The sequence below is a fragment of the Pantoea sp. EKM20T genome, assembly GCF_011800485.1.
In the GTDB taxonomy this organism is placed as follows: domain Bacteria; phylum Pseudomonadota; class Gammaproteobacteria; order Enterobacterales; family Enterobacteriaceae; genus Pantoea; species Pantoea agglomerans.
In genome coordinates, this window is record NZ_JAALFW010000013.1 from 1 (window position 1) to 56,939 (window position 56,939).

Here is a 56,939-nt window from a genome sequence, read left to right on the forward strand (position 1 = left end):
ATTAAATAAGTGAAGAAGCCCCGCACGAAAGTGCGGGGCTTTTTTACGTCTGCACTTTGCCACGTTAAGCTGAAAACTTGACCTGTAAGCCTGCTCCGGTAGCCTCCAGGTTCCTCCATTTCCTTTTTGAATTACCAGTAGCCTGATAAACACCGGAAACTATAATAATCATTAGATCAAAATATAAAATAAAGACTAGCAGATACAAAGTTTTTGAAATTTATAGCTTAATAAGTTACCAACTTATTAAGCTAATATGATAATAAACCTGCTAACAGGACTAACGCATAGCATTTAGAATGAATGGATTTTATTCTATTTACATTTTTTAGTGCTTGATTGAAACTAATTTCGACATTTAATTAAATGTCTCCGATGGATTTCTATTGAGCATTAACTAATTTAAGGAAGATTAAAATGAAAGAACTAACTGTTGCTGAAACAGAATTAGTATCAGGTGCCGCCTCTACTGGGATCTTAGACAGCATCGGTGGTGCAGTTATCGGAATGTTTGCTGGCGGAATGGGCGTTGCATGGGCGGGCTGGAACATCTCTGCTAATACTAATGGCGTAACCAGTGGAATCCTGGCTCCAGCACAGGGTGTTTTAGGCGGCCTGTTTGGTGGCATTTGGGGCGTTGTTTTTGGTCTGGTAGTCGGTGCTGCGGAAGGTACTGCTGATTCAATGGCACGCGCAGATTCAGTCTGGACAAATATTTTGAACGCTGGCTGATAATGCTCTGATCGTCCGGGGCATCACCTGCCATTTTAAATATCAGGCGTGCTGCCCCTTTTTTCTCTATCCCTGTCTGAAGCTATTTTACTGGTAATCAGTCATCCGATGTTGCAATGGCTGAGAATGCTCAGCGACTCTTATTCCACGAATAACTGTAGCCATCGTCATCCAGAGATAAAAAAGCTCTTTTTTTTGCAAAAATAAGGACGTCCCGTTAATTGTTACTATCGGGCAGGATCTTTTGCTACTGGACTTTACATTATGCTGGCTGACGACCATTTCCGTCCGGCATATTGCCGGCAGGATAGTCCCTAAGGTCATCAGGCGTATTCACATTCAGGAATAGCGATTCATCATCATCCAGCAGCACCGCATGTCCACCCTGATCGAGCAGGAACTGCATCAGGCGACGCTCACCAGCCTGCAGGTATTCACCGAGTGGCGTACGGAGATCGCGATGAATAAGCGCCAGAGTAGGATGATCCCGGGTTTGTGAGCGCACCCACACTGCGGGGGCATCGCCTCGTTGTTGCATCAGCCGCTCCACGAAGTTGAGCGGGATAGCGGGGGTGTCGCAGGCGCTGAATACCGCCCATTCCCCTTCAATCTCACGCAACCCACTGTAGATTCCGGCCAGCGGACCGGGATAATCATCAAAAACATCCTGAATAACCCGACATCCGCTTAACTGATAGCGATCAATATTACGATTCGCATTAATCATGACAATGTCGACTTGTGGCCTGAGCCGTTCAAGGACATGCTGATAAAGCGGCCTGCCATCCAGCTGTACTAAACCTTTGTCCTGACCACCCATACGGCGGCCCTGACCACCGGCCAGAATGATGCCGGTTAATATTGTCATGACTGTGCCCTCGCTGATGACGCACTGTGAAAGGAGAAATCTGAATGAAATGCCATCGTTTAAACGAGTTAATCGCGTTGCTGCAACCCGCCTGGCAAAAAGAGCCTGATCTTAATCTGGTCACATTTTTGCAGAAACTGGCTCAGGAATCTGGTTTCCGTGGCCCGTTAAGTGAATTAACCGATGATGTATTAATTTACCATCTCAAGATGCGTGACTCAGCCAGCGATGATGAGATCCCAGGCCTGAAAAAAGATTATGAAGTTGATTTCAAAACAGCACTGCTCCGCGCACGGGGTGTCATTAAACAGGACGAGTAGTGTTATCCTTGGCTGCTATTTGCAAGGGCAACTACAGGTAACATGATGAGCGACGCTGCTTTTAACTTCCAGACATTGAATCCCGACGTGTTGCTTGATGCGCTCTGGGAAACAGGAATTCGCGTCGAATCGGGTCTGACAGCCCTGAACAGCTACGAGAACAGGGTTTATCAATTCAGCGACGACGAAAAACGCCGCTATGTTGCGAAGTTTTATCGCCCACAGCGCTGGCGTGCCGAACAGATTGCTGAAGAACATCAGTACGCACTTGATCTGCTGGCTGACGAAGTGCCCATCGCGGCGCCACTGCGGTTAAAGGGTGAGACACTGCACAGTCACGCTGGCTTCTTCTTTGCCGTATTCCCCAGCCTGGGCGGACGGCAATATGAGACAGACAACGAAGATCAGATGGAGTGGGTAGGCCGCTTCCTGGGCCGCATTCATCAGACCGGGCGTAAAGCGCTGTTCAGGCATCGGCCTGCCATCGGTCTGGATGAATATCTGCATGAACCCCGGCAGGTGCTGGAGCACTCTCTGTTAGTGCCTGCATCGCTTAAAGTCGCACTGCTACAGGCTATCGATAAGCTGGGAAACACGCTGCAACAACAGTGGCACACCACGTGGCAGCCGCTACGATTACATGGCGACTGCCATCCGGGTAATATCCTGTGGCGTGACGGACCGCTGTTTGTCGATCTGGATGATGCCCGTAATGGCCCGGCCGTGCAGGATCTCTGGATGCTGATCAGCGGCGATCGTCAGGAACAGCGTATTCAATGGGATATACTGCTGGAGGCGTACAGTGAGTTCAGTGATTTTGATATTAATGAATTGTCACTGATTGAACCTTTACGCGCCATGCGCATGGTTTATTATCTGGCCTGGGTTGTCCGACGCTGGCAGGATCCCGCTTTTCCGCGCGCTTTCCCCTGGATGACAGATGAAGATTTCTGGCGCAGGCAAATTTCACTCTTTACCGAGCAGGAGAAGCTGTTGCAGGAACCTCCTCTGCAGCTGACACCGCAATATTAATGACGTAGTCAGGAGAATTTTTCACGATGAAAAAAATTTGGTTTGCACTGATGGGTTTAGTGCTGGCATTCAGCGCATCTGCTGCCCAGTTCACTGAAGGTAAACAATATGTGAGTCTGCCTAAACCTGTGGCCGGCGAACCTCAGGTGATGGAGTTCTTCTCCTTCTTCTGCCCGCACTGCTATCAGTTTGAACGTATTTATCACGTCAATGACGCGGTGAAAAAGAATCTGCCTGCTGACATTAAGATGGTGAAATACCACGTCGATTTTCTCGGTGGAGAGCTGGGGCCGGTCGTGACCCAGGCCTGGGCTGTCGCGATGGCGCTGGGCGTTGAAGATAAAGTGACAGCACCGATCTTCGATGGCATTCAGAAAACGCAGACCATCACCGATCCTGCCAGTCTGAAAGAGACCTTTGTCAAAGCGGCCGGTATCTCTGCGGCGGACTATGATGCAGCCTTGAACAGCTTCGCCGTAAAAGCGCTGGTTGCGCAGCAGCAAAAAGCCGCTGCTGATGTTGATCTGCGTGGTGTGCCTGCTATTTTCGTGAATGGCAAATACATGGTTAACAACGGCGGTCTTGATACCAGCTCTATGGATAATTTCGTCGCAGACTATGCGAACGTGGTTAAATTCCTGGTAAGCCAGAAGTAATCAGCCTCACACCCCCGTTAAACGCCAGCTCTGCTGGCGTTTTTTTTATGCCTTTGAACAACGGGCCAATTTTTGTCCATCTCCAGGGCATAAATTTAATATCCACACAAGGGATCGCGCTATTAAAAATAGCGATCGGGTCACGGAAATTAAATAAGCCAATGAAATTTATGGTTTTTATTCAAGTGCCGATTATTTATTTTCCTGAAAAACAGCGCGTTATAATTTTTACGCACAAAGTTATCCACAGAACGATCGTTGCGATCCTGTCCCCAAAAGCGTGAAAAACTCCAGACGTGGCACGCCTTAGTTCACCATTTCTGCCTGGTTGTGGCATCCTTATAGCCCAACTCATAGCAACGAAGACTACACAGACTTATGGCGCAAATAGCAGAAAATCCCCTGATTCTGGTCGATGGCTCATCCTATCTTTATCGCGCGTATCACGCGTTTCCGCCGCTGACCAACAGTGCAGGTGAACCCACTGGCGCCATGTACGGCGTGCTCAACATGCTGAAAAGCCTGCTGGCGCAATACAATCCGAGTCACGTTGCTGTGGTATTCGATGCCAAAGGCAAAACCTTCAGGGACGAGCTGTTTGAGCATTACAAATCTCACCGTCCCCCGATGCCTGACGAGCTCCGTGCACAAATTGAGCCGCTGCATGAGATGGTGCGGGCGATGGGGCTGCCGTTGCTGGCTGTGAGCGGCGTCGAGGCTGATGATGTCATCGGTACGCTGGCGCTGGAAGCGGAGAAAAAGGGTCTCTCAGTGCTGATCAGCACTGGCGACAAAGATATGGCGCAGCTGGTCACGCCCGCCATCACGCTGATTAACACTATGAGCAACACCATTCTGGGACCAGAAGAGGTTGAGCAGAAATATGGTGTTCCACCCGCATTGATCATCGATTTCCTTGCCATGATGGGTGATAGCTCCGATAACATTCCTGGCGTGCCAGGCGTCGGTGAGAAAACGGCACAGGCGTTGCTGCAGGGGCTGGGCAGCATGCAGACGATCTATGACAATCTGGACAAAGTGGCCGATCTCGGCTTTCGTGGTGCCAAAACCATGGCGACCAAACTTGAGCAGAATCGTGATGTGGCTTTTCTCTCTTATCAGCTGGCGACCATTAAGACAGACGTTGAGCTGGCGCTGCCCTGTGAAGAGCTCACAGTCACTGAACCCGATACAGAGGCATTGCAGGCCCTGTTCAGTCGTTACGAGTTCAAACGCTGGCTGAGTGACCTGCAGGACGGTAAATGGCTGCAGGGTAAAAAGAGCACTACGCAGGCGCAAAAAGCGCAGGCCGATGAACCGGCCCCGGTGGCTGAAACCAGCAGCGTGTTACCGACCGAGGGTTATGTCACCATTCTGGATCAGGATCTCTTTGATAGCTGGCTGGAGAAGCTGAAAAACAGCGAAGTCTTTGCGTTTGATCTGGAGACCGACGCGCTGGATACCCTGAGCGCTAACATCGTCGGCATCAGCTTCGCGGTGGCGCCCGGTGAAGCCGCCTATCTGCCGGTTGCCCATGACTATCTTGATGCGCCTGATCAACTGGATCGCGCTACCGTTCTGGCACAGCTCAAGCCCTTGCTGGAAGATGAGAGCGCATGGAAAGTTGGCCAGAACCTGAAATACGATCGCGGCGTGCTGAAAAACTACGACATTGAACTGGCCGGTATCAAATTCGACACCATGCTTGAGTCCTATATCCTCAACAGCGTGGTGGGCAAACATGACATGGATAGCCTGGCCGCTCGCTGGCTTAACCATAAAACCGTGACCTTCCAGGAGATCGCCGGTAAAGGCAAAAATCAGCTGACGTTCAATCAAATCGCGTTAGAGCAGGCATCTCATTACGCTGCAGAAGATGCAGATGTGACCCTGCAGCTGCATCTGAAGATGTGGCCAGAGCTGGAGAAAGAAGCGGGCCCGAAAAAAGTCTTTGAACAGATTGAGATGCCGTTACTGACGGTGATTTCGCGTATAGAGCGCAACGGTGTGCTGATCGATCAGTCTATTCTGGCGCAGCACTCGAAAGAGCTGACGGCCCGCCTGGCTGAGCTTGAGTTAAAAGCGCATGAGCTGGCAGGGGAACCTTTCAACCTCTCATCCACCAAGCAGCTTCAGGTGATCCTGTTTGAAAAACAGGGCATCAAGCCCACGAAGAAAACACCAGGCGGCGCGCCTTCAACCAGCGAAGAGGTGTTAGCCGAGCTGGCACTTGATTATCCGTTACCCAAAGTGATTCTGGAGCATCGCGGCTTATCCAAACTTAAGTCTACTTATACGGATAAATTACCGCTGATGATCAATCCGATCAGTGGCAGGGTACATACCTCTTATCATCAGGCCGTCACCGCAACCGGACGCTTATCCTCTGCCGATCCGAATCTGCAAAACATTCCGGTGCGTAATGATGAAGGACGCCGAATCCGTCAGGCATTTGTAGCGGCCAAAGGCCATCGCATTGTGGCGGCAGACTATTCACAAATCGAACTGCGTATCATGGCGCATCTCTCTCAGGACAAAGGATTACTGGACGCTTTTGCCCAGGGCGAAGATATCCACCGCGCGACGGCATCCGAAGTGTTTGGCGTGGCGCTGGATAAGGTCAGCGGCGAACAGCGTCGCAGCGCCAAAGCGATCAACTTTGGTCTGATTTATGGCATGAGCGCCTTTGGCCTGTCGCGTCAGCTGAATATCGGTGCGGGTGAAGCGAAAAAGTATATGGATCTCTACTTTGAACGCTATCCGGGCGTCCTGCGCTATATGGAGAACACACGCCAGCTGGCGGCGAGTAAAGGCTATGTCGAAACGCTGGAAGGCCGTCGGCTGTGGCTGCCCGATATTAAATCCGGTAACGCCATTCGCCGGAAAGCCGCTGAACGTGCCGCGATCAATGCGCCGATGCAGGGAACGGCAGCGGATATCATCAAGCGGGCAATGATTGCCGTGGATAACTGGCTGGAACAGCAAAACGACAATGCCGTCAGAATGATCATGCAGGTTCACGATGAACTGGTGTTCGAAGTCAAAGCTGAGGCGGTTGAAGAGGCGAGCCAGAAAATCCGTGCGTTGATGGAAGGTAGCGTACAGCTCGACGTACCTTTACTGGTTGAAGTCGGTGTGGGTGACAACTGGGATGAAGCCCACTGATTCGATGCGTGTGGTCGGTTCTGAAGAACAGAATCGGCCCTGAATCAGGTATAAGAAAATCGTTTAGTTGACCGGTTTAGCGCGCTCAACGCTGGCACTGAGAGAAAGCGCTTTTCTAACTGCTTATCGCCTAAACACTTTTTTCGTCATTAAACTACATCGCAACGCTATTTTTGTGACGTGCATGGTAAAAAAAGTCCTGTTTCATGTAAGTAAGCAACAAAAAAGCCTTTGTCACGCACAGAAAATCAGGTAAAGTTCGTCGCGTAGGGTACAGAGGTAAGATGTTCTATCTTTCAGACCTTTTACTTCACGTAATCGGATTTGGCTGAATTTAGCCGCCCCAGTCATTCTGTGACTGGGGCGTTTTTTATTGGGCTTTTTGTACCGTCAGCATCACCGGCACAAGGTTGCCACTCACTCTTCCGCGTCCTGATCTTCAACCGCAGGTTCAAGCGTATTAAACCAGCTGTCCAGCTTCTGACGAACCTTATCCACGCCGATTTTCTTCAGCGATGAGAAGAGCTCTACCTGCACATCACCAACAAATTCGAGTGCGGCTTCACGCACGACATTGAGCTGCGCTTTACGGGCACCTGAGGCCAGTTTGTCTGCTTTAGTGAGAAGCAACAGCACCGGAATGCCACTTTCCACTGACCACTGAATCATCTGCCGGTCGAGATCTTTCAGCGGATGACGGATATCCATCAGGATAACCAGTCCTTTCAGCGCCTGACGTTTTTGCAGGTATTCACCTAACGCGCGCTGCCACTTCAGCTTCATCTCTTCCGGAACTTCGGCATAACCGTAACCGGGCAGGTCGACCAGACGCTTACCTTCTTTCACTTCAAACAGGTTAATCAGCTGCGTACGTCCCGGCGTTTTACTGGTACGCGCCAGACCCTTCTGATTGGTTAACGTATTCAGCGCACTCGATTTTCCCGCGTTCGAGCGGCCAGCGAAAGCCACCTCAATTCCGGTATCGGCAGGCAGATGGCGGATATCCGGCGCGCTCATGACAAAGTGGGTAACGTGGTAATTCAATTCAGACAAGGTGACACTCCAGAAAACGCATTAAGGCAATGCGGGCGATTATACGCGTTATGACGCGAAAGTGCTCAATCGCATCTCGGTAACAAACTTTGTAAGAGATTTGCCATTCACGGTGCGGGTTATTTCGCTTTTTACTTTAATTACTAAAAATAAAAAAATATGTAATTCAAACCCTTATCTTAAAACGTTCTTTTTTTGAACTAACTATTTTTGACACTGACTTGAGGCTTTTACCAGTTGGTCTACATTAGTGTGCAGTGCACGGAAGCACACATCAGGATGATGCGCTCAGGGATACCAGGAGGGTTATGAGCGATGGAATGGAACAGGGTCAGGGATGCGGCCAGACAGGGATAAGGAATAGCTCAGGAGTTGAGCAGGCGCGGGATTAACCGGGATGTTACGAGCCGAAAAGGATTTAAAACATGATTCCTTCTTATGAAGGTATGAAATAAGGCGACAGCTTGAGCTGTCGCCTTTTTTCTTTGTCTACTTTCTGCTAGATTTCGCCGCAATTCTATACTGAATAAAAAAAGCCGGGACCGAATACTATGAAGCAACCTGCACGAGCTGCTAACGGCAAACCTGCCGTCAAAGCCAAACGCAAATCGCGTGACGATATCAACCATGAAGCACGCGATCGCAAACGTGATAAAAAGCATCGCGGACATGCATCTGGCAGCCGTGCTAATCCGGCTGCGTCCGAAAACAATGGCGGACGTCAGGCGGACAGCGTGAAAGATCCGCGCATCGGGAGTAAAAAACCGGTGGCCCTGATCGCTGAAGGAAAAACCGCCGCCGTTAAACCAAAGAAAAGCGCAGAAAAACCGGCAGCAGAGAAGAAAGTGCGTCTGACACCAGAAGAAGAGCTGGCGAAGCTGGAAAATGACGAACGTCTGGATGCGCTGCTGGATCGGCTGGAAAATGGCGAAACGCTGTCGGCTGAAGATCAGGGCTGGCTGGATGCCTCGCTGGATCGTATCGACGAACTGATGGAGCAGTTAGGCATTGTGATGGATGATGCCGAAGATGAGCAGGCTGAAGAAGATATGTACCGTCTGCTGAAAGGCAACTAAGCAAATTTGATCGGCATGCGTTACCCGCATGCCGTGCTTAACAGGTAAACGACAATGTTTTGGCCTGGATCAATTTTCGCGCTGCTGGCGACATGTTATCTGCTGTGGTTATTGTTTAAACTACGACGCCTGTCGCGTCTGAAGCAACGTTTACGTCGGGTCTCATCCCGCTCACCTTTTATCTCCTCTTCTTCGCGACCTTCTCTCAGACGACGTCACCGGAAGGAGTGAGCATGCCATCGCAGCAGATTGAGTGGGATCAGGCGTTAATTGAAAAATACAATTATGCCGGCCCGCGTTACACCTCCTATCCCACTGCGCTGGAGTTCAGCGAGCAGTACGCGGAAAACGACTTCCAGCGTGCCGTGGCGCGTTACCCTGATCGTCCGCTGTCGCTCTATGTCCATATTCCCTTCTGCCATCGTCTCTGCTACTTCTGCGGCTGCAATAAGATAGTGACGCGTCAGCGCCACAAAGCGGATCGCTATCTGGATGTGCTTGAGCAGGAGATTATTCAGCGTGCGCCGCTGTTTCGTCAGCGTCAGGTCACGCAGCTTCACTGGGGCGGCGGCACGCCAACCTTCCTCGACAATGCGCAGATTTCCCGGCTGGTGGGTTTACTGAAGCAGCATTTCAGCGTGGCCGATGATGCCGAAATGTCGATCGAAGTGGATCCCCGGGAAATTGCGCTGGATGTGATTGATCACCTGCGATCGCTGGGATTCAACCGGCTGAGCATGGGGGTGCAGGACTTCAACAAATCGGTGCAGGAGCGGGTTAACCGGGTACAGGATGAAGAGGTGATTTTCGGGCTGATGGCGCGTGCCCGTGAACAGGGGTTCAGCTCGACCAGCATTGACCTCATCTATGGTTTACCCCTGCAGACGCCCGCCAGCTTCGCCTGGACGCTGGAGCGGGTACTGGCGCTGAGCCCGGATCGTCTTAGCGTCTTTAACTATGCGCATCTGCCGGCGATGTTCGCGGCACAGCGTAAAATCAAAGAGGGTGAACTGCCATCGGCTCAGCAAAAGCTGGATATTTTACAGCAGACCATCGCAACCCTGACTCAGCAGGGCTACCAGTTCATTGGAATGGATCACTTTGCGAAGCCGCAGGATGAACTGGCTATCGCGCAGCGCAAAGGCCAGCTGCATCGCAATTTCCAGGGATACACGACGCAGGGCGACAGCGATTTGCTGGGGCTTGGCGTCTCTGCCATCAGCATGATTGGCGACAGTTATGCGCAGAACCAGAAAGACCTTAATACCTGGTACAATTGTGTGGAACAGCAGGGAAATGGCCTGTGGCGTGGCATCGCCTTAACCGACGATGATTGCCTGCGTCGGGACGTGATAAAAACGCTGATTTGTAACTTCTCGCTGAATTTTGCCGCGACAGAAGCGCAATGGGGCATTCGCTTCAGCGACTATTTTGCTGAGGACCTGGCGCTGCTGAAGCCGTTGATAGCTGATGGGCTGGTGGAACAAACCGCTACGGGGCTGGAGGTGACGGGAATTGGCCGGTTACTGATCCGCAATATCTGCATGTGCTTTGATCGCTATCTGCGTCAGAAAGCGCGTCAGCAGCAGTTCTCCCGCGTTATCTGAAGAAACGGGCTGGCAGACTTCACCAGCCCGTACTGAACCGCTTATTCCATGCCCAGCTCTTTGAGCTTGCGCGTCAGCGTGTTTCGTCCCCAGCCCAGCAAACGTGCCGCTTCCTGTTTGTGGCCCTGCGTATGACGCAGCGCAGTAGTGAGCAGCGTGCGCTCCATCTCTGGCTGTGCTTCTGACAGCAGATTCTGATGACCGGAACGCAGAGCGCGATCGGCCCACTGTGCCAGCAGCGTTGCCCAGCTGTCAGGCAGCGACTGCACCGGATTCTCCGGCGTACTGGATTCAAACAGTTCTCCGGGCAGGTCCTGAATCAGGACTTCCTGACCCGCAGCCATCACGGTCAGCCAGCGACAGGTGTTCTCCAGCTGACGCACGTTACCTGACCAGTGCAGTCGGGTTAACGCTGTCTCGGTTTCCGGATGCAGAATCTTCGCTTCCACACCCAGCTCACGCGCCGCCACCTGCAGGAAATAACGCGCCAGACGCGGGATATCCTCACGACGCTCACGCAGCGGTGGCAGATGCACACGAATCACGTTCAGGCGGTGAAACAGATCCTCACGGAACTTGCCTTCCTGTACGCGTAATTCCAGATTCTGGTGGGTCGCCGCGATAATACGCACATCCACTTTGACCGGCGCATAGCCACCAACGCGATAGAACTGGCCATCGGCCAGCACGCGCAGCAGACGGGTCTGCACATCCAGCGGCATATCACCGATCTCATCCAGAAACAGCGTGCCGCCATCCGCCTGCTCAAAACGGCCCTGACGGATCTGGTTCGCCCCGGTAAAGGCGCCTTTTTCGTGACCAAACAGTTCTGATTCAATTAAATCTTTGGGGATCGCCGCCATGTTGAGCGCGATAAAGGGCGCTTTGGTGCGCGGGCTATGGCGATGCAGCGCATGGGCCACCAGCTCTTTACCGGTACCGGACTCGCCGTTGATCAGCACACTGATCGACGAGCGCGATAATCGTCCGATGATGCGGAACACATCCTGCATCGCGGGCGCTTCACCGATGATATCGGTGGTGGGTCCGCTGACCGGCTGATTACGTGGCTGCTGCTGCTCCTGATAGTGGCTGATAGCACGCTCGACCAGCGCAACCGCTTCATCGATATCGAACGGCTTAGGCAGGTAATCAAAGGCACCCTGCTGATAGGCACTGACGGCAGCGTCCAGATCTGAATGCGCCGTCATTATGATGACCGGAAGCATCGGATGACGCTGCTTAATCTGTTTCAGCAGCGCCAGGCCATCCATACCGGGCATGCGAATGTCTGACAGTAAAACGTCCGGGGTCTTGGTTGAGAGGGCATCCAGCACCTCGCTTGCGCTGTCAAAAGTCGCACAGCTCAAACCGGCTCCAGTGAGCGCGCGTTCAAGCACCCAGCGGATGGAGCTATCGTCATCGACGATCCAGACTATCCCTCGTTGCATAGAAACCTCACTGGCGAATAGGCAGGTAAACCGAGAATTCGGTGTGTCCCGGCCAACTGTTAAATTCTATTTTTCCTGAATGTTGATCAATCAGGCTACGGGCGATGGAGAGGCCTAAACCGGTACCGCCTTCGCGTCCGCTGACCATCGGATAAAACAGCGTATCCTGCAGCTGGGCCGGAATGCCGGGGCCATCATCTTCAATATCAATACGTGCCACCAGCCGATAACGCGTGCCGTGCAGCGTCAGCTGGAAAGCCGTGCGGGTGCGGATAATAATGGTGCCGCCATCGTCGCCCAGCGCCTGAAGCGCATTGCGCACCACGTTAAGCAGCACCTGTTCAATCTGATCGGGATCGTGCGGCAGTTCCGGCAGGCTGGGATCATAATCCCGTACCAGCGAGACATTCTCCGGCAGCTCCATCGACACCAGATTAACCACCCGTTCGGCCACCTGATGAATGCTCTGCGTGATGTGCATGCCCGGCTGCTGCGGCCCCAGCAGACGATCAACCAGATTCCGCAACCGGTCGGCCTGTTCAATAATCACTTTGGTATATTCATTCAGCGAGGGATCGGGCAGGGCGCGGGATAAAAGCTGTGCCGCGCCGCGCAATCCTCCCAGCGGATTTTTAATCTCATGGGCCAGGCCGCGAACCAGATCGCGAGCGGCCACCTGCTGGGCGTGCTGTAACTGCTCCTGACTGAGACGACGCTGATTATCCATCGGCGCCATTTCCATCAGGATTAAGCCATCGGGTAACCGCTGGGCGGTCAGCGACATAATGTGTGCGCGACCATCTACCACCAGCGTGACCTCACTGTCAGTAAATCCCTGGCCAGCCTCAAGACTCTCGCGCATCACCTCGATATTCAGCGAAAAGTAGCCGGTTAACTCCGGTAACGGCGTGCCGAACAATTTGCGTGAGCTTTGCGCCAGTAATTGCTGCGCCGCCGGGTTGGCGTAATGAATAACCAGATCGTTATCCACCAACAAAATACTGTTGATTAACGCGTTGAGAATCTGCCCTGCATCGGGCAGAGAGCCAGTTGCCATACAACGTTCCTCTGCACTAAAGAGGTGCATTTTAGTCTTTAAGCCGAAAAGAGGGCGAATGAACGGTGAATTCGCGGAGAAAAAAGCCCATCCGAAGATGGGCTAAAAGTTTCCACGGCAACAAAAAACGTCTGACCAGTTAAACGCTGTAGTAGAGCTCGAACTCAACCGGGTGTGGCGTCATGCGAACGCGATCCATCTCTGCTTTACGCAGTTCGATGTAAGCATCGATCGATTCGTCAGTGAATACTCCGCCGCGGGTCAGGAACTCGCGATCTTCGTTCAGTGCATTCAGCGCTTCTTCCAGAGAGCCTGCAACTTTTGGAATCTCAGCTTCTTCTTCCGGTGGCAGGTCATACAGGTTCTTGTCCATCGCATCGCCAGGATGGATTTTGTTGATGATGCCATCCAGGCCAGCCATCAGCAGTGCGGTGAACGCCAGGTATGGGTTAGCCGCTGGATCCGGGAAGCGCGCTTCGATACGACGCGCTTTCGGGCTGGCAACAACCGGGATACGGATTGAGGCTGAACGGTTACGGGCAGAGTAAGCCAGCATAACCGGTGCTTCGTAACCCGGGACCAGACGCTTGTAAGAGTTGGTGGTCGGGTTCGCCAGGGCGTTGATCGCTTTAGCGTGCTTGATGATACCGCCGATGTAGAACAGTGCCATTTCAGACAGGCCGCCGTACTTATCGCCGGCAAACAGGTTCTGGCCACCTTTGGAGAGTGACATATGGCAGTGCATGCCTGAACCGTTGTCGCCAAACATAGGCTTCGGCATAAAGGTCGCGGTTTTGCCGTAAGCGTGCGCAACGTTGTGAACCACATATTTGTAGATCTGAATTTCGTCCGCTTTTTTGGTCATGGTATTGAAGCGGGTTGCCACTTCGTTCTGACCCGCGGTCGCCACTTCGTGGTGATGCGCTTCAACAACCAGGCCCATCTGCTCCATGGTCAGACACATGGCAGAACGAATGTCCTGTGATGAGTCAACCGGTGGAACCGGGAAGTAGCCGCCTTTCAGACCTGGACGGTGACCTTTGTTACCGCCTTCGTACTCTTTACCGGTGTTCCATGCCGCTTCTATATCGTCGATAGCAACGTGTGAACCGGACGTCGATGAGCCGAAACGGATGTCATCGAACAGGAAGAATTCTGGTTCTGGTCCAAACAGTACGGTATCAGCGATGCCGGAAGAGCGCAGGAAATCTTCAGCGCGCTTAGCGATAGAGCGTGGATCGCGGTCGTAGCCCTGCATGGTGCCTGGCTCGAGGATGTCACAACGGATGATCAGCGTAGAATCTTCGAAGAAAGGATCCATGACCGCCGTGGTGGCGTCAGGCATCAGCACCATGTCTGATTCGTTAATGCCTTTCCAGCCGCCGATAGACGAACCATCGAACATTTTGCCTTCTTCGAAGAAGTCAGCGTTAACCTGGTGAGCAGGGATCGTAACGTGCTGTTCTTTACCTTTGGTATCGGTAAAACGCAGGTCAACAAACTTAACTTCATGCTCGTTCATCATCGAGAGAACGTGTTCAGCGGACATACTCAACTCTCCTGGAAATGGTCTTTCATTATCTACATGGCGAGGAAACGTCGTTTCCGGAATACGTTGCGGGAAAACAACTCCCTGACCAACCTCTTCCGGCACGCTCTTCAACCGACATCTGTCTGGCGTTTACGCTTGATTTAGATAAAGCGAATTCTGTGCCAACTTTTTTGATGATGCTTAAATCGCCTTGTGGTGCACCTTTTTGTCATAAAGCGGCTGCACCATGATCGTTTTATTGCACCACTGTGGTGCTTAACGGTCATCTGGTGGCACTATTTTGGTGCATAAGACCAACTTAGTGCATTTTCTGCACCGGTAACAGGGCAAATTGGCCTCCATGCAATAAACTTTCAGTGAAAAGTGTGATCGTGTTCAGTCTTCCGCTTAATCAGTGTACAATAACGCGCTATTTCTAATGCCTGAGGCAAAGCTGTGATCGAAAATTTGCGTAACATCGCCATCATCGCGCACGTTGACCATGGAAAGACCACCCTGGTTGACAAACTGCTGCAACAATCCGGTACTTTTGATGCCCGTACCGAAGCAACAGAGCGCGTGATGGACTCCAATGATTTGGAGAAAGAGCGTGGGATTACCATCCTCGCAAAAAACACCGCCATTAAGTGGAATGACTACCGTATCAACATCGTTGATACCCCAGGACACGCCGACTTCGGTGGTGAAGTTGAGCGCGTCATGTCCATGGTGGACTCGGTGCTGCTGGTTGTAGATGCGATGGATGGCCCTATGCCGCAAACCCGCTTCGTGACCAAAAAAGCGTTCGCGCATGGTCTGAAGCCGATTGTGGTTATCAACAAAGTAGACCGCCCTGGTGCGCGTCCGGATTGGGTTGTTGATCAGGTCTTTGACCTGTTCGTTAACCTGGATGCTACTGATGAGCAGCTCGACTTCCCTATCATTTTCGCCTCTGCGCTGAATGGTATTGCTGGTCTTGAGCACACCGACATGGCTGACGATATGACCCCGCTGTATCAGGCGATCGTCGACCACGTTGCACCTCCGCAGGTTGAGGCTGACGCCCCACTGCAGATGCAAATCTCTCAGCTGGACTACAACAACTACCTGGGCGTGATCGGCATCGGCCGTATCAAGCGCGGTAAAGTTAAGCCTAACCAGCAAGTCACTATCATCGATAGCGAAGGCAAAACCCGTAACGGTAAAGTCGGTAAAGTCCTGACTCACCTGGGTCTTGAGCGTATCGACAGCGACCTGGCAGAAGCGGGCGATATCATTGCTATCACCGGTCTGGGCGAGCTGAACATCTCTGACACCATCTGTGATCCACAGAACGTGCAGGCGCTGCCAGCACTGAGTGTCGATGAGCCAACAGTTACCATGTTCTTTAACGTCAACACTTCACCGTTCTGCGGTAAAGAAGGTAAGTACGTGACGTCACGTCAGATCCTTGAGCGTCTGAACAAAGAACTGGTTCACAACGTGGCACTGCGCGTTGAAGAAACCGAAGATGCTGACGCGTTCCGCGTATCAGGTCGTGGTGAGCTTCACCTGTCAGTTCTGATCGAAAACATGCGTCGTGAAGGTTTCGAACTGGCGGTATCCCGTCCGAAAGTTATCTTCCGCGAAATCGATGGCCGTAAACAGGAGCCATTCGAGAACGTTACGCTGGATATCGAAGAGAACAACCAGGGTTCAGTCATGCAAGCCATGGGTGAGCGTAAGGGCGATCTGAAAAACATGGATCCGGATGGCAAAGGCCGCGTACGTCTCGACTACGTGATCCCAAGCCGTGGCCTGATCGGCTTCCGTAACGAATTCATGACCATGACTTCCGGTACCGGTCTGCTCTACTCTACCTTCAGCCACTACGATGACATTCGTGCGGGCGAAGTGGGCCAGCGTCAGAACGGCGTACTGATCTCCAACGGTCAGGGTAAAGCAGTTGCTTTTGCACTGTTCAGCCTGCAGGACCGCGGTAAGCTGTTCCTGGGTCACGGTGCAGAAGTCTATGAAGGCCAGATCATCGGTATTCACAGCCGTTCTAACGACCTGACAGTTAACTGCCTGACCGGTAAGAAACTGACCAACATGCGTGCTTCAGGTACTGATGAAGCCACGACTCTGGTTCCGCCAATCAAGATGACCCTTGAGCAGGCGATCGAGTTCATCGATGATGACGAACTGGTAGAAGTTACACCACAGTCAGTGCGTATCCGTAAACGTCACCTGACTGAAAACGACCGTAAACGTGCATCACGTGGTCCTAAAGACGCATAATTGCGCTTTTAGCTGATAAAGAGCCCCGCCTGCGGGGCTTTTTTTTTGCCTGAAATTCCTGCCTCTTCAGCCGGGCCAGCGATTATTTGTGGGATAGGTCGCGCTTTTTAGCTGCCCGCTGCCGTTTACGCTTTTCTCTCCGCGAGTGCCTGTTCAGCCTGCCCTTTTGCCGCTAGAGTGAATACTCCAGGGAACAGAAGGAGACACACCATGCTGTATATCTTTGATTTGGGCAATGTGATTATCGATATCGACTTTAACCGCGTGCTGGGTGTCTGGAGTGACCTTAGTCGTGTGCCGCTGGCCTCGCTGCAAAGCCATTTCCAGATGGATGAGGCGTTTGAACAACACGAACGTGGCGAGATCAGCGATGAAGATTTCGCGCTGGCGCTGTGTGAAAAGCTGGAAATCGCGCTGAGCTATGAACAGTTTGCCGCTGGCTGGCAGGCGGTATTCGTTGACGTGCGTCCGGAAATCCTGGCGCTGATGAACCGGCTGCGGCTGGAAGGTCATCGGGTGGTGATCCTCTCTAACACCAACAAACTGCATTGCGAATTCTGGCCAACGCAGTATCCGGACGTGCAGCAGGCAGCCGACAAGCTCTACCTCTCCCAGGAGCTGGGCATGCGTAAACCGGAAGCCCGGATATACCAGCATGTGCTGGACGCAGAAGGTGTGGCTGCCGATCAGGCGGTATTTTTTGACGATAATCCACAAAACATTGAGGCGGCCCGCGCCCTGGGTATTGAAAGTGTACTGGTTACTGACAGTAAAACGGTACCCAACTGGTTTGCAGGTCAACAGTAATTCATGATGTCACGTAAATTTCGTCCCGGGCTGCATGCGTTCTGGTTGTGGCTCAAACTGTTGTGGAAACGCATTGATGAGGATGGCATGACGACCCAGGCCGGTAATCTGGCTTATGTCTCATTGCTGGCGCTGGTGCCGCTGATTGCGGTGGTGTTTGCCCTGTTTGCGGCGTTTCCGGTCTTTTCAGATATCAGCGTGCAGTTGAAGCACTTTGTCTTTACCAATCTGATGCCGGCTGCAGGTAACACGCTGCAACGCTATCTTGAGCAGTTTGTGGCTAACGTAAACCGGATGACGGCGGTCGGAGCGGTCGGCCTGATTGTTACTGCCTTACTGCTGATGCATTCCGTCGATACCGCGTTAAACACCATCTGGCGCAGCAACAAGAAGCGGCCGATGGTCTATTCCTTTGCGGTCTACTGGATGATCCTGACACTTGGCCCGTTACTGGCCGGTGCCAGTCTGGCGATCAGCTCCTATCTGTTGTCGCTGCGCTGGATTAACGCGACAGGCGTCACCAGCCTGGTCGATCAGATGCTGCGTATTTTCCCGCTCCTGCTGTCGTGGCTCGCCTTCTGGTTGCTCTACAGCATCGTTCCTACCCAGCGAGTGCCGCCGCGCGATGCGCTGATTGGCGCGCTGGTTGCCGGTGCGCTGTTTGAGCTGGGCAAAAAGGGTTTTGCGCTCTATGTTACTATGTTCCCCTCTTATCAGCTGATCTACGGCGTACTGGCCGTGATCCCCATTCTGTTTCTCTGGGTCTACTGGACCTGGTGTATTGTGTTGTTAGGCGCTGAAATTACCGTTGCGTTAGCCGACTATCGGCAGTTAAAGCAGCAACACAAAGAGGAGCAACGCGAGGAAACATGATTGCATTGATTCAACGCGTACAGCGCTCCAGCGTCAGCGTCAATCAGGAAGTAGTCGGTGAAATCGATGCCGGTTTACTGGTTTTGCTGGGCGTGGAAAAGGGCGATGACAACGCGCGTGCGGAACGTCTCGCAGAACGCGTATTGGGCTATCGCATCTTTAGTGATGAGCAGGGAAAAATGAACCTGAGTGTTCGCCAGGCGGGCGGAAGCGTGCTGGTGGTGTCACAGTTTACGCTGGCCGCAGATACCCAAAAAGGGATGCGTCCCTCCTTTTCAGGTGGCGCCGAGCCCGCTGAAGCCGAGCGGCTGTATGAATATTTCAGCGACTGCTGTCGCAAGCAGGGCATCACCACGGCTAATGGCCGTTTTGCTGCGGATATGCAGGTCTCGCTGGTGAATGATGGTCCTGTGACGTTCTGGTTACAGGTGTGAGAACGTCAGCTGAGCGGCAGGGAACTGGCCACACATCCGAGCGGGAGAAACATTACATGTATCACCTTCGCGTGCCACAGACGGCGGAAGAGCTGGATATCTATTATCAGTTCCGCTGGGAGATGTTGCGTAAACCTCTGCGTCAGCCGCAGGGGTCGGAACGTGACGCCTGGGATGCGCTGGCGCATCATCAGATGGTGGTTGATGAGCAGGGAAATCCGGTCGCCATCGGGCGTCTCTATATTAATGCCGACAATGAGGCTGCTATCCGCTTCATGGCCGTTCATCCTTCGGTTCAGGGCAAGGGACTGGGTACTCTGGTGGCGATGACACTGGAATCCGTGGCGCGTCAGGAAGGGGCTAAGCGGGTAACCTGCAGCGCCCGCGAAGATGCTGTCGCTTTCTTCGCTAAACTCGGCTACATCAATCAGGGCGAGATTACCGCGCCGCAGACGACGCCGGTTCGTCACTTTCTGATGATCAAACCGGTCGTCACGCTTGACGATATCCTGCATCGCGCCGACTGGTGCGGTCAGCTGCAACAGGCCTGGTATGATCATATCCCGCTCAGCGAAAAGATGGGTGTCCGTATTCTGCAGTTTACCGGGCAAAAATTTATCACCACCATGCCTGAAGCGGGCAACCAGAATCCACACCAGACGCTGTTCGCTGGCAGCCTGTTTTCGCTGGCAACGCTGACCGGCTGGGGGTTGATTTGGTTGCTGCTGCGCGAGCGTCATCTGGGTGGCACCATTATTCTGGCGGATGCGCACATTCGCTACAGTCACCCCATCAGCGGACGGCCTGGCGCGATTGCCGATCTGGGCTCATTAAGCGGCGATCTCGACCGCCTGGCGCGCGGACGAAAAGCGCGTGTGCAGCTCGAAGTTGAGCTTTTTGGCAATGATGAGTGTGGCGCGGTGTTTGAAGGGGTCTATATCGTCCTGCCCGCCGATCCCGACGGGCCGCTGGAAGAGGGGGGTTCCGGCGCGCGTATCAACTAATCATCAGGGCCGCTTCAGCGGCCCTGATCTGTTGTTAACGTACCTCGCCAGCCTGCATGGTCTGCTGCAGTTGCTGACTGTCGGTTGTCACCGACAAACTGCCATTAACCGTCGGGCGCAGCGGCTGAGTTGCGGTTAATGCACCGTTCAGCTGCAGCTGCATATTACTGTCACCGGTTAACGGCAACGCGGGCCATCCCCAGTTCTGCAACACATTCACCGGTACAGCACGACCTGTCAGTTGCAGCGTCAGCGGACGGGCTGGCTGCTGGCCTACGGTGGCCGTCCCTTCGAGCAGACCCTTATTACTGAACGCACTCAGCTCCGTAACCTGAATCTGCTGCTGGTCAGCGCTCAGCGCAATCGACGGATGACGCAGGTCGGTGCGATTAAAGGTTGATTCTGCCGCGTTCAGGCTGAGCTTACCCGACCAGATCCCCCACTGGTGCTGCTGCGCCAGCAGCAGGTTTTCACCGGATCCATCCAGTGAGGTCAGCTGGAAGGGAAAAGCCGGATTGATGTCGATAATCAGGTTTCGATTAGAGGTGAAGCGCGTCACCTCTACGCTATCCAGCCACGCGGGCAGTGTCGCCTGCCAGCGATCGCGCCAGTCCTGCGGCAGAGTGTATTCCAGTCCCGCCACCGCCAGGTTTTTCAGTGTCAGGCGTTTATCGCTACGCGACCAGTCACCGTCAGCCCGAATCACCCCATTTGCCCAGCGTGAACTGAACTGCGTCAGCGCCACGCCCTGCGGTGAGAAGTCCAGGTTAACGATGGGGTCATTTAGTTCGAATCCACCGTTGATAAAATTGCTGGCATTCAGCGCCAGCGAACCATCGTTACTCTGCCAGTCATCACCCTGCCAGTTAACGTTTCTCAGCGTCAGATCCAGATCCGTTACCGCCCAGTCAGGCCCCTGCAGGCGGGCATCGGTCATGTCGAGCCGCGTAATAGCGATCGAGGGGACAACCTGCAGGCTATGCAGGAAATCTTTCAGGCTGCTGGTGGTCTGCAGACGGATGTCGTTCAGTCGCAGCTGATTAATTTTCCAGTTGCCCTGGGCATCGCGCTCACCGTTGCCGGTCATAGAGCCACGCGCCAGGTCGGCACCAATATTGTCAAAGCGCATCCGACCCTGGGAGACACTGCCCTGGATCAGTACGTTTTCACCCGGCACATTATTCAGTGTCATGCTGCCTGCGCTCATCTGGAAGCGGGCATCGCGGCCCAGCATATCAAGGGCAGTGGGTTTCCACGGCAGAATGCCGCCATTAACCTGCTGAGCAAACAGCGGTAACGCGCTGTTGGGGCTGTCGATACGCATATTGTTGAGTTGCAGTCGATCGGCCTGAATCGGTAGCGCGCTGCCTGGCGCCAGATTGGCCAGATTCACTTCTCCGTCGCGCAGCTCAAGGCTGCTGAAATGCAGCGGATCGCTGAACTGAATCAGTGCCAGACCGAGATCGACCCGTTTCGCCACCAGAACTGCAGGCTGTCCATCGTGACCAAAGCTGAAGTCATCCAGAATGATGTGAGAGGGAGAGGAGAAATTGTGTTCAATTTTACTCAGGGAGAGATGCCATTCGGTTTTGTCACTCACCCAACGGCTAAACCAGCCTGCACCCCACTGTGTCTGCAACAGAACATAGATCACGACCAGGGTGAAAAGCAGCAGCAAAAGTAAGGTGAGGAAAAACTTTCCAATAAATTTCATAGCATCCTTCCCGAGTTAAATCCGGTGAGAGGTTGTTATGCCTGAATTACCGTTACAGCTCAACAGCCTGGATGTAAATCCGAATAATTAGCAGGCAGGCCGAAGCCTGCCTCTGGCCTTACTTCTCTGGCGGAAAAATCAGGTTGAGTACGATAGCGGTAATACCGCCCGCAGCAATACCGGAAGAGAGCAGGGTTTTCAGCCAGTCAGGCGCAAACTGCAGGATCAGCGGCTGCTGAGAAACGCCCAGGCCCACCGCCAGCGACAGCGCAATAATCATGATGGCGCGGCGGTTAAGCGGCTCGCGTGACACAATGCGAACACCCGAGGCGGCGATGGTGCCGAACATCACAATGGTGGCGCCGCCGAGTACCGGTTCAGGGATCATCTGCACCAGCCCGCTGACCGCCGGGAACAGCCCCAGCACAATCAGCATCAGCGCGACAACAAAGCCGACGTAGCGGCTGGCAACACCGGTTAACTGGATCACGCCATTGTTCTGACCGAAGCAGGAGTTCGGGAAAGTATTAAACAGCGCGGAGACAAAGGAGTTGAGGCCATTCGCCAGCACGCCGCCTTTCAGGCGTTTCATATAGAGGGGGCCGCTGACCGGCTGCTCTGACACATCCGAGGTGGCGGTGATATCGCCGATGGTCTCCAGAGAGGTCACCATAAACACCAGCATCAGCGGGATGAGCAGATTCCAGTCGAAGCCCAGCCCGTAATAGAGCGGGGTCGGCACCACGATTAGCGGCTGATCGATGGGGATGCCGGCAGCAGGCAGCATGCCCATCGCCCAGGCCAGCAGATAGCCCACCGCCATGGCAATAACCAGGGAGGCAACGCGCAGGTAGGGGTTCTTCTGCCGGTTAAGTAGCACGATCACCAGCAGCACAGCCCCTGCCAGCATCAGATTTTTCGGCGCACCAAAAGTATGATCGTTAATCGCGCTGAAACCGCCGCCAATGGAGGTCAGCCCTACCTGAATCAGCGACAGGCCGATAATCATCACCACGATACCGGAAACCAGCGGCGTAATAATCCGGCGCGCCAGGTGCAATACGCGTGACAGCACCATTTCGGTACAGGAGGCGAGCATCAGCGTACCAAACAGCGCCGCCATCATGGTGGGCACGTCAGCGCCGCCATTTTTTAGCGCCATGCCGCCCATAATCAAGGGCGTAACGAAGTTGAAGCTGGTGCCCTGAATTGACAGCAGGCCCGAACCCACTGGCCCCCATGTTTTGATTTGCAGCAGTGATGCCACACCCGATGCAAACAGCGACATGCTGATCACGTGCCGGGTATCCTCTGCGGGCAGCCCTAACGCCTGACAAATCAGAATCGCGGGGGTAATGACCGCGACAAACATCGCCAGCAGATGCTGACCGGCGGCAAACAGCGTTTGCGGCAGGGGAGGACGATCTTCAAGACGATAAATCAGTTCGCTTTGCGTGGCGGAAGGCTGTTCTGGCTGCGGATTAGTGGACATCTTCTGTTCTTCCCGAAAAATAATGTGGCGATTGTAATCATCCGCAGGCTAAAAGCAATCGTTTGCCCGGCAGGGATAAAAAAGCCGAATCAGAGGGGGATCGTTCAGACGTTGGTATAACGGGTGTTCTCTGGCAGCCAGCGTTCAATTAATGCGCTGGCCTGCTCGGGATAGTGCTGGTGGATGTGGCGCGCCACACGCTGAACTTCGGGCACCATCGCCGCATCGCGCAGCAGGTCGGCCACTTTAAATTCGGCATTGCCGGTCTGACGCGTGCCCAGCAGTTCACCCGGCCCGCGAATCTCCAGATCGAACTGGGCAATGACGAAGCCGTCATTGCTGTCGCGTAGCACCTGTAAACGCTTCTGCGCCGTCTTGCTCAGCGGCGCTTTGTAGAGCAGTACACAGTGTGATGCCACGGCACCACGACCCACACGGCCCCGCAGCTGATGCAGCTGCGCCAGCCCTAACCGTTCCGGGTTTTCGATGATCATCAGGCTGGCATTCGGCACGTCCACACCAACCTCAATCACAGTCGTCGCCACCAGCAGCTGCAGTTCATTCGCTTTAAACGCCTGCATCACCGCCTGTTTTTCCGCAGGCTTCATCCGGCCATGCACCAGTCCGATGTTTAAGCCGGGCAGCGCCGTTTTCAGGGATTCCCAGCTGGCTTCTGCCGCCTGTGCTTCCAGCAATTCTGACTCTTCAATCAGGGTGCAGACCCAGTAGGCCTGACGCCCTTCGCGGCAGGCATGCTCAACCCGCGCCACAATCTCATCGCGTCGGGTATCGGGGATAGCCACGGTGGTCACCGGTGTACGTCCCGGCGGCAGCTCATCGATGGTTGAGGTATCGAGATCGGCATAAGCGGTCATCGCCAGGGTGCGCGGAATCGGTGTGGCGGTCATGATCAGCTGATGCGGGTGGAAGCCCTGCTCCTCACCTTTCTCCCACAGCGCCAGTCGCTGGTGGACGCCGAACCGGTGCTGCTCATCAATAATGACCAGTGCCAGACCGTTGAACTGCACCTGCTCCTGAAACAGGGCATGTGTGCCCACCACCATCGCCACCTGACCGCTGGCTATCGCTTCCTGCTGTGCCTGGCGGGCTTTGCCTTTCTGTTTTCCGGCCAGCCAGCCCACTTCAATGCCCAGCGGCGCAAACCACTGGCGGAAGTTACTGGCGTGCTGTTCAGCCAGCAGTTCGGTCGGCGCCATCAGAGCAACCTGCTTACCATGTGCGATAACGTTCAGCGCAGAAAGCGCGGCGACCAATGTCTTACCCGAGCCGACGTCACCCTGCACCAGCCGCATCATCGGAAAGTCATTTGCCAGATCTTTCTCTATCTCCGCCACCACGCGTTTCTGCGCATTGGTCGGTGAAAAGGGCAGCGCTGCCAGCAGCTGGTCGCGAAGGTTGTGCCGGGGAAGCATAGGTAAAGCGTAATAGCGCTGAGCACCGGCGCGTACCGCCAGCATGCTGAGGTTGTGTGCCAGCAGCTCTTCCAGAATCAATCTGCGTTGTGCCGGATGACGACCACTCTCCAGCTCGCTGAGTTTTAGATCGGGTGGTGGACGATGCAGCGTGCGGAGCGCATCTGGCAGGCTGATTAAACCGCCGCTCAGTTCCTGCGGCAGCAGTTCGGCAATCGGGCAGCTCTCCAGCAGCGTCAGTGCCTGATCGGTGAGATTACGCAGCGTGGCCTGCCGGATACCTTCGGTGGTGGGATAAACCGGCGTTAAGGTCTCTTCCAGCGTCACATTGCTCTGTTCGCCCTGGATCCGGTATTCGGGATGGATAATCTCAGCGCCACGCTGACCGCGTTTAATTTCACCATACGCGGTGACGCGCCGGCCCGGCGACAGGTTGTTCTTCATTCCGGCATTGAAATTAAAGAAGCGCATCGTCAGTACGCCGCTGCCATCGCTAATCTGGCACACCATCATCCGGCGGCGACCAAAGGTGATATCTGTGTGCAGCACTTCGCCTTCTACTGTGGCCCAGATACCGGGCAGCAGATCATCAATGGCATAAAGTTGGGTACGATCTTCGTAGCGTAGCGGGAGATGAAGCAGGAGATCCTGAATGGTATGCAGGTCAATTTTGGCCAGCTTTGCCGCCTGGCTGGCACCGACGCCGGTCAGGGTACTGAGCGGGATGGCATCCAGCAGACGGCCTTTCATCTTCTTTTACCGGTCGATTGCATGGTTGCCCACCAGCTGGGATCGGCGTCGACTTCGCCCTGCGCATTGATGCGCGGATAGGGTAAACCTTTCTGTTTTGCGACCCGCGCCAGCACCGGGAATCCGCCTTCGAACAACAGACGTTGCTGCTCATCTTCGTCCAGCAGGCTGTAGTCGCGCAGGTACAGACCCGCGTTCTGCCGCTGCCGCTGTGCTTCATACAGGATCAGCGCGCAGGCGACCGAGACATTCAGCGACTGCACCATGCCCACCATCGGAATCACAATCTGCCGATCGGCCAGCGCCAGCGCTTCTTCGGTGATGCCGGTTTTTTCCTGGCCCATCAGGATGCAGGTCGGAAGGGTATAATCGATCTCACGGAAATCCACGGCATCGGCAGAGAGATGGGTCGCTAAAACCTGCATCTTCTGTTGTTTGAGCTTTTTTACAGCATCGCCGATGGTGGGATGGGTGACCACTTTAACCCAACTGTTGCTTCCGGCAGATGCGGAAGCCTGAGTGCGCATCCGCTGGCTCGGCCAGACGGCATGCACTTCGTGGATGCCGACGGCGTCCGCCGTGCGGATCACTGCGGAAACATTGTGCGGCTTATGCACCTGCTCCATACAGACCGTGAGATCGTGCTGGCGCAGTGCCAGCATCGCCTGAATCCGGGCAAATCGTTGATCGTTCATGCCTAATTACGGTTACGATGGACTTTGATCACATCCGGCATCACGCGAATTTTACGCATGATATTCGCCAGATGGACGCGATCACGTGCGGTCAGGCGGATAAATGCGCTGTAAACGCGGCCATCACGCTCTTCGGTATTCAGGCTCTGAATATTGGAACCGGCCGTGTTGATTGCCGCCGTCAGGTTAGCCAGTGCACCCTGATGGTTAAACATGTCGACTTTGATTTCCGCCACGAACTCCTGCTCGGTGACTTTATCCCACTCGACCGGCATGAATTTTTCAGGCTCTTTCTGGTAGCCGCGAATATTCCGGCAGGATTCATGATGCACCACCAGCCCTTTGCCGGGACTGACATGGGCAACAATCGGGTCACCGGGAATCGGACGGCAGCATTTGGCGAAGGTAATCAACACGCCATCTGCACCTTTGATCGGCAGTTTACCGCGCTTGCTGTTGCTGCTGATGGCGTTGCTGTCAGCCTGCAACAGGTTCTTCGCCACCACCACGCTCATCGCATTGCCCAGACCGATTTCTGCCAGCAGATCGTCAAGCGAGGTCAGCTTCATACGATCCAGCTCCTGCCTGATATTCTCAGGCGGGATCTCAGCCAGTTTACGGCTGCCGCCCAGCGCATGGCTGAGCAGGCGGCGACCCAGATTGACGGAGTCTTCGCGCTTGAGGTTTTTCAGCAGCTGACGAATTTTTGCGCGGGCTTTGGAGCTGACGACAAAGTTGAGCCAGGCGGCGTTAGGACGGGCGCCTGGCGCGGTGATGATCTCAATCGTCTGACCGCTGGTCAGGGTTTGCGACAGCGGATAAGGCTGGCGGTCAACGCGTGCGCCAACACAGGCATGGCCGATATCGGTGTGGACCGCATAAGCGAAGTCCACCGGCGTCGCACCGGTTGGCAGCTCAACAATGCGGCCTTCAGGTGTAAAGACGTAGATCTCATCGGGAAAGAGATCGGACTTCACGCTTTCAATAAATTCAAACGAACTGCCCGCACTCTGTTGCAGCTCCAGCAGGCTTTGCAGCCAGCGCTGAGCGCGAATCTGTGCGGTGGTGCCACTTTCGCCCGCCTGTTTATAAGCCCAGTGCGCAGCGACCCCCATTTCCGCCATCTGATCCATATCCTCGGTGCGAATCTGTACTTCGACCGGCACGCCGTGCGGACCAATCATTGAGGTATGGAGCGATTGATAGCCGTTCGCTTTGGGGATGGCGATATAATCTTTGACGCGGCCCGGACGCGGTTTATACAAACTGTGCATCTGGCCCAGAACGCGATAGCAGGTATCCAGATCTTTCACGATGACGCGAAAGGCATAGATATCCATGATCGAGTGAAAACGCTGCTCTTTCAGCGTCATTTTGCGGTAAATCGAGTAAAGATGCTTTTCACGCCCGCTGACGCGGCAGGGAATGCCCGCTTCCTGCAAACGGCCGTCGATCTCAGAAAGAATCTTCTGGATCATCTCTTTACGATTACCGCGCGCGGCTTTCACCACCTCTTTAATGACCCGATAACGGTTCGGATAGAGGGCCTCAAAACCGAGCTCTTCCAGCTCTGTTTTAAGATGATGAATACCCAGGCGGTGCGCCAGCGGACTGTAAATCTCTAACGTTTCCAGCGCGATGCGGCGACGTTTGTCCGGGCGTAATGCGCCGAGAGTGCGCATATTGTGGGTGCGGTCAGCCAGCTTGATGAGAATGACGCGGATATCCTGCACCATCGCCATAATCATCTTGCGGAAGTTCTCTGCCTGCGCTTCTTTCTTGTCGCGGAATTTCAGCTTATCCAGCTTGGAAACGCCTTCGACCAGTTCCGCCACGCTTTTACCGAACAGTTGTTCCATGTCCTGGTAAGTGGCAGGCGTATCTTCGATCACGTCATGCAGCAGCGCGGCCATGAGAGTTTCATGGTCGAGCTTCATTTCCGCCAGAATACAGGCCACGGCAACCGGATGGGTGATATAAGGCTCACCGCTGGAGCGTGTCTGTCCCTCGTGGGCATCACGTGCGACAAGGTAGGCTTGCTGGAGGCGCTTGATCTGCTCCTCTGGCAAGTATTTTTCAATCAGTTGATTGAGGCTTTCAAACAGATACAAGGGCGACCTGCAGGTGGCTGTTAACGACGACCTTCAGCGATAGCGGTAACGGCCTGTAACTCAGCGGCTTCCTGCTCTTGCTGTTCCTGACGATCACGCACATCTAAAATCTGATTGGTGACCAAACCTTCTTCGATTTCGCGCAGGGCGATAACGGTAGGTTTATCGTTCTCTTCCGGAACCAGTGGATCTTTGCCGCCTACCTGCATCTGACGTGCACGACGTGCAGCGACCAACACCAGGTCAAAACGATTACCAACTTTTTCTACTGCGTCCTGAACGGTTACGCGTGCCATAGGTGTGCTACTCCACAGATGAAGAAATGACTGCGCATCATACTGAAACTGTATTCAGACTGCCAACAGTTTGCTGATTAAAGCATCGTGACGCGCCTTCTGACGCGCCATACGCAGACGTTCTGCGCGAATAATGGTTTTCAGATCGGACAGCGCCAGATCGAAATCATCATTCACAATTAAATAGTCATACTCGGCGTAGTGGCTCATTTCCGCTACCGCCTGAGCCATGCGACGCGTGATCACCTCTTCGCTGTCCTGGCCACGACCGCGCAGACGGCGATCGAGCTCTTCTTTCGAAGGCGGTAAAACAAAGATGCTGCGTGCGCCAGGCATTTTGGTGCGAATTTGCTGCGCACCCTGCCAGTCGATGTCGAGAAACACGTCAACGCCGGTTGCCAGCACCTGCTCAATAGCATGGCGCGAGGTACCGTAATAGTTGTCGAAAACTTTGGCATGTTCGAGGAAAGCCTCTTCCGCGATCATCTGCTCAAATTCATGCTTCTCAACAAAAAAGTAATGTTCGCCATGGGTTTCACCCGGACGCATACCGCGCGTCGTGTGCGAAACAGAGACCTGCGTATCATACAACGGCTGGGTCTTTAACAGCGCCTGAATCAGGCTGGATTTACCTGCGCCGCTGGGAGCAGAAACAATATAGAGCGTGCCTTGAGCCATGGTTTTCTTGAATTGATTAAAAGCGGAGTCGATTTCCTGCACAGTATACACAGCTTCCCGCCGCCACGCAGCGTTTGCGCAGCGGCAACACCCAACTTTTGCGCATCTTCGCGCAAATCTCTGTCGGACGACTGTAATTATCCCCTGATTGCGACGGCATTCCTTCCATAGCTGAACATCACCTCTGGCTGACGCTGAAGCACTGGTATTGAATGCTGCAAAACGTCAGGAGAGAGATCATGAAAGGATTCGGCTGGCCGCTGTTTGCGGCTGCTCTGTGGATCGTCCTATGGCCTGCGCATAGCGCCCTTTGTCCGGTCTGGACTCCCACCCGGGCGACAGAAGAGATCCGTCGTCTGCAACAGCAGCTGCAGCACTGGGATGATGCTTACTATCGTCAGGGGCAGAGTCCGGTGGCTGATGCAGATTATGACAGTCTGCAGCAGCGACTGAATCACTGGCAACACTGCTTTAACCCTCCGCAGCCCGCTTACGCACCGCAACTGCCGGGTGAGGGTGAGCACCTGCATCCGGTCGCCCACACGGGCGTAAAAAAGATGCGCGACAAGCTGGCCCTGGCTTACTGGATGCAGGGGCGGCACGATCTCTGGGTGCAGCCGAAAGTGGATGGCATTGCCGTTTCCCTGGTTTATCGCCACGGCAGACTGGTTTCACTGTTGAGTCGTGGTGATGGATTACGCGGTGAAGAGTGGCTGGCTAAAGCCGCCTGGATCCCTGCGATTCCGCTGCAGATCGAGACCGGACTTGAAGAGGTTGTGCTGCAGGGTGAGCTGTTTTTGTCGATGACCGGTCATCAGCAGGCGGTTGATGGCGGCAGGAATGCGCGCTCACAGGTCGCTGGCGCCATGATGAGCAAGCAGCGGGTTCCTCTGCTGGACTCGCTCGATATTTTTATCTGGGCCTGGCCAGAAGGCCCCGCCACGATGACGGAACGCCTTCAGCAACTCAGCCGCTGGGGACTGGGCGTTGCCGCAAAATGGAGCCACAGCGTTAAAGACGAAGAGGAGGTTGCAGCGTGGCGGGAGCGCTGGTTTCATGCTGCGCTGCCCTTTGTCACTGACGGTGTCGTCGTTCATCAGAGCCTGCGACCTGCGGGCAAAAACTGGCTGCCTGGAGAGGGAACATGGGCCGTTGCCTGGAAATATCAGCCTCCGGAAGTCAGCGCTGAAGTGCTCTCCGTCGATTTTCCAGTCGGCCGAACCGGGAAGATAGCCGCGGTACTTAATCTGCAGCCGGTACAGCTGGATGATAAGACGGTCAGGCGGGTCAATGTTGGATCGCTGCGTCGCTGGCAGGAGAGCGATATCGTGGCGGGAGATGTCATCACACTGAGTCTGGCAGGCCAGGGCATTCCCCGGCTGGAGCGGGTGATCTGGCGCGTGGCAGAGCGGCACTATCCTCAGCCTCCCGACGCGTCGCGCTACACGCCGCTGAGTTGTTACACCTTCAGCGCTGAATGCCAGAAGCAGCTACTGGCAAAATTACGCTGGCTCAGTCAGAAAACGGTACTGAATATTCCTGGCGTTGAGCGCAGCACCTGGCTGCACTTACTGGAAACCGGCAGTATGACGCACCTGTTCGGCTGGCTGACGTTAACACCGGAACAGATCGCCGCCGCAACGGGCCTCTCTCGGGAGCGGGCGGGTCAGCTCTGGCACCGTTTTAATCTCACCCGTCAGCAGCCGCTTCGTCGCTGGGTGGATGCCTTAGGTGTTTCACTGCCGCGGAAGGCCCTCAATGCGCTGCCCGATCAGCAGTGGGAGAGCTTAACGCAGCGGGATGTCAGGGACTGGCAAGCTTTACCGGGTGTCGGGGCGGCGCTGGCAAAGCGCCTGGTTACGCAGTTCCATGATGCCCGCCTGCAGACGCTGATCGCTTTTCTGAGACAGCAGGGAATTCCCGCATCCTCAATGCTCGGGATGGGGATAGTTGAAAATCGGCAAACCAAGACGGAAGCGCAGCGCCAGTAAACGGGCGAAGAATCCGAACAGCAGGGTAATGATAATCACCGCTTCATGCGCCAGTGTGGTTTTCAGCAGCAGGATATACATCCAGCCAGAGGCGAAAGCGATACCGGCGTAGAGTTCCTTCTGAAACACCAGCGGAATGCGATTACAGAACATGTCACGCAGTACGCCGCCAAAGACGCCGGTAATGACCGCACTTATCGCGGCAATAATCATGGCGTGTCCTGAATCGAGCGCAACCTGCGCGCCGATAATAGAAAAGACCACCAGTCCTAACGCATCGAGCACCAGAAACACTTTGCGCAGATGCGTCATCAGGGGTGCCAGGAAAGTGGTCACTACCGCCGCCGCTGCAACAATCATGATGTATTCGGGATGTTTCACCCAGCCCAGCGGATAGTGACCCAGCAGGATGTCGCGCACCGAACCGCCACCAATGGCGGTCACGGACGCGATAATGATGACACCGAACAGATCCATTTTGCGACGCCCCGCCGCCAGCGCACCCGTCATGGCTTCAGCAGTAATACCAATAATGTAGAGAACGGTCAGTAACATAGCAGACTCCAGTAAGACGGCGGCAAGACTACGGCATTGCTTGAGAGACGGCGCCGAAGATTTTCTGGCGATCGGCGTCCGGGATGAGCGCAGTTTATACCAGCCAGCGCTGGCGTCATCATAGAAAGACTTTTTTGCGAAGGGACTGCGGCAGGTGATTGAAAAAGTTGAGAGGAAACAACGTACAGAGGGTTTGCGCGTTCCGGCGTGGGGTTTTCCCACTCAGGGCGGGCGGTGAACTGACGACGATCGCCAGATAGCCGCTGGTCGAAAACCAGTTTATATAGGAGATAAAAAAGGGCTGGATGCTGCGGGAAAAGAATCGATCAGGTAAATATTGCGACAGACTAAATAAAAAGAAAAGGCGTGCTGGTTAACAGCACGCCAACGCATCGTTTCGGATGCTCAGAGCCCACCATACAGACTTATTTTATTATTTGTTTCTTGCACGAATTTTAGAAAATGCATTCAGGCTAAAACGGTATTCCGGCTGGAACCATGAACGACCGTAGTAGCAGTAAATCAGCATACGAATGGATGCCATCGCCAGGTAACCCCAGATCGCACACAATACTGAAGGGGTCAGCCAGACGGTAAATAAGGTGACGGCAAGTCCGGCTAATACCGAGGAGGTTTCAGCAAAAGCGATACGGGTATATTGTTTTTCGCGCTGTAATATCGCACGGTAATGCTGACCCTGTGGGATGATAATAAACACCACTGAGACCATCTGCAGCATTAATGCCAGTTCAGGTTGATCAAAAAGGCTGGTCAGCAGGTGGCTGCCAGTAAATAACAGACCAAACACCGCGACCCCCATCAACATATTACCCCAGTAGATCGTGGAGAGGTCATTGATAGAGAGAATCGAGCGGCGGATCAGCGTATTTGAGAAGCCCCGATCGGCCAGAGTATCGATAGCCAGTAAAGCTATCACGGCGATCGCCAGCAGATTGAGCTCATTCGCCTGCAGAATCTGCGCCAGCAACGAGAGTTGTAATACGCCGATGCCAATAATTTTGATTGAAGAGAGCAGAGACCATTTTGCGCCATTCAGACTGCTTTCACGTATTGCCATAATATACTCGTTAGAGTCCATCGACTCTGTGAGAATTAAATAGTTGTGTAACGGCAAGGAGAGGTTGCTGTAACACCGTTAGTTAGTGCAATTTTTCCGGCCGAAGTCCTGAAAACGCTTTACAGGCTTGCCATGTTATTATGGATTCAATCAAATGATGCCTGGATAAAAAAGATATCCCTGGTAAAATCGCTGTTTCGTGTCATGGCGGAATTCCCTGCAGCGAATAAGAATTCCGCCAGATCACGAATAAATCCTGTTGTAGTTTTATATTCTCCTGCCAGCATCCTTGCGGCAATCTCAACGCATTCTTTTTCTGATAACAAAGGATACGTTGAGCGGTCCATGACTTTTTTCCTGCTTTATCATTATGGGTATTGCTGTGTGTGGAATGATTTATACATTGTTTTATTTAATTTAACACCATAAGAAAAGTCTGATTACGCGACCGCAGAAATAAATGGTTTCACTTTATGCATGATAAATATTAAATCCTCAGCAGATTGCTAATAAACGATTGTTAATGATTAATGTATGGGTCAGTCAGAAATTGTTTGTGCGGCAAACCAGGAGGCCCGAAATCAGAGGGGGTCGCCTGCCTTTCAGAGGATTTTGCCAGGATTTTTCCTGGCAGCGATGCTTAAGCAGGGTTGGTGATAAATGCGTAAGGATGATGAGTAATCAGATAAGCGCTTTATGCTTTATCGTCGAAAGTTTTTCTATTTTTTTTCATTAACGGCCAGTGATAAATGCAGAGAAAAAGGCGCGCTAAGTCATTGATTTATTGTGTAAGAAGCTGGTTGAGTTTCTCAAGATCGTTGCTAACCCATTCAATATCCTGCTTAAATTTCTCATCTGAAGTAAATGGCTGGCGATAAACCGTTACCATCACCTCGGCGCCCTGTTCGTTTGATATCACGCGCATCGGTACGTAGATCTCCTTTCCCGAGCCGCTATCAATCCAGTGATCCATTACCCCAAACGGATTATGTGGCGAGAACCGGATCTTCACATTGCCCTGGGGGCCTTTAGCACGCCAGCGATTGCCATCGGGTTCTAACGCGCTGTGCGTCAGCCCGGAAGCCCACTTTGGGAAAAACTCTGGCTTCCAGATGGTTTCATAAAGATCTAACCAGTGACGTGGAATCGTCAGGCTCAGAGTGCGAGAGGAGAGCATGTAACCTCCGGTGAATAAGCTAAAAAGGCATTAAAGCATGTGGTCAGGCTTGTTAAAACGTTGTAACAGCAGAAGTGTGGTGTTGAAAGGGTTTCGTACAAATGGCAGACAACGGATGATGCTGTCTGCCACTGACTCAGATGAAATTGCCGCGCGCAGAAACCACATGATCCTCGCTTTGGCCGTTAGCGTGCCGCAGAACAAAGCCGTCCGACTGCGCCATCACGGCACAACTGTGATTAGGGAAAATACGCAGCAGCGTGCCGACTTCAGGGCGGCGATCCTGATAAAGCAGAAAACCGTGCTCCTCAGATAATTTTGTCACTTCATAAGTCTGACCCGCTTCGTCGGCTGCCACACCAAAGCCGCTGGCATTGGTGCCGTGTGGCCCTTTATCCGAACTCAGCATTTTTGACCCGGCATCCACAATCGCGAAATGATCGTTCACCGCCACGACACGGGTAATGACGCTCATTGCCAGCTGATCGACGTGACTTAATCCGAGACGGCAGGCGGTAAGGTCCAGTAGTGCATAGTTTCCGGGCCGGATTTCATGAATGCAGGGTGCAACCTCTGCTGCCAGCGCCGTAGGCGTTGAACCTACAGAGAGAGGGCAGTCGGTAAAACCAGCCGCCTGCAGTTTTGCCTGTACTCGCTGCATCAATGCCGTTTCCTGCCGGGCGACATCCGCAATGGCCGTGGCATTCCCGGCACCATAAGCGTGGCCGGCATGTGATACTAATCCGGCAAAGCGTAACCCTTTGTCCTGCAGCGCCTGAGCAATCAGCACCGCTTCATCTGTATCAGGATTGACACCTATCCGATGTAATCCAACATCAACCTTAATCGCTACCGCCAGGTCGCATTCCGGTTGCTGCTGGCAGGCATCAGCAATAGCCGCCACGCCCTGCAGTCTGTCCGCAATCAGGGTGAGCTTTGCCTGATGAAGCACGGCGTGGCGCAGCAATTCAGCCACGCTTTGCGGTTGCACAATCGGGTAGGCTAATAGCAGATCACGAACACCGCCCTGAATAAAGCTGATGCCTTCGCTGGGCTTAGAGACGGTCACACCCTGTGCACCGGACGCGATCTGACGCTGCGCAATCCAGACGCTTTTATGCGTTTTGATATGGGGTCGCAACGCGACGCCTGCCGCACTGGCTTTGCGCTGCATATGCTGCAGGTTCTGCTCCAGGCGCTCTGCATCCACTTCAATATAGGGCGTAAGGCGATCATCAATCAGCGGACGCTGCCACTGCTGTGTATCGTTGATATCCATAAGATTGTCCGGCATTGACGAGGTAAGAGGATTCATCATTCCTTAATTATCTCTTTGATACCAGCCTGCCGGACGCAGACCGGTGTGCTGAACAGCAGAAACTGTAGAGGTAGCTATAACGGCAGAGGCAGTATGAGAGCACAGCAAACGAGGATGAGAGAGTGGACGTAAAGCAGATGTCGTTCAGCAGATTAAAACAACAAAGCAGGCACGAGGCCTGCTTTATCAGTTAACTCAGACGTAGAGCGACTTTTCACCCGGTGGCCGGGTTTTGAAGCGACGATGCAGCCAAAGGTACTGTTCGGGTGCGCGAAGGATCTGATTTTCGATTACTTTGTTCATATAAGCAGCAGCAGCAGCCTCGTCCGTATGAGGATAATTTTCCAGCATCGGTTCGATGATCAAATGGTAGCCATCATTTCCTGGATTACGAATCAGCATAATTGGCACCATCGCTGGCTTCGCCAGACGCGACAGAACAAAAGTCCCGTTAGTCGTGGCGGCTTTTTCCACCGCAAACAGCGGCGCAAAGGTGCTGCCTTTAGGGCCGTAATCCTGGTCAGGCGCAAACCAGACCGATTCACCCTGTTTCAGGGCATTAACCATACCGCGTAGATCACGACGGTCGATCATCGCTTTATTTGAGCGCATCCGGCCTTTAGTCTGCACATACTCCATCGCCTGGTTATTGTGTGGGCGATACATCGCCATCATTGGCTGACAGAGTCCGCTGATGCGGCCGCCCAGCTCCAGTGACATGAAATGTACACCAATCAGCATCACGCCTCGCTTTTCTTTCTGCGCGGCATGCAGGTTTTCCATTCCCGACACTTTAAACAGACGTCTTACCGCACGGTCAGACCAGAACCAGGCAATACCGGTTTCAGCCAGCGCCATCCCAAGCGACGCGAAATTGCCGGCAATCATATGTTCTGTTTTTTCTTCGCTGATGCCCGGAAAGCAGAGTTCGATGTTACGACGGGTAATACGCTCGCGGCGCTGCAGGAAATGGCGAGAGATTTTGCCGGCACCGGCACCGAGACGCATAAGAACAGGATAGGGGAGCTGGACCAGCAGCCAGAGTACGCCAAGGCCAAACCAGGTAAACCAATAACGCGGATGCAGCAGCGAACTGCTAAATTTTCCGGTGTTTTTCATTAACAACCTTCATGGGATAGAGGGATGCATCGCACAAAGAGCACTTCCATGAGTCTTAAGGCGGTACAGCTGTACTGATTTCGACCAACATTTTATCAAAAAGTGCCTTCAAATAAAGGTAAAGTCAGGAGTCGACAGGATTGACCTGTTTCATGGATATGCAGCAAAACCGGCTATAAAAATACATTAATCCGATAAAATTATTATTTTTCAACTAGTTAATCTTAGTCTGGGAGAAGCTTTAATTGTAAGCGAGGCCGTTTCAGGAACAGTCTGGAAATGATTATTTATTTATCTTTACCTGATTCTGATGCTGGCCGCGCTGAAAAAGCGATCAATTCGCGGAAGGAGCTAACTCTTTAAGTGCTGACAGCGCCTGAGAGGGGAACAAAGCGCTACTGCGAGCGCTTTGTTGAGTGGAAATTACTCGATATTCTGAATCTGCTCGCGCATCTGCTCAATCAGCACCTTCAGTTCAATAGCTGACGTAGTGATTTCGGCGTTGATCGACTTCGAAGCCAGCGTGTTCGACTCACGATTGAACTCCTGCATCATAAAGTCGAGACGGCGGCCAACTGCTTCTTTCTTTTTCAGGATGTTGTAAGTCTCTTTAACGTGCGCATCCAGACGATCCAGCTCTTCAGAAACGTCAACACGCTGCGCCATCATCACCAATTCCTGCTCAAGGCGATTGTTTTCCAGCTGGACTTCAGCATCTTCCAGTTTGGCGACCAGCCGCTCACGCTGCCATTTGATCACCTCAGGCATCTGCGCGCGCACTTTGCTGACTTCCTGCGAGACGCCTTCCAGACGCTGCTCAATCATCGCTTTCAGGGCGGTACCTTCGCTTTCGCGTGCCGCAATAAAGTCATCAAGCGCACCATCCAGTGCCTGCAACAACTGGGTGTTGATGGCATCCAGATCCTGTTCCTGCGCAGACATCACACCTGGCCAGCGCAGAATATCCAGCGGATTAATCGCGCCTTCGTCGCTCTGCATTTTTACCCAGTTGGCAGCCTGCACCAGCTGTTTCGCCAGCGTTTCGTTGAGCATCAGTTCGCCCTGCGCGCTGGGATCGGCATCATAACGGAGGTTGCACTCAATTTTACCGCGCGTCAGACGCTGGCGAATGCGCTCGCGGATAACCGGCTCCAGCCCACGAAACTGTTCCGGCAGGCGGATGTAGGTTTCCAGATAACGCTGGTTCACGGAACGCAGCTCCCAGGCGGCGCTGCCCCATTCGCCTTTGGCTTCGCTGCGGGCATAAGCGGTCATACTGCGGATCATAAGCGGTACTCATTTGCGGAAAGATGGGTGAAGTATAGCGAGGCGAGCCACGGCATAACAGGCATAAGCGTCGCACAGGAAAATAACGAACCATTTCCGCTTTCAGCGACAGCCACTTATGATGACCATTGACCCTTTGTGAGGATGACTGATCTATGTCTCGCGTTATTGCCCTTCCTGTTGTGATGGCTCTGCTGCTGGCAGGTTGCCAGGCACGCCACTCGCCGCCCACTAAACCGCAACCTATCTGTGCGGGTGGCGACATGATGATGCAGACCACGTTGTGGTTTGGACTGAGCAAGCCTGATGGCGGCAGGGTGAGTTCACTCGACTGGATGAACTTCGTGGATAATGAGGTCACGCCACGGTTTAAAGCGGGCCTGTCGGTCTATGATGCCAAAGGGCAATGGCTGGGCGAGAACGGTCAGCTGGCACGGGAGAACAGTAAGGCGTTGATGCTGATCCACGGGATCGACCCCGCCACCAACGTTGATATTGAGGCGTTACGTAGCCTCTATAAAAAACGGTTTGGTCAGGAGTCGGTTATGCGGGTGGATGCACCCGTCTGCGTCGGATTCTAAGGCGAAAGCGGGCGGCAGAACTGCCGCCCGTTGAATAATCAGATAAACAGACCAGCAAAGGCTGCGGAGAGCAGACTGACCAGCGTGGAGCCATAGACCAGCTTCCAGCCAAAACGGGAAACCACATTTCCCTGTTTCTCATTCAGGCCTTTTATTGCGCCTGCCACAATGCCGATAGAGGCAAAGTTAGCGAACGAGACCAGGAACACCGACAGAATACCCAGTCCACGCGCACTCATGCCCGCCGCGACTTTCTGCAGTTCAATCATCGCCACAAACTCATTCGCCACCAGTTTGGTTGCCATGATGCTGGCCGCCTGCAGGGCATCGGCTTTGGGAATGCCAATCAGCCAGGCCAGAGGATAGAACAGGTAGCCGAGCAGTTGCTGGAAGCTGTAGCCGAACACCGCCGCAAACAGCGCGTTGACGGCAGCAATCAGCGCAATAAAGCCAATCAGCATGGCCAGAATAATCATCGCGACTTTGAAGCCTGCCAGGATGTATTCGCCCAGCATCTCAAAGAAGCTCTGCTCTTCATGCAGTTTATCCAGCGCGATAGGCTGCTCATCCTGGCTTTTCATCGGGTTGATGATCGACAGGATAATAAAGGTGCTGAACATGTTAAGCAGCAGTGCCGCAACCACATACTTCGGTTCGATCATCGACATATAAGCACCGACAATCGACAGCGAAACGGTAGACATCGCGGTCGCTGCCATGGTGTAGAGCCGGCGCGGCGGGATATCACCCAGAATCCCTTTATAAGCGATGAAGTTTTCCGACTGTCCAAGAATCAGCGTGCTGACGGCGTTGAACGACTCCAGCTTGCCCATGCCGTTAATCTTCGACAGCAGCGTCCCGAAAATACGGATCAGCAGCGGCAGGATCCGCCAGTGCTGCAATATGCCGATCAGTGCCGAAATAAAGACAATCGGGCAGAGCACGCCAAGGAAGATAAATGCCAGCCCCTGTTTGCTCATTCCGCCAAACACGAACTCCGTGCCTTGTGCGGCAAAACCCAGCAGCGTCTCAAAGAAACCGGCGAACGAACCGACCAGCGCCAGACCTCCGGCAGAGTGAAGGAAGAACCAACCCAGCGCGGCTTCCACCACAATCAGTTGAATAATAAAGCGCAGGCGAATCTGTTTACGGTCATGACTGACCAGCAGCGCAAGGGCGAAGATCACCACCAGCGCCAGCAGGAAATGAAGAATGGCGGCCATATGTCTTTTTTATCAGAGAGAAAGGAACGCGCATTTAGCCACAGCTGGCGGGGAATTTCATCTGATGCCTGCGTCAGACCAGCGTAAGAGACAGCGGACAAGGAAGTCCGTATAATGCGCAGCCAATCATTAGCAAGCCGGAGAATACCCATGCGTCCAGCAGGCCGTAGCGCACAACAGGTGCGTCCAGTCACATTGACCCGCAATTACACCAAACACGCAGAGGGTTCCGTTCTGGTGGAATTCGGCGAAACGAAAGTGCTTTGCACTGCCTCGGTAGACGAAGGGGTTCCGCGTTTCCTCAAAGGCCAGGGCCAGGGTTGGGTAACGGCCGAATATGGCATGCTGCCGCGTTCGACCCACAGCCGTATGGCGCGTGAAGCTGCAAAAGGCAAGCAGGGCGGACGTACGCTGGAGATTCAGCGTCTGATCGCCCGTTCACTGCGCGCCGCGGTTGATCTTAAAGCGCTGGGTGAATTTACCATTACGCTCGACTGTGACGTAATTCAGGCCGATGGCGGCACTCGCACCGCATCAATCACCGGAGCCTGCGTGGCGCTGGCTGATGCGCTGAACAAGCTGGTGGCCAGCGGCAAACTGAAAGCGAACCCGATGAAGGGCATGGTCGCGGCTATTTCAGTGGGCATCGTCAAAGGCGAAGCGCTGTGCGATCTGGAGTATGTTGAAGACTCAGCCGCAGAAACCGACATGAACGTCGTGATGCTGGAAGATGGCCGTATGATCGAGGTGCAGGGCACTGCCGAAGGCGAACCGTTCAGCCATGAAGAGTTGCTGACGCTACTGGCGCTGGCTCGGGGCGGAATTGAGGAATTAATTCAGGCGCAGAAAGCAGCGCTGGAAAATTGATGTAACAGGCGACCTCAGAGTCGCCTTTTCTTTATTTGAGGAGTGAGAAATGAAAGCCTGGCAGCGTCAGTTTATTGAATTTGCCCTGAACAAGCAGGTGCTGAAGTTCGGTGAGTTCACTTTGAAGTCCGGGCGTAAAAGCCCCTATTTCTTTAATGCTGGTCTGTTTAACAGCGGACGGGATTTAGCGCTGCTGGGACGCTTCTACGCGCAGGCGCTGGTGGATGGCGCTGTTGATTTTGATCTGCTGTTCGGCCCGGCCTATAAAGGCATTCCGATTGCCACCACCACGGCGGTGGCGCTGGCGGATCATCATGACCGCGATGTGCCTTACTGCTTTAACCGTAAAGAAGCGAAAGATCACGGCGAAGGTGGCCTGCTGGTTGGCAGTCCGCTGCAGGGCAAAGTGATGCTGGTGGACGATGTGATCACCGCAGGCACCGCGATTCGTGAGTCGATGGATATTATCGGTGCGCACAACGCCACTCTGGCAGGCGTGCTGGTCTCGCTTGATCGTCAGGAGCGTGGACGCGGAGAAATGTCGGCGATTCAGGAAGTGGAACGTGATTACGGCTGCAAAGTGACCGCAATTATTACGCTGGCAGACCTGATTGCCTGGCTGGAAGAGAAGCCTGAGATGGCCGATCATCTGGCTCAGGTACGTGCCTATCAGAAAGCGTACGGGATTTAACAGAGGCGGGCGCAATGCCCGCCTTCTTTTACGCTTTACGCCAGCTGGGCGGCAATCAGCGGCCAGCGAGCCTCAAAGTCTGCGGTAGGACTGAAACGAAACTCAGAACGGACATACCGTGACAGTAAACCCTCACAGAATGCCAGCAACTGACTTGCCAGCAGCGCCTCATCAGCCTGAAAGGCTTCGCCCTCGCGCATTTTCCGTTCCCGCATCACCTGTCGCAGCTGCACTTCAATCCGCTCAAACAGCTGATTGATGCGTCCCTGCAGTCGGTCCTGCTCAAACATCAATGCATGGCCGGTCAGAATGCGCGTCAGTCCCGGATTACGCTCACCAAATCCCAGAATCAGTTGCACGATCAGACGCAGACGCGTCATGGTCTCTTTTTCATCCTTGAGGATCAGATTGATGCGGGTAATCAGACTGTCTTCGATAAACTCAATCAGGCTATCGAACATTCGTGTCTTACTCGGGAAGTGACGATACAGCGCCGCTTCAGAAACGCCCACCGTGGCTGCCAGTTTGGCTGTGGTAATGCGCTGACTGCCATCACCCGACTCCAGCATCTGCGCCAGCGCCTGCAAAATCTCTTCGCGACGATTCCGCTTCGCGACTTTTTTTTCTGCCATGACCTTAAAGACCCCTGAAATTCACCTAAAAACAGGCAACACCTACGCATCTGCCACAGGAACGCGTCCTGTGGCGATGAGGAAAAAATAACGGGCGTAAGTGAAAGTCGGTAATGCGGGTTACTGGCGACCGGAGTGGCCGAAACCGCCTTCGCCGCGCAGGCTGGCGTCGAAATCTTCGACCAGGTTAAATTCCGCCTGCACCACCGGTACAAAGACCAGTTGTGCCATGCGATCGCCGGGTTGCAGCGAGAAGCTTTCCTGGCCGCGATTCCAGACCGAGACCATCAGCTGTCCCTGATAGTCGGAGTCAATCAGACCCACCAGGTTGCCCAGCACGATGCCATGTTTATGGCCAAGGCCTGAGCGCGGCAGGATCACAGCGGCCAGGTCGGGGTCGGCAATATGAATCGCCAGGCCGGTCGGAACCAGCGTTGTGGTGCCTGGTGCGATGTCGAGAACATCATCAATGCAGGCGCGTAAATCTAACCCAGCGGAACCTGAAGTCGCGTAGGTCGGCAGTGGAAACTCTTTGCCGACGCGCGGATCCAGGATTTTAACGTCTATTTTTTTCATCATAACGGCTGACAATCTCGTCTATTAATTGTTGGCCAAGGAGAGACTTATCGCTGAGCGGTAAGCGTTTTTCTCCATCCTGCCAAAAAAGGTGAAGAGCATTGGTGTCGCTATTAAACCCCTGTCCGGCTTTAGCGACGTCGTTAGCGCAGATCAGATCCAGATTCTTGCGCACCCGTTTTTGCCGGGCGTATTCTTCCACATTCTGTGTTTCAGCAGCAAATCCAACGACGAATGGCCGGTTTTCCTGAAGTGCAGCGACGCCGGCAACAATATCGGGATTCTTTACCAGGTTCAGCGTGACGTTATCATCGCCGCCCTGTTTCTTGATTTTATCGGCCGCAATATCGGCTGCCCGGTAGTCTGCCACGGCTGCGCTTGCAATGAAAATATGTTGTTTATCTATCTCACTCATGACGGCGGCCTGCATCTCCAGTGCGCTGGTCACATCAATTCGCCGCACACCCGCTGGCGCAGACAGGGTGACCGGGCCGCTGACCAGCGTGACCTGTGCACCGCGTCTGGCGGCGGCGGCGGCAATAGCAAAGCCCATTTTTCCGGAGCTGTGGTTAGTGATGTAGCGCACCGGGTCCAGCGCCTCACGGGTAGGGCCGGCGGTAATCATAATGTTGAGATGTTGCAGATCGTTGACGGGCGTGGCCCACTGCACCGCATGGTCAACAATCACCAGCGGGTCGAGCATCCGGCCCGGCCCGACATCGCCGCAGGCCTGGCTGCCGCTGTCCGGTCCCCAAATCAGCACGCCACGCGCCTGCAGGCTCTGCAGGTTATGCTGGGTCACCGCCGCACGATACATCTGCTGATTCATAGCGGGCACCACTGCCACGGGTGAGGCCGTCGCTAACACGGCGGTCGTCACCAGATCGTTTGCCATACCGGCAGTAATACGGGCAATCAGGTCAGCAGTGGCCGGTGCCAGCACAATAAGGTCGGCCCATTTTGCCAGTTCAATATGACCCATCGCCGCCTCCGCTGCCGGATCAAGCAGATCGTCAAATACCGGATAGCCGGAGACAGCCTGCAGGCTGAGCGGAGTAATAAATGCTTTCGCACCCTCTGTCATCATCACGCGGACATCAGCACCGCGATCGCGCAGGCGGCGCACCAACTCAGGTGCTTTATAAGCAGCAATACCGCCGCTCACGCCAAGAAGAATTTTTTTGCCGGCTAATCCCATCATGATGTTGGCCTCACTAAGCTCTCTGCCGCTCGCGGCGGCGAATGCACGGACTTTATCACAAAAGCGCGGATGCGCCTTTTCACTGACTGCGTTTGCGAGCCGTCTCGTAGATTGCAGCTTCACTGATAGCTGCACTCTTCATGATGGGCCATGCTGAGGCTCATCTCAGGGAGAGCGGACATGAAAATAAAGGGACCACGGGAAAAACTCCGGAAGTTGGGTGCGCATGCCCTCAGCGATACCGAACTACTGGCCATTTTTCTCCGTACCGGATCGCCTGGACAGAACGTCCTGGAGCTGGCCGGACAGATGCTGGACGGTTTTGGCTCGCTTTATCAGCTCATGACGTCAGACAAAGCGGCATTCGGTGAAATCAAAGGGGTCGGCGATGCCAAGCTGGCACAACTTCATGCGATTGCCGAACTGGCGAAGCGTTTTTTCGCCAGTAAGCTGGCCCGCGAAAGCGCAATGGAAAATCCACAAATCACGCGCCAGTATCTGCAAAGTCTGTTAGCCCATCAGGAGCGTGAGATCTTTATGGCACTGTTTCTGGATAATCAGCATCGGGTGCTGCGGGCACAAAATATGTTCTCTGGTTCCATTAACAGCGTGGAAGTTCACCCCCGCGAGATTGTCCGGGAAGCGCTGAAGCTCAATGCTGCCGCTCTGATACTGGCGCATAATCACCCGTCGGGCATGGCGGAGCCGAGCCGTGCAGACCGTGAAGTGACCCATAAAGTCAGCGAAGCCTGCCAGCTACTCGACATCCGTCTGCTCGATCATCTGGTGATTGGTCATGGCGAATATGTCTCCTTTGCCGAGCGGGGATGGCTCTGACAGGGGGAAATTTCACGCCAGGTGGCGGCTTTTTGCCCGATCATTCGGGATCTTTATCTGTTCGGGACTTGAGCACTTGGGCTGAGCGGCGTATACTACGCCACCTTTGAGAATCTCGGGTTTGGCGGTTAGGCCAGCTTAGCGGGTTCCATGGAATTCGCCTGGCGGGCTGCAAGCCTGACGAGGCGGCCCAAACCTAATTTTTAAAGCTCGAGCTGATTTGATTTTTGGAGATATTGACATGTCACGAGTCTGCCAGGTAACTGGAAAGCGTCCGGTGACGGGTAACAACCGTTCCCACGCAATGAACGCGACGAAACGCCGTTTCCTTCCGAACCTGCACTCACACCGTTTTTGGGTTGAGAGCGAGAAGCGCTTCGTTACTCTGCGTGTATCTGTTAAAGGTATGCGTATTATTGATAAAAAGGGCATTGATACGGTGTTAGCCGATATGCGTGCCCGTGGTGAGAAGTACTAAGGTACTAAGGAACTGAATCATGGCTAAAGGTATTCGTGAGAAGATCAAGCTGGTTTCCTCTGCTGGTACAGGTCACTTCTATACCACCACGAAGAACAAACGTACTAAACCAGAGAAGCTGGAACTGAAAAAGTTCGATCCGGTTGTACGTCAGCATGTGCTCTACAAAGAAGCTAAAATTAAGTAATTTTAGTGTTCTGCTAAAAACCCGGCTCCGGCCGGGTTTTTTGTTTGTGTAAAACGCTGAGGAGAGGGTATGCCAGAGTTGCCAGAGGTTGAAACCAGCCGTCGCGGTATCGAACCGCATTTGGTCGGTGAAACCATCCTTCACGCCGTGGTGCGTAATTCACGTTTGCGCTGGCCTGTTTCGCAGGAGATCCTGGCGCTAAGCGATCAGCCGGTGCTCAGTGTGCAGCGCCGGGCGAAATATCTGCTGCTGGAGCTGCCGCATGGCTGGATCATTATCCACCTTGGCATGTCCGGTAGCCTGCGCGTGCTGTCAGAAGAGCTGCCAGCGGCGAAGCATGACCATGTTGATCTGGTCATGAGCAACGGCAAAGTGCTGCGCTACACCGACCCGCGCCGCTTTGGCGCCTGGCTCTGGAGCAGCGATCTGGCGGGCAGCAGCGTGCTGGCACATCTCGGGCCGGAGCCGCTTAGCGAGGAGTTTGACGGCACTTACCTGTTTGAGAAGTCACGCGGCAAGCGGACGCTCATCAAGCAGTGGCTGATGGATAACAAAGTGGTGGTGGGCGTGGGCAACATTTACGCCAGCGAGTCACTGTTTACCGCCGGGATCATTCCCGATCGTGCTGCCGGCAGTCTGTCGCAGGCCGAAGCGGAACTGCTGGTCAATACCATCAAAGCGGTGCTGTTACGCTCCATTGAGCAGGGCGGAACCACACTGCGTGACTTCTTACAGACCGACGGTAAACCCGGCTATTTTGCACAGCAGTTACAGGTTTATGGGCGGGCAGGCGAACCCTGTCGGGCATGCGGTACGCCGATTGTCAGCGGCAGACACGGGCAGCGCAGCACCTACTGGTGCCCGAACTGCCAGCATTAAGCCAGTTTAGCCAGCAATGCCTGATGCACCGGCGCGGGCAGGAAGGCGGTAACATCGCCGCCGTGACGCGCCACCTCTTTGACCAGCGAAGATGAGATAAACGAGAAGCCTTCAGACGGCATCAGGAAAACACTCTCCAGCGTTGGCAGCAGGTGACGATTCATCTGCGCCAGCTGCATTTCATATTCAAAGTCTGACACCGCACGCAAGCCACGAACCAGCACATTCGCCTGCTGGTCACGGGCGAAATTCGCCATCAGGTCGCTGAATCCGACCACTTCAACGTTGGGCAGATGGGCTATCACCTGACCGGCCAGCGCCACGCGCTCATCCAGGCTGAACATTGGTTTTTTGCTGGGGCTGGCGGCAACGGCCAGAATGACCTGATCAAACATCTGCGCTGCCCGCGTCACGATGTCGAGATGGCCGAGCGTCACAGGATCAAACGTTCCGGGATAGATGGCTTTCGTGATCATACTCGCCCTTTTGCCGAAGCATGATTCAGCGCCCAGAGGGCTGAATATTTATTGAAGGTATATTGCGCATTGACCACCGCCAGAATCCAGCCCTGCTTTCCGTCGAGAAAACCGGCACGCAGCAGCAGGGTTTTCATAAACGCGCCCAGCGTATGGCTGAACAGAGAAAACAGGCTGCAACGCTTACCGCGCCGATGGCGTTCCGTAGCCCAGGCTTCGGCATAAGCCAGCTGCTTGCGCTGAAAGGCGATTAAATCGCGGCAGGTCAGATGCTGCAGATCGCCGGGTAATGCCACCACTGGCGCGCCGTCACTCTGCAGTGATTCATGCACCAGATTGTCATTGTAGCGGAAGGTGCGTGGATAGAGTCGCATGACGCGGTCCGGATACCAGCCGCTATGGCGCATAAAGCGGCCGAGAAACAGATTACTGCGGCCCAGGCTATAAACCGTACGGCTGGGTGGCGCGACCAGCACCTGCTCAATCGCGGCGCGCAGTTCAGGTGTCACGCGTTCATCCGCATCGATCATCAGAATCATGTCGCCGGTGGCATAGTGCTGCGCGCGCTGGCGCTGGATGCCATAGCCCTGCCAGTCATCATTGTGGTAGACCTTCGCCCCAGCCTGTGAGGCGATGTCGACACTGTTGTCATGGCTGCCTGAGTCCAGCACGATAATTTCATCGGCCCAACTGACCGAGGCCAGGCAGTCAGGCAGCAGTTCCGCTTCGTTTTTGGCGATCATCACCACGGAAAGACGTTGGCGTGCTGACATTAGTGGGCCCGTGGTGGCAGATGCGGTTCGAGTAACTGTAGCAGACGCTGTAGCGCACCCTGATTCTGGTGCAGCACGTCTACCGCATGACGTCCGTAATAACGGCGGTAATCATCATCCTGTAACAGGTTGGTGACCTCTTTTTCCAGCGAAATCACGTCGGTGACGGTGATCAGCCCCTGGCCTTCCTGCAACTTGCTGCAAATATCTTTGAAGTTCCAGATATGGGGTCCCATCAGAACCGGAAGCGCATGGGCAGCAGGCTCCAGCGGGTTGTGTCCACCCCGTTCAACCAGGCTGCCGCCGACAAAGGCCAGATCGGCAATGCCGTATAGCAGCATCAGTTCGCCCATTGAGTCTCCGATAACCACCTGCGTTGAGCCAGAAGGGATCTCGCCGCTGCTGCGCAGGATAAAACTGAAGCCGCGTTCCTGCGTCAGTTCACGGGCATCGTTAAAACGCTCGGGATGGCGGGGCACCAGAATCAGCAGCAAATCCGGGAAGGTCTGCAGCAGGCGGCGATGAGCATCCAGCACAATGGCCTCTTCACCTTCGTGCGTGCTGGTGGCGATCCACACCGGACGGCGCGGCGCCCACTGACGACGCAGCGTCACCGCTCTGGCGGCCAGTTCTGGCGTCACGGAAATATCAAACTTCAGGCTGCCGGTAATCGTTAGTTGAGAACGTTTCAGGCCCAGGCTCAGGAAGCGGTCGCCATCTTCCGCATTCTGCGCCGCGATAAGCGTGATGCTCTGCAACAGTCGGCGCATGAATTTACCCAGCTTGCGGTAGCCTTTGGCCGATCGGGCCGAGAGGCGGGCATTGGCGATCACCAGCGGAATATTACGCTGGTGCAGAATGCGGATAATATTCGGCCACAGCTCGGTTTCCATGATGATCACCAGGCGTGGGTTGACCGTATCCAGAAAACGATTAATCGAACCCGGCAGATCATAAGGCAGATAGACGTGATGCACATCTTTGCCAAATGCAGATTGCGCGCGTTCAGAGCCGGTAGGCGTCATGGTGGTGACGGTAATCGGCAGGGTCGGGTAACGATGACGCAGAGCGCGCACCAGCGGGATCGCAGCCAGGGTTTCACCCACAGAGACCGAGTGCAGCACAATGCCGTCGGGCTTAACTTTGCCGACACAATAGCCATAGCGTTCTGCCCAGCGTTTGCGATAGGCAGGCGCTTTACGACCGCGCAGCCACAGGCGCAGCCAAATCAGTGGCTGAATTAAGTAGAGCAATGCGGTGTAAAAGGTCGTCATAGTTACCGTTACAGCAAATTCGCGTCTAAAAGCAGATTAAAATCAGATGGCGGCATGTTATCAGAAACCCCGCATGCACTCATCCCACATTGTCAGTTGCTGCTCAGGACCTGCTGATAAAGCGAAGTCAGCGCCTGCGCCAGCCGTTGTGGACCATAAGGTTCAATTTTGCGCCGCGCCGCGTCGCCCATTCGTGAATCGACGGAAAGCGCCGGTATTGCATTAACAGCCTGATTTAACCCGTTGATATCCAAAGCATCACAGACGAAGCCTTCCTGACCAGCGGTAATAAATTCTGCGCCACCGCAGCCAGTGCTGGTAATCACCGGTAAGCCGCAGGCCATCGCCTCCAGTACCACATTAGGAAAAGGATCGTAGAGGGTGGGCAGCAGCAGGCCATCAGCCGCGTGATAGAACGGCTGCACATCCTGCTGTACGCCGACAAAGCGCAGGCGATCCAGACAGTTAAGCTGATTTGCCAGCTGCTGATACCGTTGCAGTTGCTTATCCTGACCCACCACAATCAGATAACGGTCGCTGGCAGCCAGCGCCTGTATCGCCGCTTTCAACCCCTTGCGTTCAAAGCCGGAGCCGACATAAATCAGTACGGTGGCCGCATCGGGTAGCGCCAGCTGCTGACGGGTGGCGCGACGTGCAGCTTCCGTGGCGGGCTGGAAACGGCTGGCGTCGATAGCATTATGAATAACGTGGATTTTTCCGGCATCGAGCGAGAAACAGCGCAGGATATCGCGCTTTACCATCTCAGAATTACAGATCACCGCTTTCAGCGTCGGAGAGTTAAACATCTCCGCTTCCGCCTGCAGGACATAGCGATGATAAGGGCTGAGCACAGCACTCAGTCGTTGCCACGATGAGACGATGCGGGCGCGCTGTTCCAGCCAGACGCGATGAACACCATCACCCGCGCGAAAAATATCACAGCCCGCGATGCGCTCGTGGCTTTGCACAATATCGAACTTTTCGCGCTCCCAGCAGGCGCGTGCTGCACGGGCAAAACCGCGCTCACGGGATACCCGGCCCAGCTTTGCAGGATTACAGATATGCAGATGCCAGTCAGGATTGGGTGTGCCCTGCCAGCTGCGGGTAATGATGTTGAGATCGAGCTGCTCGCTGCCCAGCGCTTCCAGCGCGCGTGAGATAAAACGCTCGGCACCGCCATCCGGACGATATTTCTGCCGGACAATCGCCAGCCGTAACTTACTCATTCAGATAGCTCCTCGCTGCCGCGACCACATCCTTCACCGGAATGGCCGACAGATAACGCTGGTCTGTTTTGGTGTCGATGGAATCGGGTGAGGGCAGCGGGCCATAATCCCCCGCCCAGATGACATGATTATTGTCGCCCCATGGCCGCCAGTGCTGCAGCTTGGTCGGGCCAAACAGCGCAATACAGGGCGTTTCAAGTGCGGCGGCCATGTGCATTGGTGCAGAGTCGACACCAATAAACAGCCGGGCATGATCGATAAGCGCCGCCAGCTGCGGCAGAGTAAACTGACCGGCCAGCGAAACCACATCCGGCGATGCACACAGTGCCCGAATGCGGTTGATCATTGCCAGCTCCTGTTTGTCCGGCCCGGCGGTCAGCACCACTTTGCGGCCCGGCTGCGCCAGCTGATCGAGCGTGGCGGCAACACTCTCCTCTTCCCAGCATTTAAAGCCCCAGCGTGAGGTCGGCTGCACCACAATATAGGGCGCGGTGACCTGGTGTTCTGCCAGTCGGGTCAGCACAATTTGCTGGTCAGCGTCGCTGTAGTGCATTGAGACCCGTGCGCCGTCGCTGCTGATGCCGAGGGGTGCCAGCGCCGACATATTCTGCTCAACGGTATGCAGCTTGCTGTGATTGTGTGTGGAGACCAGCTGGTTGTGACACCATCGCCACAGGACGTTATCACGTTTTTTAAAAGCGAAACCGATACGTACTGGCGCCGCGGAGAGACGCGTAATCAGGGCAGCCCGCCACTGATCGGCCAGATTAATCACCAGATCATAATGTGCGTCACGTATGGCGCGAATTAATGCACGCTCATGGCCCAGCTTGCGCCAGGTGCCCTCCTGCTTCCATTTACGATCGATGACGTGCAAATGGCGGATAGCCGGATGCGCTTCCAGCATCGGACGCGTCTCCTGATAGAGCAACACGTCGATGCTGGCCTGCGGATAACGCTCATGAAGCGCATTGATGGCGGGCGTTGTGAGCAGCATGTCACCATGATGGCGCAGCTTAATCAGTAATATATTTTTTGGAGAGATGTTTGCTGGAGTCAGGCTGGCCATAAACAAGAGTTCTCAGAATTCAGTGAACCGATTGTAGGGCAAACCCTTTTTAGGATAAAGCCAGCCTCAAAGGTTATTTATCACGCCAGCGATAGAGCCGGGCCAGCCACAACAGCAACTGATACCACTGCTTAATTCCCCGGGCGTTGCGTAACATGCGCAGGTGTGTCCGGGTGGCGAACAGCTCGGCAATGATTGCCTGGCGTGCGCGGGCGTCAGGCTCACGTCTTACACTGTGGCACACGCTGAGCGCTTCATGGGTCACCTGATAGTGAAACGACGGGTAAATCTTCACGCGGTCACGATAGCGGTCATTGAGCTCTTCCAGCAGTCGCGCAATCTTCATGTAGTGGCGCTGATACTCAACGTTGCGCTCGCCGGTACGTTTGCGATTGCTGATTGAGGCGTCGTGCATATAGTAGCGATAGAGTACCGCTTCGGTATAACGCACGCGTTTTGCCAGCAGCATAAACTCGGTGGTCCAGGGAATATCCTGATGATGCAGGCCGGGTTCAAACTGCAACTGATGATGCTCAATCAGTTCCCGGCGATAGATGCCCAGCCAGACCACATGCATATAACGATGGGTTTTCAGTGCGGTATTCAGCCAGTCGGCACCGCTCAGTACCGGCGTGCTGCGCAGGCGATCCAGCGGAATCAGCGGCTTTACCCGCTGGCTGTGTTTGAAAAACCACTCGGCGTTGCACTGTGCCGCATCCAGATTATCTGCTTCCGCCAGCGTCACCAGCGTCTGATACATATCGGGTTGCATGGTGTCATCCGCATCAGGGAAGGTGACATATTTCCCGCGGGCAATCGCCAGCCCGGCGTTACGGGCGCGCGAGACGCCGCCATTTTCCTGATGAATCACACGAATGTGAGAATGCTGCTGTGCATACTGATCGGCGCGCTCGCCTGAGCCATCGGTTGAACCGTCATCGACGATAATGATCTCAAGCAGAGTCAGCGTCTGCGCCAGCAGTGACTGCATGAACTCATCAAACATGCTGCCCGCATTGTACATCGGGGTAATGATACTCAGCAGAGGAGAAGTACTCATGACAATATCTGCACCAGCATTGTATTCACTGCGAAAGGGCGTTGCCTCGTCATAAATCATTTCCAAATCAGCAGAGTGAAATCAGGGAGTTCACAATTATAAAACGATGTTGCATCCCTGCTTTACTAAAAACCACGCCCGACAATAATAATGCGCTATATGCGCTTTTTTTACGCAATGTGGTCGTGCAGGTAAACAGATTATTATGCTGGCTTGCTGTCAGCGTCGTTATTACAGAGGTCGTGGCAAACAGCCGGCGGGATAAGTGACGGGAAAGTCAGGCGCTGAAATAACAGCGCCCGCATCAATCTGATAAACCTGAGTGTGCTATTGCTCACTCTGCTTAAAAAACTTGAGACTGACATACTTCATCATCCAGCTCAGGCTTTCAGCATACTGTTTCTGATGCCACTTTACGCGGGCGAATCGCTTCATCTCTTTATAATGCTTTGGTGTATCAAGCGGTTGTGAAGCCCAGGGTGAGCGCTGGTAATAGCTGTAGTAGCGGTGGGAAAGATCGCTGCCAGCCCATGCATGCCAGGGTTTGCATTTACCGGTGTAGTGAATCATCACCGTCTCTTCTGGCACGCTCGTGTGATCCCAGACTTTATTGGCGATGATGTCATAAATGTGGTTATAGCGGTCTGGCAGGATCAGGACCTCATCCTCCAGCACGATATTCAGCGCATCCTGATCGGGAAAACCAAACTCTGCGCCCCGCGTTACCAGCACGTCGGTAATGCGCGCGGTGGTCTGCCTTTCGAGCCAGCGTGGAATATTAATCAGCATAAAACCGGAGTTGAAATAGTGGTGATGCTTCAGCCCCAGCCTTGCGCACTGGTTATGTCGCGCTCGCGGTGTGTCATTACAGGCCGCCAGCGTGTAATCAGTGATATCCAGCGTGAACAGGGGAGAGTAGTCGCCCACCACCAGGGTGTCAGCATCAATATAGATCACCCGATCGCTGTAGCTCGCCACGGTTTCCGGGATCAGGAAACGGTAGTGGATACTTTTGGGATAGCGTCCGACCGCAGGCAGCTGATCAACCCAGGCACGGTTAAAGATATGCAGCGTGATCGCCAGACGATGGCCCGTGGCCAGTGAACGCAGTTTTTCCACATCCTCTTCGCAAAGCGAGTCTGAAAAAACATGGGCGTGGAAAGCGGTATCAGGATGATGGCTGAGAAGTGAAAACAACGTAATGCCCAGGCCACGCGCGTAGGCGTAGTTGATGCCAAACGCAACATGAACCGGATTATCATCCGTGTCAGCAAGCGTGTTAACCAGCAGCTGACTTTGCTGAACGGCCTCAGCAAGAGGGGTAATTGCCATTACGCTTCACTATTCCAGATTATGAGTAATAAACGTTTGTATTCTAGTCAGTTTATCGTGATCCAGCCCGAATAATTTTTCAGCAGGCTGATCAAACTGAAAACGGGTGGCAAAAACGAACGTCGACGCAGCAATATTATCCGGTCCGATAAACAAAACGTTATTGACCGGACGCTGTTCCCTGACTTCACACGGCCCGTAAAGCATGATCACCGGTATCTGCTGCGCATCCGCAATATAAGCATTGCCAGAGTCAGAGGAGATGTAGAAATCCATCTGTGCAATGGCCCACGGAACCTCTTCCAGTTTTAGCTCACCAATCAGACTGACGATATTGTCTTTCGGGCCGGTCAGGCTCAGTAACTCATCCAGCCACGGCTGCTCAGCCGGTGGGCCAAACACATAAAAGGTGCAGGGCAGGTCAGCCAGCGAAGCCATCAGCTGCTGCCAGATGCTGGCAGGAATGGTTTTAGCCCGGTTACCGGCAGAAATACTGATGCCAATTTTAATACCGCTGCGCGGATTAAGCAGCGCGGCGGGTGGCGCAGGCGGCTGCCAGAGCGGTGAGGTCGCATGCTTAGGGAAATCGGTGTAGCGGTAGTCACGATTAATCAGCTTCAGGTAGCTGTCGAGCGTTAAATCCGTTTTGGTGTGGTCGACAATTCCGCTGGCGCTGCGATAGAAGGTCTTATGGTAGGACTTACGCACATAGGTGCGCAGAAACTGCTTGTTCGGTGCGTTGCAGAGCGCGGCGAAAAACAGGTTCACGCTGTTTGGCTGCACCAGATAGACGTTGTCATAGCGGTTCATCAGAGTGAACGCGAGCTTCAGTTTGGCAAAAAAGCTGCGCTTCGCCTCTTCAATCAGGAAATAGCGGCTGACCGTGTCATCGTGACGCGCCAGCGGCTCCACCGCTTTGCTGATAAGCAACTCAGACTGACCCAGCGCACGCAGCATCGGGGTGATATTAATAAAATCACCAATCTTCGCCGTCTGGATGATCAGGCTGCGTCCGGTTGGCCGGTAAAACAGCCGCATTATGGCCCGGAAAGGCAGCAACAGCAGGTAGATCAGCACATAGTTCATGGCATGTTTTCCGTAATAACGGCCCGCAGTTTCTCTGCCACCGTGTCAGCAGTCAGCTCCGCCAGATTATGATTCGGGGCGCTCAGTGCCTGTTGGTTCTGCCCGTAACCGCCAATCAATCCAGGATCGGTCGGACCATACAGCGTGAGGTTGGGGCGATCCAGTGCCGCCGTCAGATGGCTCAATCCGGTGTCCACTGAGACCACCGCGCGTGCGCCCGCCAGCTGTTGTGCTATCGCTTCCAGCGTCAGCTTAGGCAGTACATCGACATGCTCAAATCCTTCTGCAAGGCGCTGCGCACGCTGATGCTCATGTTCAGCACCCCAGGGCAATTTCACCCGCAACCCGCTGGGCTGCATCTGCTCAATCAGCTGTCGCCAGTGTGATTCCGGCCAATGCTTGTTGTCACGCGTTGTGGCATGCAGAAAGACCAGGTAATGATGTGCGTCAGCGGGCAGATGATGCAGAAAGTGTCCGGCAATCGCGTAGTCACCCTGACTTTGCGGTTTTTCATAGCCCAGGCTTTTGGCGAACAGTTCGCGCGTCCGCTCAACCGCGTGCTGCCGCTTACTGACCTCATGGCGGATGTCATACCACCAGCTGGCGAACGGCTCACGCGCGCTGCGGCTGTCCTGCCCATGTTTCACCCCTTTCGATAAGCGGGTGACCAGCGCGGCACTTTTGATCAGGCCCTGTGCATCAATCACGATATCGTACTCACGTGACTGTAACGCGCGCTTAAACAGCACGCGCTCTTCACGCTGCTGACTGCCAAACCAGTGTTTGCGCCAGCGGCGAATCGCAACCGGTAACACCTTATCTACTGCGGGATGCCAGCCAGGGATCTGTGCGAAATTCTCTTCCACTACCCAGTCGAAACGGATGCCGGGAATGGCATGCATTGCATCGGTCAGTGCCGGGAGCGAATGCAGCACATCGCCCATTGATGAGGTTTTAACAATCAGGACGTGCATGGCACCTCCTGTGGCGCGAGCAGTTCGCTCAGCGTCTGATGTACACGTTCAGGCTGAATATCGATCAGGCTCTGGTGATAGCCCTGTTCGGCATCGCCTTTGCGCACTTTGTGATAGCCGGTAATCAGGCGAATAATTCGCGCCTGCTTTGCCAGCGGCGGCGTAAAGTCAGGACTGCTTGGTCCATAGAGCGCCACCAGTGGACGATCCAGCGCCGCGGCGATATGCATCAGGCCGGAGTCGTTGCTGACCACGGCACGGCATTGTGCCAGCAGAATCACCGCCTGTTCCAGCTGGGTTTCACCCGCCAGATTACGGCAGTGGCCGCGAGCCTCTTCGGGCAGCGCCGCGATAATCTCTTCGCCGGTCGGGCGATCTTTGGCGGAGCCAAACAGCACGATCTGAAAGCCTTCAGCAATCAACTGGCGGGCCAGCGTGGCGTAGTGATAGTGCGGCCAGCGTTTGGCCGGACCAAATTCAGCGCCCGGACAAAAACCGATGACCGGACGGGTCGCGGCGAGCTGAAACTGTGCGGCCGTTTCAATTTTTTCCTGCTCTTCAACCTGCAGTTTTGGCCACAACAGCGGCTGGGGCAGCTGCGCCGCCGAAGCAACAGGTGTGTCGTAGCCCAGCGCAACGTAGCGCTCAACCATCAGTGGAAATGCGGCTTTATCCAGCACGCGCAAATCATTCAGCAGGCCATAGCGCATTTCACCGCGCCAGCCGACGCGGCGTTTTATTCCGGCAAAGAAGGGGACCAGCGCCGACTTGAAGGAGTTAGGCAGCACATAAGCGCGGTCGTAGTGACTGGCGCGCAGCACTTTGCCCAACCGGCGACGCTCACCGATTTCCAGTGCGCCATGCCCAAGCGGCATCGCCAGCGCCTGATTCACCTCCGGCATGCGTGACAACAACGGACGGCACCATGCAGGTGCCATCACGTCAATCACCGCATCGGGATGTTCGGCCTTGAGGGTGCGATAGAGACTTTGCGACATCATCATATCGCCGACCCACGACGGGCCGATTACCAGAATTTTCATCGCCGGAGCAGCTTCCTTTATGCGTTACGGTTCAGCCAGACCATATAGTCAGCGACGCCCTGCGCCACCGTTTTAAATGGCTTGTCGTAGCCGGCGGCACGCAGCTTAGTGAGATCGGCCTGAGTATAGGCCTGGTACCGTCCTTTGAGTTTTTCCGGGAACGGGATGTACTCGATCTGACCTTTCTGGTGGAACTTCAGTACTGCGTCAGCCACTTCCTGGAAGGACTCGGCGCGGCCTGTGCCACAGTTGTAAATCCCGGAGACGCCATTTTCCCAGCACCACAGGTTCACTTCCGCAACATCATCAACGTGGATGAAATCACGTTTAAAGCCGTCGCTGCCTTCAAACAGTTTTGGATTTTCATCGTTGCTGATCTGCGTGTTCAGATGGAAGGCCACGCTTGCCATGCTGCCCTTGTGGCCTTCACGCGGTCCATAGACGTTGAAATAGCGGAAGCCGCATACCGGCGAGTTCGCTTCCGGCAGCATCTGACGGACGTAATGGTCGAACAGCATCTTAGAGTAGCCATAAACATTAAGCGGCTGCTCATACTGACGCTCTTCAATGAAATTCTCGTTGCGTCCGCCGTAGGTCGCTGCGGAAGAGGCGTAGAGGAACGGGATCTCGCGCTCAAGACAGAAGTGCAGCAGCTCTTTGGAGTACTGATAGTTGTTCTCCATCATGTACTTGCCATCCCACTCGGTGGTGGAGGAGCAGGCGCCCTGATGGAACACCGCTTCTATCGGGCCTAAATCATCGCCCGCCATCACGCTCATCAGGAACTCTTCTTTGTCCATGTAATCGACGATATCCAGGTCGACTAAATTGGCA

The 56,939-nt window shown here is 54.3% G+C and carries 54 protein-coding genes (1 of these 54 running past the window's edge); 20 read left to right on the forward strand and 34 right to left on the reverse strand.

Translation table 11 applies throughout. From position 1 onward, the window contains the following. Positions 1–417 precede the first annotated feature (417 nt). On the forward strand, positions 418–732 hold the full coding sequence (locus HFD94_RS18870; RefSeq protein ID WP_010672113.1) for a hypothetical protein: 315 nt from the start codon (positions 418–420) through the stop codon (positions 730–732). A gap of 262 nt (positions 733–994) precedes the next feature. On the opposite strand, the gene mobA is transcribed toward HFD94_RS18870, so the two are convergent. Beyond that, positions 995–1,600, reverse strand: a complete 606-nt coding sequence (gene mobA, locus HFD94_RS18875; protein WP_064690977.1) for a molybdenum cofactor guanylyltransferase MobA — start codon at positions 1,598–1,600, stop codon at positions 995–997. Between the two features lie 44 nt (positions 1,601–1,644). On the opposite strand from mobA, the gene HFD94_RS18880 reads away from it, so the two are divergent. From HFD94_RS18880 to polA, 4 genes are all read left to right on the forward strand, one after another. Further along, positions 1,645–1,920: a YihD family protein gene (locus HFD94_RS18880; RefSeq protein ID WP_003850728.1), complete on the forward strand. Its 276-nt coding sequence runs from the start codon at positions 1,645–1,647 to the stop codon at positions 1,918–1,920. Between the two features lie 45 nt (positions 1,921–1,965). Continuing rightward, the gene (locus HFD94_RS18885) at positions 1,966–2,952 is read left to right on the forward strand and encodes a serine/threonine protein kinase (RefSeq protein ID WP_010258460.1); all 987 of its coding nucleotides are present in this window, start codon (positions 1,966–1,968) and stop codon (positions 2,950–2,952) included. A gap of 26 nt (positions 2,953–2,978) precedes the next feature. Then, complete coding sequence (gene dsbA / locus HFD94_RS18890) at positions 2,979–3,608, forward strand: thiol:disulfide interchange protein DsbA (protein ID WP_122889943.1); 630 nt, start codon at positions 2,979–2,981, stop codon at positions 3,606–3,608. 378 nt (positions 3,609–3,986) lie between these two features. Next, positions 3,987–6,773: a DNA polymerase I gene (gene polA, locus HFD94_RS18895; protein ID WP_033766527.1), complete on the forward strand. Its 2,787-nt coding sequence runs from the start codon at positions 3,987–3,989 to the stop codon at positions 6,771–6,773. Between the two features lie 417 nt (positions 6,774–7,190). Here the strand turns inward: polA and yihA are convergent, their stop codons facing one another. Then, positions 7,191–7,826 (reverse strand): ribosome biogenesis GTP-binding protein YihA/YsxC, encoded by a 636-nt coding sequence (gene yihA / locus HFD94_RS18900; RefSeq protein ID WP_010258448.1) that lies wholly within the window; start codon positions 7,824–7,826, stop codon positions 7,191–7,193. A 551-nt stretch (positions 7,827–8,377) separates the two neighbouring features. On the opposite strand from yihA, the gene yihI reads away from it, so the two are divergent. Both yihI and hemN read left to right on the forward strand, forming a co-directional pair. Then, positions 8,378–8,902 carry a Der GTPase-activating protein YihI gene (gene yihI / locus HFD94_RS18905; RefSeq protein ID WP_010258445.1) on the forward strand — a complete coding sequence of 175 codons (525 nt, stop codon included), beginning with the start codon at positions 8,378–8,380 and terminating at the stop codon, positions 8,900–8,902. A 233-nt stretch (positions 8,903–9,135) separates the two neighbouring features. Next, complete coding sequence (gene hemN / locus HFD94_RS18910) at positions 9,136–10,509, forward strand: oxygen-independent coproporphyrinogen III oxidase (RefSeq protein ID WP_052271766.1); 1,374 nt, start codon at positions 9,136–9,138, stop codon at positions 10,507–10,509. A 41-nt stretch (positions 10,510–10,550) separates the two neighbouring features. Here hemN and glnG read toward each other — a convergent pair whose 3' ends face one another. The 3 genes from glnG to glnA all read right to left on the reverse strand — a co-directional run bounded on the left by glnG (position 10,551) and on the right by glnA (position 14,566). Further along, positions 10,551–11,960 carry a nitrogen regulation protein NR(I) gene (gene glnG, locus HFD94_RS18915; protein WP_010258440.1) on the reverse strand — a complete coding sequence of 470 codons (1,410 nt, stop codon included), beginning with the start codon at positions 11,958–11,960 and terminating at the stop codon, positions 10,551–10,553. Positions 11,961–11,967: 7 nt separating this feature from the next. Beyond that, on the reverse strand, positions 11,968–13,017 hold the full coding sequence (glnL, locus tag HFD94_RS18920; RefSeq protein ID WP_008926971.1) for a nitrogen regulation protein NR(II): 1,050 nt from the start codon (positions 13,015–13,017) through the stop codon (positions 11,968–11,970). Between the two features lie 139 nt (positions 13,018–13,156). Then, positions 13,157–14,566, reverse strand: coding sequence for a glutamate--ammonia ligase (gene glnA / locus HFD94_RS18925; protein WP_010258434.1), 1,410 nt, complete (start codon positions 14,564–14,566; stop codon positions 13,157–13,159). 438 nt (positions 14,567–15,004) lie between these two features. Here glnA and typA point away from each other — a divergent pair, with 438 nt between their 5' ends. The 5 genes from typA to fabY all read left to right on the forward strand — a co-directional run bounded on the left by typA (position 15,005) and on the right by fabY (position 19,946). Beyond that, positions 15,005–16,828 carry a ribosome-dependent GTPase TypA gene (gene typA, locus HFD94_RS18930; RefSeq protein WP_010258429.1) on the forward strand — a complete coding sequence of 608 codons (1,824 nt, stop codon included), beginning with the start codon at positions 15,005–15,007 and terminating at the stop codon, positions 16,826–16,828. Positions 16,829–17,038: 210 nt separating this feature from the next. Then, positions 17,039–17,635: a glucose-1-phosphatase gene (gene yihX, locus HFD94_RS18935; RefSeq protein WP_010258428.1), complete on the forward strand. Its 597-nt coding sequence runs from the start codon at positions 17,039–17,041 to the stop codon at positions 17,633–17,635. A gap of 3 nt (positions 17,636–17,638) precedes the next feature. Further along, the gene (locus tag HFD94_RS18940) at positions 17,639–18,508 is read left to right on the forward strand and encodes a virulence factor BrkB family protein (protein WP_010672108.1); all 870 of its coding nucleotides are present in this window, start codon (positions 17,639–17,641) and stop codon (positions 18,506–18,508) included. After that, positions 18,505–18,942: a D-aminoacyl-tRNA deacylase gene (gene dtd / locus HFD94_RS18945; RefSeq protein ID WP_010672107.1), complete on the forward strand. Its 438-nt coding sequence runs from the start codon at positions 18,505–18,507 to the stop codon at positions 18,940–18,942. Before HFD94_RS18940 ends, dtd begins: the two co-directional genes overlap by 4 nt. Before the next feature lie 56 nt (positions 18,943–18,998). Then, entirely contained in the window at positions 18,999–19,946 is a 948-nt protein-coding gene (gene fabY, locus HFD94_RS18950; RefSeq protein WP_010258423.1) for a fatty acid biosynthesis protein FabY, read from the forward strand. Between the two features lie 34 nt (positions 19,947–19,980). Here the strand turns inward: fabY and HFD94_RS18955 are convergent, their stop codons facing one another. From HFD94_RS18955 to gmk, 7 genes are all read right to left on the reverse strand, one after another. Next, entirely contained in the window at positions 19,981–21,660 is a 1,680-nt protein-coding gene (locus tag HFD94_RS18955) for an AsmA family protein (protein WP_050680314.1), read from the reverse strand. A 118-nt stretch (positions 21,661–21,778) separates the two neighbouring features. Continuing rightward, positions 21,779–23,152, reverse strand: coding sequence for an NCS2 family protein (locus tag HFD94_RS18960; RefSeq protein WP_064690979.1), 1,374 nt, complete (start codon positions 23,150–23,152; stop codon positions 21,779–21,781). Positions 23,153–23,256: 104 nt separating this feature from the next. After that, the gene (gene recG, locus HFD94_RS18965) at positions 23,257–25,335 is read right to left on the reverse strand and encodes an ATP-dependent DNA helicase RecG (RefSeq protein WP_122889942.1); all 2,079 of its coding nucleotides are present in this window, start codon (positions 25,333–25,335) and stop codon (positions 23,257–23,259) included. Continuing rightward, positions 25,332–26,030: a tRNA (guanosine(18)-2'-O)-methyltransferase TrmH gene (trmH, locus tag HFD94_RS18970; protein WP_010258414.1), complete on the reverse strand. Its 699-nt coding sequence runs from the start codon at positions 26,028–26,030 to the stop codon at positions 25,332–25,334. The genes recG and trmH overlap by 4 nt, the downstream gene beginning before the upstream one ends. Before the next feature lie 2 nt (positions 26,031–26,032). Further along, a complete protein-coding gene (gene spoT / locus HFD94_RS18975; RefSeq protein WP_010258411.1) occupies positions 26,033–28,141 on the reverse strand; it encodes a bifunctional GTP diphosphokinase/guanosine-3',5'-bis pyrophosphate 3'-pyrophosphohydrolase in 2,109 nt (702 codons plus the stop codon). A 20-nt stretch (positions 28,142–28,161) separates the two neighbouring features. Continuing rightward, positions 28,162–28,437, reverse strand: coding sequence for a DNA-directed RNA polymerase subunit omega (gene rpoZ, locus HFD94_RS18980; protein WP_003851346.1), 276 nt, complete (start codon positions 28,435–28,437; stop codon positions 28,162–28,164). A 54-nt stretch (positions 28,438–28,491) separates the two neighbouring features. Then, positions 28,492–29,115 (reverse strand): guanylate kinase, encoded by a 624-nt coding sequence (gmk, locus tag HFD94_RS18985; RefSeq protein WP_010258405.1) that lies wholly within the window; start codon positions 29,113–29,115, stop codon positions 28,492–28,494. Between the two features lie 239 nt (positions 29,116–29,354). On the opposite strand from gmk, the gene ligB reads away from it, so the two are divergent. After that, complete coding sequence (gene ligB, locus HFD94_RS18990) at positions 29,355–31,106, forward strand: NAD-dependent DNA ligase LigB (protein ID WP_122889941.1); 1,752 nt, start codon at positions 29,355–29,357, stop codon at positions 31,104–31,106. On the opposite strand, the gene HFD94_RS18995 is transcribed toward ligB, so the two are convergent. The 7 genes from HFD94_RS18995 to HFD94_RS19025 all read right to left on the reverse strand — a co-directional run bounded on the left by HFD94_RS18995 (position 31,044) and on the right by HFD94_RS19025 (position 37,640). Further along, entirely contained in the window at positions 31,044–31,661 is a 618-nt protein-coding gene (locus HFD94_RS18995) for a trimeric intracellular cation channel family protein (protein WP_010258398.1), read from the reverse strand. The two genes, ligB and HFD94_RS18995, sit on opposite strands and share 63 nt — an antisense overlap. A gap of 433 nt (positions 31,662–32,094) precedes the next feature. Next, complete coding sequence (locus HFD94_RS19000; protein ID WP_010258395.1) at positions 32,095–32,739, reverse strand: oligosaccharide flippase family protein; 645 nt, start codon at positions 32,737–32,739, stop codon at positions 32,095–32,097. A 146-nt stretch (positions 32,740–32,885) separates the two neighbouring features. Next, the gene (locus HFD94_RS19005) at positions 32,886–33,086 is read right to left on the reverse strand and encodes a hypothetical protein (protein WP_033766533.1); all 201 of its coding nucleotides are present in this window, start codon (positions 33,084–33,086) and stop codon (positions 32,886–32,888) included. A gap of 434 nt (positions 33,087–33,520) precedes the next feature. Beyond that, on the reverse strand, positions 33,521–33,916 hold the full coding sequence (locus HFD94_RS19010; RefSeq protein ID WP_122889940.1) for a polyketide cyclase: 396 nt from the start codon (positions 33,914–33,916) through the stop codon (positions 33,521–33,523). 136 nt (positions 33,917–34,052) lie between these two features. Next, a complete protein-coding gene (locus tag HFD94_RS19015; protein ID WP_122889946.1) occupies positions 34,053–35,195 on the reverse strand; it encodes an alanine racemase in 1,143 nt (380 codons plus the stop codon). 234 nt (positions 35,196–35,429) lie between these two features. After that, the gene (lpxP, locus tag HFD94_RS19020) at positions 35,430–36,353 is read right to left on the reverse strand and encodes a kdo(2)-lipid IV(A) palmitoleoyltransferase (protein WP_022624898.1); all 924 of its coding nucleotides are present in this window, start codon (positions 36,351–36,353) and stop codon (positions 35,430–35,432) included. A gap of 423 nt (positions 36,354–36,776) precedes the next feature. Beyond that, positions 36,777–37,640: a YicC/YloC family endoribonuclease gene (locus HFD94_RS19025; RefSeq protein WP_010258384.1), complete on the reverse strand. Its 864-nt coding sequence runs from the start codon at positions 37,638–37,640 to the stop codon at positions 36,777–36,779. Positions 37,641–37,795: 155 nt separating this feature from the next. On the opposite strand from HFD94_RS19025, the gene HFD94_RS19030 reads away from it, so the two are divergent. Further along, positions 37,796–38,221 (forward strand): DUF3574 domain-containing protein, encoded by a 426-nt coding sequence (locus HFD94_RS19030; RefSeq protein ID WP_010672099.1) that lies wholly within the window; start codon positions 37,796–37,798, stop codon positions 38,219–38,221. A 38-nt stretch (positions 38,222–38,259) separates the two neighbouring features. Here the strand turns inward: HFD94_RS19030 and HFD94_RS19035 are convergent, their stop codons facing one another. Further along, on the reverse strand, positions 38,260–39,444 hold the full coding sequence (locus tag HFD94_RS19035; RefSeq protein ID WP_031591888.1) for a NupC/NupG family nucleoside CNT transporter: 1,185 nt from the start codon (positions 39,442–39,444) through the stop codon (positions 38,260–38,262). A gap of 150 nt (positions 39,445–39,594) precedes the next feature. Here HFD94_RS19035 and rph point away from each other — a divergent pair, with 150 nt between their 5' ends. Both rph and pyrE read left to right on the forward strand, forming a co-directional pair. After that, positions 39,595–40,311, forward strand: coding sequence for a ribonuclease PH (gene rph / locus HFD94_RS19040; protein WP_010258378.1), 717 nt, complete (start codon positions 39,595–39,597; stop codon positions 40,309–40,311). Between the two features lie 49 nt (positions 40,312–40,360). Then, on the forward strand, positions 40,361–41,002 hold the full coding sequence (gene pyrE, locus HFD94_RS19045; RefSeq protein ID WP_031591887.1) for an orotate phosphoribosyltransferase: 642 nt from the start codon (positions 40,361–40,363) through the stop codon (positions 41,000–41,002). A 35-nt stretch (positions 41,003–41,037) separates the two neighbouring features. Here the strand turns inward: pyrE and slmA are convergent, their stop codons facing one another. The 3 genes from slmA to coaBC all read right to left on the reverse strand — a co-directional run bounded on the left by slmA (position 41,038) and on the right by coaBC (position 43,411). Beyond that, entirely contained in the window at positions 41,038–41,634 is a 597-nt protein-coding gene (gene slmA / locus HFD94_RS19050; RefSeq protein WP_010258372.1) for a nucleoid occlusion factor SlmA, read from the reverse strand. 120 nt (positions 41,635–41,754) lie between these two features. Next, positions 41,755–42,213, reverse strand: coding sequence for a dUTP diphosphatase (gene dut, locus HFD94_RS19055; protein ID WP_022624903.1), 459 nt, complete (start codon positions 42,211–42,213; stop codon positions 41,755–41,757). Beyond that, entirely contained in the window at positions 42,191–43,411 is a 1,221-nt protein-coding gene (coaBC, locus tag HFD94_RS19060; protein WP_122889939.1) for a bifunctional phosphopantothenoylcysteine decarboxylase/phosphopantothenate--cysteine ligase CoaBC, read from the reverse strand. Before coaBC ends, dut begins: the two co-directional genes overlap by 23 nt. Before the next feature lie 180 nt (positions 43,412–43,591). Here coaBC and radC point away from each other — a divergent pair, with 180 nt between their 5' ends. From radC to mutM, 4 genes are all read left to right on the forward strand, one after another. Then, entirely contained in the window at positions 43,592–44,248 is a 657-nt protein-coding gene (gene radC, locus HFD94_RS19065) for a DNA repair protein RadC (RefSeq protein WP_010258361.1), read from the forward strand. Positions 44,249–44,489: 241 nt separating this feature from the next. Continuing rightward, positions 44,490–44,726, forward strand: a complete 237-nt coding sequence (gene rpmB / locus HFD94_RS19070) for a 50S ribosomal protein L28 (protein ID WP_006121249.1) — start codon at positions 44,490–44,492, stop codon at positions 44,724–44,726. A 19-nt stretch (positions 44,727–44,745) separates the two neighbouring features. Further along, entirely contained in the window at positions 44,746–44,913 is a 168-nt protein-coding gene (gene rpmG / locus HFD94_RS19075) for a 50S ribosomal protein L33 (protein WP_003024094.1), read from the forward strand. Between the two features lie 69 nt (positions 44,914–44,982). Next, a complete protein-coding gene (gene mutM, locus HFD94_RS19080) occupies positions 44,983–45,792 on the forward strand; it encodes a bifunctional DNA-formamidopyrimidine glycosylase/DNA-(apurinic or apyrimidinic site) lyase (protein ID WP_010258280.1) in 810 nt (269 codons plus the stop codon). Here mutM and coaD read toward each other — a convergent pair. The 11 genes from coaD to rfaD all read right to left on the reverse strand — a co-directional run. After that, positions 45,789–46,268 (reverse strand): pantetheine-phosphate adenylyltransferase, encoded by a 480-nt coding sequence (gene coaD / locus HFD94_RS19085; RefSeq protein ID WP_022624905.1) that lies wholly within the window; start codon positions 46,266–46,268, stop codon positions 45,789–45,791. The genes mutM and coaD overlap by 4 nt on opposite strands. Continuing rightward, positions 46,265–47,041: a glycosyltransferase family 2 protein gene (locus HFD94_RS19090; protein ID WP_010672093.1), complete on the reverse strand. Its 777-nt coding sequence runs from the start codon at positions 47,039–47,041 to the stop codon at positions 46,265–46,267. The genes coaD and HFD94_RS19090 overlap by 4 nt, the downstream gene beginning before the upstream one ends. Continuing rightward, positions 47,041–48,315, reverse strand: a complete 1,275-nt coding sequence (waaA, locus tag HFD94_RS19095) for a lipid IV(A) 3-deoxy-D-manno-octulosonic acid transferase (protein WP_010258275.1) — start codon at positions 48,313–48,315, stop codon at positions 47,041–47,043. Before waaA ends, HFD94_RS19090 begins: the two co-directional genes overlap by 1 nt. Before the next feature lie 92 nt (positions 48,316–48,407). Continuing rightward, complete coding sequence (locus HFD94_RS19100) at positions 48,408–49,541, reverse strand: glycosyltransferase family 4 protein (protein WP_033759235.1); 1,134 nt, start codon at positions 49,539–49,541, stop codon at positions 48,408–48,410. Next, positions 49,534–50,610 carry a putative lipopolysaccharide heptosyltransferase III gene (gene rfaQ / locus HFD94_RS19105; protein WP_010258272.1) on the reverse strand — a complete coding sequence of 359 codons (1,077 nt, stop codon included), beginning with the start codon at positions 50,608–50,610 and terminating at the stop codon, positions 49,534–49,536. Before rfaQ ends, HFD94_RS19100 begins: the two co-directional genes overlap by 8 nt. Before the next feature lie 73 nt (positions 50,611–50,683). Further along, on the reverse strand, positions 50,684–51,670 hold the full coding sequence (locus HFD94_RS19110; RefSeq protein ID WP_238697683.1) for a glycosyltransferase: 987 nt from the start codon (positions 51,668–51,670) through the stop codon (positions 50,684–50,686). 327 nt (positions 51,671–51,997) lie between these two features. Continuing rightward, positions 51,998–53,002 carry a glycosyltransferase family 8 protein gene (locus HFD94_RS19115; RefSeq protein WP_089415157.1) on the reverse strand — a complete coding sequence of 335 codons (1,005 nt, stop codon included), beginning with the start codon at positions 53,000–53,002 and terminating at the stop codon, positions 51,998–52,000. Positions 53,003–53,011: 9 nt separating this feature from the next. Continuing rightward, positions 53,012–54,088 (reverse strand): glycosyltransferase family 9 protein, encoded by a 1,077-nt coding sequence (locus HFD94_RS19120; RefSeq protein WP_010258264.1) that lies wholly within the window; start codon positions 54,086–54,088, stop codon positions 53,012–53,014. Next, positions 54,085–55,062, reverse strand: coding sequence for a lipopolysaccharide heptosyltransferase RfaC (gene rfaC / locus HFD94_RS19125; protein ID WP_010258262.1), 978 nt, complete (start codon positions 55,060–55,062; stop codon positions 54,085–54,087). Before rfaC ends, HFD94_RS19120 begins: the two co-directional genes overlap by 4 nt. Further along, positions 55,050–56,105 (reverse strand): ADP-heptose--LPS heptosyltransferase RfaF, encoded by a 1,056-nt coding sequence (rfaF, locus tag HFD94_RS19130; protein ID WP_010258260.1) that lies wholly within the window; start codon positions 56,103–56,105, stop codon positions 55,050–55,052. The genes rfaC and rfaF overlap by 13 nt, the downstream gene beginning before the upstream one ends. Before the next feature lie 17 nt (positions 56,106–56,122). Then, a protein-coding gene (gene rfaD, locus HFD94_RS19135; protein ID WP_010258257.1) for an ADP-glyceromanno-heptose 6-epimerase crosses the window boundary here: on the reverse strand, positions 56,123–56,939 show its 3' portion. Its footprint extends 116 nt past the window's final position; the window shows 817 of its 933 coding nt (coding positions 117–933); its start codon lies off the right edge, out of view; the stop codon is at positions 56,123–56,125.

Excerpts from the sequence above, each read along its gene's own strand:
- HFD94_RS18870 (WP_010672113.1), top strand. The coding sequence starts at position 418 with ATGAAAGAACTAACTGTTGCTGAAACAGAATTAGTATCAGGTGCCGCC.
- mobA (WP_064690977.1), bottom strand. The coding sequence starts at position 1,600 with ATGACAATATTAACCGGCATCATTCTGGCCGGTGGTCAGGGCCGCCGT.
- HFD94_RS18880 (WP_003850728.1), top strand. The coding sequence starts at position 1,645 with ATGAAATGCCATCGTTTAAACGAGTTAATCGCGTTGCTGCAACCCGCC.
- HFD94_RS18885 (WP_010258460.1), top strand. The coding sequence starts at position 1,966 with ATGAGCGACGCTGCTTTTAACTTCCAGACATTGAATCCCGACGTGTTG.
- dsbA (WP_122889943.1), top strand. The coding sequence starts at position 2,979 with ATGAAAAAAATTTGGTTTGCACTGATGGGTTTAGTGCTGGCATTCAGC.
- polA (WP_033766527.1), top strand. The coding sequence starts at position 3,987 with ATGGCGCAAATAGCAGAAAATCCCCTGATTCTGGTCGATGGCTCATCC.
- yihI (WP_010258445.1), top strand. The coding sequence starts at position 8,378 with ATGAAGCAACCTGCACGAGCTGCTAACGGCAAACCTGCCGTCAAAGCC.
- hemN (WP_052271766.1), top strand. The coding sequence starts at position 9,136 with ATGCCATCGCAGCAGATTGAGTGGGATCAGGCGTTAATTGAAAAATAC.
- glnG (WP_010258440.1), bottom strand. The coding sequence starts at position 11,960 with ATGCAACGAGGGATAGTCTGGATCGTCGATGACGATAGCTCCATCCGC.
- glnL (WP_008926971.1), bottom strand. The coding sequence starts at position 13,017 with ATGGCAACTGGCTCTCTGCCCGATGCAGGGCAGATTCTCAACGCGTTA.
- glnA (WP_010258434.1), bottom strand. The coding sequence starts at position 14,566 with ATGTCCGCTGAACACGTTCTCTCGATGATGAACGAGCATGAAGTTAAG.
- yihX (WP_010258428.1), top strand. The coding sequence starts at position 17,039 with ATGCTGTATATCTTTGATTTGGGCAATGTGATTATCGATATCGACTTT.
- HFD94_RS18940 (WP_010672108.1), top strand. The coding sequence starts at position 17,639 with ATGATGTCACGTAAATTTCGTCCCGGGCTGCATGCGTTCTGGTTGTGG.
- dtd (WP_010672107.1), top strand. The coding sequence starts at position 18,505 with ATGATTGCATTGATTCAACGCGTACAGCGCTCCAGCGTCAGCGTCAAT.
- fabY (WP_010258423.1), top strand. The coding sequence starts at position 18,999 with ATGTATCACCTTCGCGTGCCACAGACGGCGGAAGAGCTGGATATCTAT.
- HFD94_RS18955 (WP_050680314.1), bottom strand. The coding sequence starts at position 21,660 with ATGAAATTTATTGGAAAGTTTTTCCTCACCTTACTTTTGCTGCTGCTT.
- HFD94_RS18960 (WP_064690979.1), bottom strand. The coding sequence starts at position 23,152 with ATGTCCACTAATCCGCAGCCAGAACAGCCTTCCGCCACGCAAAGCGAA.
- recG (WP_122889942.1), bottom strand. The coding sequence starts at position 25,335 with ATGAAAGGCCGTCTGCTGGATGCCATCCCGCTCAGTACCCTGACCGGC.
- trmH (WP_010258414.1), bottom strand. The coding sequence starts at position 26,030 with ATGAACGATCAACGATTTGCCCGGATTCAGGCGATGCTGGCACTGCGC.
- rpoZ (WP_003851346.1), bottom strand. The coding sequence starts at position 28,437 with ATGGCACGCGTAACCGTTCAGGACGCAGTAGAAAAAGTTGGTAATCGT.
- gmk (WP_010258405.1), bottom strand. The coding sequence starts at position 29,115 with ATGGCTCAAGGCACGCTCTATATTGTTTCTGCTCCCAGCGGCGCAGGT.
- ligB (WP_122889941.1), top strand. The coding sequence starts at position 29,355 with ATGAAAGGATTCGGCTGGCCGCTGTTTGCGGCTGCTCTGTGGATCGTC.
- HFD94_RS18995 (WP_010258398.1), bottom strand. The coding sequence starts at position 31,661 with ATGTTACTGACCGTTCTCTACATTATTGGTATTACTGCTGAAGCCATG.
- HFD94_RS19000 (WP_010258395.1), bottom strand. The coding sequence starts at position 32,739 with ATGGCAATACGTGAAAGCAGTCTGAATGGCGCAAAATGGTCTCTGCTC.
- HFD94_RS19005 (WP_033766533.1), bottom strand. The coding sequence starts at position 33,086 with ATGGACCGCTCAACGTATCCTTTGTTATCAGAAAAAGAATGCGTTGAG.
- HFD94_RS19010 (WP_122889940.1), bottom strand. The coding sequence starts at position 33,916 with ATGCTCTCCTCTCGCACTCTGAGCCTGACGATTCCACGTCACTGGTTA.
- HFD94_RS19015 (WP_122889946.1), bottom strand. The coding sequence starts at position 35,195 with ATGGATATCAACGATACACAGCAGTGGCAGCGTCCGCTGATTGATGAT.
- lpxP (WP_022624898.1), bottom strand. The coding sequence starts at position 36,353 with ATGAAAAACACCGGAAAATTTAGCAGTTCGCTGCTGCATCCGCGTTAT.
- HFD94_RS19025 (WP_010258384.1), bottom strand. The coding sequence starts at position 37,640 with ATGATCCGCAGTATGACCGCTTATGCCCGCAGCGAAGCCAAAGGCGAA.
- HFD94_RS19030 (WP_010672099.1), top strand. The coding sequence starts at position 37,796 with ATGTCTCGCGTTATTGCCCTTCCTGTTGTGATGGCTCTGCTGCTGGCA.
- HFD94_RS19035 (WP_031591888.1), bottom strand. The coding sequence starts at position 39,444 with ATGGCCGCCATTCTTCATTTCCTGCTGGCGCTGGTGGTGATCTTCGCC.
- rph (WP_010258378.1), top strand. The coding sequence starts at position 39,595 with ATGCGTCCAGCAGGCCGTAGCGCACAACAGGTGCGTCCAGTCACATTG.
- pyrE (WP_031591887.1), top strand. The coding sequence starts at position 40,361 with ATGAAAGCCTGGCAGCGTCAGTTTATTGAATTTGCCCTGAACAAGCAG.
- slmA (WP_010258372.1), bottom strand. The coding sequence starts at position 41,634 with ATGGCAGAAAAAAAAGTCGCGAAGCGGAATCGTCGCGAAGAGATTTTG.
- dut (WP_022624903.1), bottom strand. The coding sequence starts at position 42,213 with ATGATGAAAAAAATAGACGTTAAAATCCTGGATCCGCGCGTCGGCAAA.
- coaBC (WP_122889939.1), bottom strand. The coding sequence starts at position 43,411 with ATGATGGGATTAGCCGGCAAAAAAATTCTTCTTGGCGTGAGCGGCGGT.
- radC (WP_010258361.1), top strand. The coding sequence starts at position 43,592 with ATGAAAATAAAGGGACCACGGGAAAAACTCCGGAAGTTGGGTGCGCAT.
- rpmB (WP_006121249.1), top strand. The coding sequence starts at position 44,490 with ATGTCACGAGTCTGCCAGGTAACTGGAAAGCGTCCGGTGACGGGTAAC.
- rpmG (WP_003024094.1), top strand. The coding sequence starts at position 44,746 with ATGGCTAAAGGTATTCGTGAGAAGATCAAGCTGGTTTCCTCTGCTGGT.
- mutM (WP_010258280.1), top strand. The coding sequence starts at position 44,983 with ATGCCAGAGTTGCCAGAGGTTGAAACCAGCCGTCGCGGTATCGAACCG.
- coaD (WP_022624905.1), bottom strand. The coding sequence starts at position 46,268 with ATGATCACGAAAGCCATCTATCCCGGAACGTTTGATCCTGTGACGCTC.
- HFD94_RS19090 (WP_010672093.1), bottom strand. The coding sequence starts at position 47,041 with ATGTCAGCACGCCAACGTCTTTCCGTGGTGATGATCGCCAAAAACGAA.
- waaA (WP_010258275.1), bottom strand. The coding sequence starts at position 48,315 with ATGACGACCTTTTACACCGCATTGCTCTACTTAATTCAGCCACTGATT.
- HFD94_RS19100 (WP_033759235.1), bottom strand. The coding sequence starts at position 49,541 with ATGAGTAAGTTACGGCTGGCGATTGTCCGGCAGAAATATCGTCCGGAT.
- rfaQ (WP_010258272.1), bottom strand. The coding sequence starts at position 50,610 with ATGGCCAGCCTGACTCCAGCAAACATCTCTCCAAAAAATATATTACTG.
- HFD94_RS19110 (WP_238697683.1), bottom strand. The coding sequence starts at position 51,670 with ATGAGTACTTCTCCTCTGCTGAGTATCATTACCCCGATGTACAATGCG.
- HFD94_RS19115 (WP_089415157.1), bottom strand. The coding sequence starts at position 53,002 with ATGGCAATTACCCCTCTTGCTGAGGCCGTTCAGCAAAGTCAGCTGCTG.
- HFD94_RS19120 (WP_010258264.1), bottom strand. The coding sequence starts at position 54,088 with ATGAACTATGTGCTGATCTACCTGCTGTTGCTGCCTTTCCGGGCCATA.
- rfaC (WP_010258262.1), bottom strand. The coding sequence starts at position 55,062 with ATGCACGTCCTGATTGTTAAAACCTCATCAATGGGCGATGTGCTGCAT.
- rfaF (WP_010258260.1), bottom strand. The coding sequence starts at position 56,105 with ATGAAAATTCTGGTAATCGGCCCGTCGTGGGTCGGCGATATGATGATG.